The following is a 55527-nucleotide window of genomic DNA, read 5'->3' on the forward strand; positions in this document are numbered from 1 at the left end:
GGACGAGGCGATCGACACCGGGCTCCCCGACGTCGTGATGCTCCTGCGCATCCAGCTCGGCGACCAGGTGCGCCCGGAGGGCGGGCTCGGCCACGCGGAGGTAGCTGTCGACGGTCTCGTCGCCGCGGGGCGACCAGGAGATCACGAGCAGGCCGCCCTCCTCGACGACGCGGTCGATCACGTAGCTGCCCTGGCCCGCTCCGCGCAGGAGGGAGGCCGGGATCACCGTCTCGCGCTCGCCGACGGGGGCGATCACGACGCCGCGCTCGTGGAGGCGCAGCACCGCGTTGCCGCGGAAGCCGAGCCCCGGCAGCACGACGCGCTCGAGCGGCTGCTCGAAGCGGGTCGTGGCCACGTACGGGAGGTCGACGCGCTCGACCTCGGCGCCCAGCGAGGACGCGGGCACGGGCTCCGGCGCGAGGGCGGCCGAGCGGCGGCGCCGCGCGCGCCAGGAGAGCAGCATGCCGACGAAGACGAGGACGACGACCGCGGCGATGACGATCGTGATCGCGGCCCTATCCACGGGAGGCCTTCGCGGAGGCGGCGACGACCGCCGCGTCGACGAGCTCGCCGTCCAGCACGGTCGGGAAGCCCCGGTGGAGGGTGGCGACGACGCGGCCCGGCAGCTCGCGACCGAGGTACGGGGAGTTGCCGCTGCGGCCGCGCAGGTCCTCGACGGAGAAGCGGCGTCGCGCCTCCGGGTCGTAGAGCACGACGTTCGCGGCGGCCCCGACGGCGAGGCCGCGGTCGTAGCCGTCGAGCCGGCCGATGCGGGCGGGGGCGGAGGAGAGCACGCGCGCGACGTCGGACCAGCTCATCCGCCCGTCCTCGACGACGGCGGCGTGCACCACGCTCAGCGCGCTCTCGAGGCCGACCATGCCGAACGCCGCGGCGTCCCACTCGCAGTCCTTCGCCTCGACCGGGTGCGGCGCGTGGTCGGTGGCGACGATGTCGATGGTGCCGTCGGCGAGGGCCTCGCGGAGGGCGAGCACGTCCTCGTCGCGGCGCAGCGGCGGGTTCACCTTGAAGCGGGCGTCGTAGCTCGGCCCGTCCTGGCCGGCGACGGCATGCTCGGTGAGGAGCAGGTGGTGGGGGGTGACCTCGGCGGTCACGTCGATCCCCCGGGCCTTCGCCCAGCGGATGACGTCGACCGAGCCCGCGGTCGAGACGTGGCAGACGTGCAGGCGGGAGCCCACGTGCTCGGCGAGGAGCACGTCGCGGGCGATGATCGCCTCCTCGGCCACGGCGGGCCAGCCCTGCAGGCCGAGGGCGCTGGAGACGGCGCCCTCGTTCATCTGCGCGCCCACGGTGAGCCGCGGCTCCTGCGCGTGCTGGGCGACGACTCCGTCGAACGCCTTGACGTACTCGAGAGCGCGGCGCATCAGCAGCGCGTCCGAGACGCACTTCCCGTCGTCCGAGAAGACCCGCACGGCCGCGCGGCTGCGGGCCATCGCGCCGAGCTCGGCGAGCGACTCCCCCGCCAGACCCACCGTCACCGCGCCGATCGGGCGGACCGTCGCGTAGCCGGCGTCCTCGCCCAGGCTCTGCACCTGCTCGACCACGCCCGCGGTGTCCTGCACCGGCGAGGTGTTCGCCATCGCGAAGACGGCGGTGAAGCCTCCGGCAGCCGCAGCTCGCGTCCCGGTGAGGATCGTCTCGCTCTGCTCGAACCCCGGCTCGCGCAGGTGGGTGTGCAGGTCGACCAGGCCGGGCAGCGCCAGCAGGCCGTCGGCGTCGATCACGCGGGCCCCGCGCGAGTCGAGGTCGGCGCCGATCTCGACGATCACGCCCCCGTCGATCAGCAGGTCGGCGGTCGACTCGTCGGCGAGCGTCGCCCCCGAGATCAGGATCCGCTCCGGCGCCGTGCTCTGATGCGGCTGGGCAGTGCTCATCAGTGGACCTCCCGTTCGCCGGACAGCAGCAGGTAGAGCGCGGCCATCCGGACGGACACTCCGTTCGTGACCTGTTCGAGCACCGTGGAGCGGCTCGAATCGGCGGCCGCCGAGGAGATCTCGACGCCCCTGTTCATGGGTCCGGGGTGCATGACGATGGTATCGGGACCCAGCCGGGCGAGCCGCTCGTCGTCGAGGCCCCAGATCCGCGCGTACTCCCGGCCGTTGGGGAAGAACCCGCTCGACATCCGCTCGAGCTGGATGCGCAGGAGCATCACGACGTCGGGGAGCCCGGTGTCGATCGCCTCGTCCAGATCGAAGCGGATGGTCGCGGGCCAGTCGCGCGTGTCGACCGGCACGAGGGTCGGCGGTGCGACCAGGGTCACCTCGGCGCCCAGCGCCGTCAGCAGCCAGACGTTCGAGCGCGCCACCCGCGAGTGCAGGACGTCGCCCACGATCGTGACCGCGACGCCGTCGAGGCTCTTGCCGCGGGACGCGGAGGCGCCGTGCAGGCGCCGGCGGATGGTGAACGCGTCCAGGAGCGCCTGGGTCGGGTGCTCGTGGGTCCCGTCACCGGCGTTGAGGATCGACGCGTCGATCCAGCCGCTCGCCGCAAGAACCGCGGGGGCTCCGGAGGCGCTGTGGCGGATGACCACGCCGTCGGCGCCCATCGCGGCGAGCGTCTGCGCGGTGTCCTTCAGGCTCTCGCCCTTGGAGACGCTGGAGCCCTTCGCGCTGAAGTTGATGACGTCGGCCGAGAGCCGCTTCGCCGCCGCCTCGAACGAGATCCGCGTGCGGGTGGAGTCCTCGAAGAAGAGGTTGACCACGGTCTTCCCGCGCAGGGTCGGCAGCTTCTTGACCTCGCGGTTCTGCACGTCCGCCATGTCCTCGGCGATGTCGAGGAGTGCGATCGCGCTCGCGCGGTCGAGGTCGCGGGTCGAGAGCAGGTGCTTCACGGAGCCGTCTCCTCGCCGGTGGCCTGCGACTCGATCGCGACCAGGTCCTCGCCGTCCGTCTCGACGAGCCGGACGTTGATCCGCTCGCTCAGGCTGCTCGGCAGGTTCTTGCCGACGAAGTCCGCCCGGATCGGGAGCTCGCGGTGCCCGCGGTCGACCAGCGCGGCCAGCCGCACGGCTCGCGGACGGCCGATGTCGCTGAGGGCGTCCAGGGCGGCGCGGATGGTGCGGCCCGAGAAGAGGACGTCGTCGACGAGGACCACTGTCCGGCCGTCGATGCTCGCGGGGACGGCGGTGCGCGCGGGGGTGCGGACCGGGTGCCGGGAGAGGTCGTCGCGGTACATGGTCACGTCGAGGGAGCCGGCGAAGACGGGGGGACCGTCCGGCTCGATCCGCGCGATCGTCTCGGCGATGCGCCTCGCGAGGGCGACGCCGCGCGTCGGGATGCCGAGGACGACCAGCGACTCGGGGCCGCGGTTCGACTCGAGGATCTCGTGGGCGATGCGCGTGAGCGCTCGCGTGATGTCAGCGCCGTTGAGCACGATTCGTGCCGTCACACCGACCTCCTTCCCCGCCTCACAGGACGGCTGTTAAAGGAAAAGCCGTGTCGAGTATAGGGGCCGTCGCGCGGCCCGCCGGACGGGCAGCCCGGGAACGACCTCGGCCCGCCCGATCACGGGGATCCGGCGGGCCGAGCAGGTCTCCGGGGCGGGTCAGGCCGTCGTGCGGGACTCCGCGACGGAGGCGAGGAGCCCGTTGATGAAGCCCGCCGAGTCGTCGGTCGACAGCGACGTGGCGGCCTCGACGGCCTCCGAGATGGCGACGCCGTCGGGCACCGCGTCGTTGTGCAGGATCTCCCACACCCCGATCCGGAGGATCGCGCGGTCGACCAGCGGCATGCGCGAGAGTGTCCAGCCCTGGGCGAGCCGGGCGATCAGCTCGTCGATCTCGTCGGCGTGGTCGATGACCCCGTCGACGATCTCGCGGGCGTAGAGCCACGAGGCCTCACGGGCCGGCTCGTTCGCCGCCCGCTCGGCCTCGGCGCGCAGCGACTGGGCGAAGCTGATCTGCCGGACGTCGGCGTTGTAGAGGATGTCGAGGGCGCGCTTGCGCGCCTTCGTGCGAGCACTCACGGGAGGCCCGGCTCAGCTGACGCGGCCGAGGTAGTCGCCCGTGCGGGTGTCGACCTTGACCTTCGTGCCCTGCTCGAGGAAGAGCGGGACCTGGATCTGGTAGCCGGTCTCGACCGTCGCGGGCTTGGTGCCGCCGGTCGAGCGGTCGCCCTGGAGGCCCGGCTCCGTGTAGGTGATCTCGAGGACGACCGAGGCGGGGAGGTCGATGTAGAGCGGGTCGCCGTCGTGCAGGGCGAGGGTCACGTTCTGGTTCTCGAGCATGAAGTTCGCCGCGTCGCCGACGACCGCCTCGGGGACGGTGATCTGGTCGTAGTCGCTGGTGTCCATGAACACGAAGTCCGCGCCGTCGCGGTAGAGGTACTGGAAGTCGCGGCGGTCGACGTTGGCCGTGTCGATCTTGGCGCCCGCGTTGAAGGTCTTGTCGACGACCTTGCCCGTGAGGACGTTCTTCATCTTGGTGCGGACGAAGGCGCCGCCCTTGCCCGGTTTGACGTGCTGGAAGTCGATGACGTTCCAGAGCTGGCCGTCGATGCTGAGGACGGTGCCGTTCTTGATGTCGGTGGTAGAGGCCATGCGAAGGGGGATCCGTTTCGGTGGAAGTCTGCGCCGGCGAGCCCGGTACGCGGGCGCGGCGATATCGGCCGGTCCGGCTGACCCGTCGAGTGTAGTCGACGCGGCCCCGTCGGCAGAGGAGTCTGGACGCCGCATGCGAATCGCCCCACCGGTCCGCCGGAGCGCGAGACGGTGGAGGACCGACCCCGAGGCGGAGCACAGGGACGCCGTTCCCGCCGACACCGCCGTGCCGCCCTGGTACTCGATCGTGTTCACCGCGGTGCCGATCGTCATCGCCGTCGTGATCGTGCTCGTCGTGGTGCTGATCGTCGTGAACGTGCGCCGGGCGCGCTCGCTCGGAGTGGATCCGCTGACCCTGCGGACCGACGTCGCGGCCCGCTTCGCGCGCGAGGGTCCCGGCTCCGCCCGCTCGCTGGCGGACCGGCTCGCCGAGCTGGAGGCGCTGCGAGCGGCGGGCACGATCACCGACGCCGAGTACGCCCAGGCGCGGAGGGCCGCCCTGGGCGGAGGCTGACGGCGCCAACCGGGCTCAGCCGAGCCGGACCTACGATCCGATCTCCTGGTACGCCGCGAACAGCAGCGACGTCTCCGGCCCCTGCAGGATGCTCGGGCGGGCGATGTCGTCGAGGACCACGAAGCGGAGCATCCCCGCGCGGGTCTTCTTGTCGCGCTGCATCGCGGCGAGGAGCGTCTCCCATCGTCCGAGCGGGTAGCTCGTCGGCAGGGTCAGCGACTCGAGGACCCGGCGCTGGCGGTCCACCACCGCGTCGCTGAGCGATCCGGTCAGGCGCGAGAGCTCCGCCGCGAACATCATCCCGACGGAGACGGCCGCGCCGTGGCGCCACTGGTAGCGCTCGGCGTGCTCGACCGCGTGCCCGAGGGTGTGCCCGTAGTTCAGGATCTCGCGCAGGCCCTTCTCGGTGAAGTCCTCGCCGACGACCCGCGCCTTGATCCCGATCGACAGCTCGACCAGGCTGCGGAACTCCTCCGACGTCGGGTCGGTGGCCAGGTCGATGTCGGACTCGATGATGTCGAGGATGCGCGGCTCGGCGATCATCCCGTACTTCACGATCTCGCCGAAGCCGGCGAGGATCTCGTTGCGCGGGAGGCTGGTCAGCACGTCGAGGTCGGCGACGACCGCCCGCGGCGCGTGGAAGGCGCCGACGAGGTTCTTGCCCTCGGCCGTGTTGATGCCGGTCTTCCCGCCGACGGCCGCGTCGACCATCCCGAGCACGGTGGTCGGCACCTGCACCAGGTCGACCCCGCGGAGCCAGGTGGCGGCGACGAAGCCGGCCAGGTCGGTGATCGCGCCGCCGCCGAAGCCGACGACCGCGTCCGTGCGGGTGAAGTCCGACTGCCCCATCACCTGCCAGCAGAAGGCAGCCACCTCCACGCGCTTCGCGGCCTCGGCGTCCGGGACCTCGGCGAGCAGCACCTCGTAGCGCTCGAGCAGGCTCTCGCGGATCTCGGCGGCGAGGACCGCGAGGGTCGGCGGGTGCACGATGAGCACCTTCGCGGCCCGGGGGCCGATCGCGTCGGCGAGGCCGTCGAGGAGTCCGCGCCCGACGTGGATGTCGTAGCCGTTCTCTCCGGCGACGGGGATGGCGGTGGTGCCGTCGTTCATGACTGTCTTCCGCTCGGGCGGCTCGTGGCCGCCGGGTCCGATGGTGCAGGGGTGGCGGAGGGGCGCTGCGCGCGCACCCACTCCGCGATCTCGGCGGCGATCAGGGTGATCGGCCGCCGGGAGGTGTCGACCACGGTGTCCGCGAGGGACTCGTAGACCGGGCGCCGCTCGTCGAAGATTCGGACCCAGTCGCCGACCCCGCCGCGCACCAGCGGGCGGGAGCCGGAGCCGAGCCGGTCGCGGACGGCCTCGGCCGTGGTGGTGAGGAGCACGACGGGCACGTCCGCGAGGTCGGCGCGCGTCGCGGGATCGAGCACCGCTCCCCCGCCGAGGCTCAGCACCACGTCGCGACGGACGGCGCGCTCGACGACACGGCGCTCCTCCCGGCGGAAGGCCGGCTCGCCGTGGGCGTCGAAGTAGGGGGCGATCGGGCCGTGGGTGCGCACGAACTCCGCGTCGGAGTCGACGAACCCGGCGCTCAGCGCCTTCGCGACCCGCTTGCCGATCGTCGTCTTGCCGGCGCCCATCGGGCCGATCAGGACGAGGCGGGCGCGGGCCGCGCCGGTATCGTGACCCGCCATCAGCGGGCCGCCGAGGACGCGGCCATCAGGCGAGCCCGAGACCCGGGTCGCTCGCGGCGGCCGTGCGGAGCTCGTCGGGGATGGCGGCGAGGTAGCCCTGCAGGTTGCGGCGGGTCTCGGTGACGCTGTCGCCGCCGAACTTCTCGAGCACGGCGTTCGCGAGCACCAGGGCGACCATCGCCTCCGCGACGACACCGGACGCCGGCACCGCGCAGACGTCGGAGCGCTGGTGGTGGGCGCCGGCCGCCTCGCCGGTGGCGACGTCGACGGTGCGCAGCGCGTGCGGCACGGTCGCGATCGGCTTCATGCCGGCGCGGACCCGCAGCACGGTCCCCGTGCTCATCCCGCCCTCGGTGCCGCCGGCCCGGTCGCTGGACCGGGAGATGCCGGCGGCGGACTGGAAGAGCTCGTCGTGCGCCTCCGAACCGCGGCGGGTGGTGGTGAGGAAGCCGTCGCCGACCTCGACGCCCTTGATCGCCTGGATCCCCATCAGGGCCGCCGCGAGCTGGGAGTCGAGACGACGGTCCCAGTGCACGTAGGAGCCGAGTCCGGGCGGGAGATCGTACGCGAGGACCTCGACCACGCCGCCGAGGGTGTCGCCGTCGTCGTGGGCGCGGTCCACCTCGGCGACCATGAGGGCGCTGGTCGCGGCGTCGTGGCAGCGCAGCGGATCCGCGTCCAGGGCGGCGACGTCGGCCGGGCCGGGCAGCGGCGAGCCCTCGGGCACGCGGACCGGCCCGATGGCGAGGGTGTGGCTGACGAGCGAGACGCCGAGCTCGCCGAGGAAGCGGCGGGCGACGGCGCCGAGGGCGACGCGGGCCGCGGTCTCGCGGGCGGAGGCGCGCTCGAGCACGTTGCGGGACTCGGGGAAGCCGTACTTCTGCATCCCGACGAGGTCGGCGTGGCCCGGGCGGGGCCGGGTGAGCGCGGCGCCGCGGCCCTTGGGCAGGCTCTCGGGGTCGCGGGGCTCCGCCGACATGACGTCGACCCAGCGCGGCCACTCCGTGTTGCCGATGCGCAGGGCGATGGGGCTGCCCATCGTCGCTCCGTGCCGGACGCCGGAGGAGATAGTCAGCTCGTCCTGCTCGAAGTTCATCCGGGCTCCGCGGCCGTAGCCGAGCTTCCGGCGCGCCAGATCGGCGCGGATGTCGTCGAGGGAGACGGGGACGCCCGCCGGCAGTCCTTCGAGGACGGCGACGAGTTCGGGACCGTGGGATTCCCCGGCCGTGAGCCAACGGAGCATCCTCCGATTCTGGCACACGAGGTCAGTGCGCCGGACCCGCCGAGACGGCTCGGCGCATCGCCGCGAGCACCTCGTCCTCACGATCGAGAGGCAGGTCCGGGTCGCCGCCGACGAAGATCCGCACCTGCACGAGTGCCTGGTGGAGCAGCATCCCGAGCCCGGAGACGACCGGGGAGCCGCCCTGCTCCCAGCGCCGGGCGAGAGCGCTCGGCCACGGGGAGTACGCCACGTCGAACAGGGTCGAGCCCGCGACCGCCGCGTCGGGCACGTCGAGGCCGTCAGCCGCCCCGCCGGGGAGCGTCGAGATCACCAGCGGCGCTCCGGTGGACCAGTCGGCGAAGGAGCGGACCGAGATCAGGACGCCGAGCGACTCCGCGAGCGGAGCGAGCTCGACGGCCCTCGACGCCGTCCGCAGGACGAGGTCGACCCGCGCCGCGCCCAGCTCGGCGGCGGCGGCCAGGGCGGAGGCGGCGGTCGCTCCCCCGCCGAGCACCTGGACGCGCTCCGCCGAGACGACGCCCGCCTCGGCGAGGGCGCGCACGATGCCCGCGACGTCGGTGTTGAACCCGCGGAGGCGGGGTGCCGGGCCGGAGCGGTCGACCAGCACGGTGTTGACCGCGCCGGTGGCCCGGGCGACCGCGTCCTCCTCCGCCAGCAGCGGGCGCACCGCGTGCTTGAGCGGCATGGTCAGCGACAGGCCGTGCCAGGGCTCACCGGACACGACCTCGGAGAGGGTCGCCTCCGTCGTCTCGACGGCGCGGTAGCTCCAGTCGAGTCCGAGCACCCGGTACGCGGCCGCGTGCAGCGCGGGCGACTTCGAGTGCGCGATCGGCGCGCCGAGGACCGCGAGGCGGTACCCGGCGGCCGTCACTGGTACTCCGGGTGGTCCCGCATCCAGGCCTGCCACTGGTCGACGGCCGCGTTGTGCTCGGCGTCGGTGGTGGAGTAGACCGTCTCGCCCGTCTCGAGGTTCACCGTGACGAAGTACATCCAGGTGCCGTCCGCGGGGTGCATGACCGCGTCGATCGCCACGTCGCCCGGGTTCGAGATCGGCGCGGGCGGCAGGCCGTCGCGCTGGTAGGTGTTGTAGACGTTGCCGGCGTCGTTCCGCTCGGCGTCCGTGGTCGAGACGCGGTCGGTCGCGCCGGTGCCGTACGCCACGGTCGCGTCCGACTGCAGGCGCCACCCCTGGTCGAGGCGGTTCTGGAACACGCGCGCGACCTTCGGGAAGTCCTCGGCGACGCGGGCCTCGCGCTGCACGAGGGACGCGAACACCACGACGCGGTAGCGGTCGTCCACCGGCACGCCGGCCTGGTCGAGCGACTGGTACATCCGGTCGACCAGGGTCTTCAGGATGTCGTGCGCCGGTGTCGACGGGTCGATGTCGTACGTCGCGGGGAACAGGAACCCCTCGAGGCTCGTCGCCCCGGCCGGGAGCCCGAACGAGCCCCAGTCGGCGGCGGCCGCCTCGAGATCCGTCAGCGCGACCCCGGTACCGTCCGCGATGAGCGGCAGCGCCTCCTTGAGCGCCGTCCCCTCGGGGATGACGAAGGTGTTCGCGAGGCGCGTCGACTCGGAGTCGAGCAGCGCCGACAGTGCGGCCTTGGCGCTCATCTCGGCCTTGAGCGAGTACGCGCCGGGCTGGAAGACGGGCTCCGGGCTCTGAGCGAGGAGCAGGTCGTAGAAGGGGTCGTACGACTTGATGACCCCGTCCGAGACGAGGTTGTTGGCGATGTCGCTGCCGCCGTCGCCCTGGTGGATCGTGAACAGCACCTCGCTCGAGCCGGTGCCGGTGAAGTCGGTCGGCTCGGGCTCGGCGAACAGGCCGCGCACGGGCTCGAGGAAGATCGTCACGGCGATGGCGACGAGCGCGGCGAAGACGCCGAAGGCCAGAAGCCCGCCGATGAGCCCGCGGCGGCTGCGGCGCTTCTTCGCGCCGCCCGTCGCGCGAGCCGCGCGGCGACGCTTCGGGCGCGCGTCCGGGTCGAACGCGGCCGCGTCGTCGCGGCCACGGGGCTCGGGCACGTCGGGCCCGGTGAAGAGGCGGCCCAGCGGATCGTGCGCCTCAGTCGGCGCGGGCTGCTGCTCCGGAGTCGGGTCGGGCGGAGTCGGCTGCGCCTGCTCGGCGGCGCGGGCGTCGCGGCGGCTCGGGGGGACGTCGGTCACGAGGAGGTCCTTCGTTCGGTTCGAGCAGGACTCCGGCCGGGGTGCCGGCCGAGCGCTCGGAATCGATGGCGTGCTGCAGGATCACCACGGCGGCGACCTGGTCGATCACGGCTCGGGAGCCGCGGGTGGTGCGTCCGGAGCGGTGCAGGGCGCTCTGAGCGGTGACCGTCGACAGCCGCTCGTCGACGAGCCGCACCGCGGCGGTGGGCACCGCCTCGGCGAGCAGTCGAGCGAATCCGCGCGCGTCCTCCGTCGAGGCCGTCGCGGCCCCCGACAGCGACAACGGCAGTCCGACGATGATCGCCTGGGCATCGTACTCGGCGGCGAGGTGCGCGATCCGGGAGACGTCCGAGGATCCGCCGTCAGTGCCCGCCCGCGCCACCGTCTCGACGGGCACCGCGAGCAGGCCGTCGGCGTCGCAGCGGGCGACCCCGATGCGGGCACGGCCCACATCGATGCCGAGCCGGACGCCGAACCGGCTCATTCAGCTGGTCGCTTCCTGCACCACGGCCTCGAGCGCCGCGCCGATGGCGGAGACGTCGGAGCCGCCGCCCTGGGCGAGGTCGTCCTTGCCGCCTCCGCCGCCACCGAGGATCCCGGCGGCGCGCCTGGCGAGCGCACCCGCGCGGCGGCCCTGGTCGCGGGCGGCCTGGTTGGTGGCGACGATCACCGCGGGCTTGCCCGAGACGTCGGCGGCGAGCGCGACGACGGCCGGCTCCTGGCCGAGCCGCTCGCGGACGGAGGTCACGAGGGAGCGCAGCTCGTCGGTCGATCCCGCGGTGCCGATGCTCTCGGCGACGACGGTCGTGCCGCCCACCGTGCGACGGGTCGCGGCGAGGGCGGGCACCCGGTCGGCGAGGGCCTTGGCCTCGAACGCGGCGATCCGCTTCTCGGCGGCCTTGAGGCTCGCGACGAGCTCGCCGATCCGCTCGGGGAGCTGCTCGCGCGGGGTCTTCAGCGAGGACGAGATCGTGCTGACGAGGGCGCGCTCGGCGGCGAGCTCCTGGAAGGCCTCGCGGCCCACGAGCGACTCGACGCGGCGGTTGGTCGATCCGACCGAGGACTCGCTGACCAGGCTGATCACGCCGACCTCGGACGAGCGCCCGACGTGGGTGCCCGCGCAGAGCTCGCGCGACCAGGGCCCGCCGATGTCGACCACGCGGACGACGTCGCCGTACTTCTCGCCGAAGAGGGCCATCGCGCCGAGCGCCTTCGCCTCGTCGATCGGGAGCTCGCGCGTGACGACCTCGAGGTTGTCACGGATCGCCGTGTTGGCGATCTCCTCGATCTCGCTGCGGGTCTCGAGCGAGAGGGCCTGGTTCCACGAGAAGTCCAGGCGCAGGTAGCCCGCCTTGTTGTAGGAACCGGACTGGTGCGCCTGCGGGCCGAGCACCTGGCGCAGCGCGGCGTGGATGAGGTGCGTGCCCGAGTGCGCCTGCGTGGCGCCCCGGCGCCAGTCGCGGTCGACGACGGAGGTGGCGGCGTCGCCCACTCCGACCTCGCCGCTGGCGACCTGGACCTTGTGGCTGATGAGCCCCTTGACGGGCTTCTGCACGTCGAGGACCTCGAGATCGAAGCCGGAGCCGACGATGCGGCCGGCGTCGGCCTCCTGGCCGCCCGACTCCGCGTAGAGGCTGGTCGCCTCGAGGATCACCTCGGCGATGTCGCCCGCGACCGCCTTCGTGACGGAGTGCCCGCCGACGATGAGGCCGAGGATGCGCGTCTCAGTGTCGAGCACGTCGTAGCCGGTGAACAGCGTCTCGCCGTGGGCGCGGAAGTCGGCGTAGACCGAGAGATCAGCCAGCGCCGACTTCTTCGACTTCGCGTCGGCCTTCGCACGCGTGCGCTGCGCGGTCATGAGGGAGTCGAACGCATCGCGGTCGACCGTCAGACCCGACTCCTCGGCGATCTCGAGGGTGAGGTCGATCGGGAACCCGAAGGTGTCGTGCAGGAGGAACGCGGTGTCGCCCGGCAGCGTCGGCGACTCGGCCTTCTTCGTCTTCAGGACCGCGAGGTCGAGGATCTCGGTGCCGGCTGCGAGGGTGCGCAGGAACGCCTCCTCCTCGCCGTAGGCGCTGGTCGAGAGGCGCTCGAACTCCGTGGACACCTCGGGGTAGGCCGACGCCATCGCGTCGCGCGAGGCGGCGAAGAGCTCGGGGAACGTCGCGGTGTCCACTCCGAGCAGGCGCATGGCGCGCACCGTGCGGCGCATCAGGCGGCGGAGGATGTAGCCGCGCCCCTCGTTCGACGGCGTCACGCCGTCCGACAGCAGCATCAGCGAGGAGCGCACGTGGTCGGCGATGACGCGCATGCGGACGTCGTCCTCGTGGACGGCTCCGTAGCGGCGGCCCGAGAGCTCGGCGGCGCGATCGAGGACCGGACGGACCTGGTCGATCTCGTACATGTTCTCGACGCCCTGCTTGAGGAAGGCGACGCGCTCGAGGCCCATGCCGGTGTCGATGTTCTTGCGCGGCAGCTCGCCGAGGACGTCGAAGTCGACCTTGCTCGTGCCCTCGCCGCGGAGGTACTGCATGAAGACGAGGTTCCAGATCTCGACGTAGCGGTCGTCGTCCGTCGCCGGGCCGCCGTCGATCCCGTAGGCGGGGCCGCGGTCGAAGAAGATCTCGGAGCAGGGGCCTGCGGGGCCGGGCTGGCCGGTCGACCAGTAGTTGGTGTCCTTGTCCAGGCGCTGGATGCGCTCGTCCGGCAGTCCCGCGATCGTCTTCCAGAGCGCGATCGCCTCGTCGTCGTCCTTGTAGACGGTGACCCAGAGGTCCTTCTCGTCGAAGCCCAGTCCCCCGTCGCTCTCGGCGCCGGTGAGCAGCTCCCAGGCGTAGCCGATCGCCCCCTCCTTGAAGTAGTCGCCGAAGGAGAAGTTGCCGTTCATCTGGAAGAAGGTGCCGTGACGAGGCGTCTTGCCGACCTCCTCGATGTCGTTGGTGCGGATGCACTTCTGCACGCTGGTGGCACGCGGGTAGGGCGCGGGGACCACTCCGGTGAGGTAGGGCACGAACGGCACCATGCCGGCGACGGTGAAGAGGAGGCTCGGGTCCTCGCTCACGAGGGAGGCGGAGGGGACCACGGTGTGGCCGCGGCTCCCGAAGAAGTCGAGCCAGCGGTTGCGGATGTCTGCGGTCTGCATGGGTTCCGTTACGGTTCGGTCGGTGACGACGCGGATGTCGGGCGGCGGGGCGTCAGCCCTCGCCGATGGCGGCCTTCAGTTCGGCCTCGCGCTGGTGGTAGCCCTCGGAGACGGCCTCGCCGAGCTCCTTCGCGGTGCGGTTGATGTCGGCGAAGAGCCGGGCGCCCGCCTCGGTGCGCGAGACCTGGTGGGCGACCGCGAATCCGAGGCCGATCCCGATGACGATCAGGAGGATGTTCTTCACGGGGTGTCCTTCCACAGCGGCGGGGCGGGCGCGACGGCGCGACGACCCGTTCGATTCTAGGGCGCGGGCGCGGCGCTACTTCGAGCGCGGGCGCTTCGTGCGCTTCGCGGCGGAGCGGCCGACCGCGGCTCCGGCCTTGTCGGCCGTCCGTCCGGCGACCAGCACGGCGCGGACTCCGGCGGTGAAGCCGGCGAGCTTGATGAGCGGACCGCCGACGGTCGCGGCCGTGAGAGCGACGAGCGCATTGACGTTGCCGGTGACCTCGGCGACGTCCTTGGTGATCGTGTCCACCCGCGCGAGCTGGTGGTTGGCCTCGCGGAGGGTGGAGGCCGACTCGTCGAGGATCGGCGTCAGGCCGTCGCTGGCCTGCTTGATGGCCTCGCTCGTGCTGTCGAAGACGCGCCCGAGCTTCCAGAGCGGGACGGCGGTGATCGCCACCAGGATCGCGAACACCCCCGCGGCGATGAGCCCTGCGATGTCTCCACCGGTCACGGTGACCTCCGTTCGATGCCGCCCAGCGCGGCACTCCAGCCTACCGACGGGCCGCGAGAGGGTCGGACGCGGGGACGGGCGCTCGGCTCGGGCGCGACGGCCGGATCGAGCGCAGCGCGGGACTCTCGGAGCGCGGCGGGCACTCCGGATCGCGACCCCGGGAACGGAAAAGGCCCCGGTGCGGACACCGGGGCCTTTCTCTGCGGGGCTGGACTCAGCGGGCCGCGTAGTACTCGACGACGAGCTGCACTTCGCAGGTCACGGGGACCTCGGCGCGCTTCGGGCGGCGCAGGAGCGTCGCCTGCAGCTTGTCGATCTCGACCTCGAGGTAGCCCGGGGTCTTGGGGAGGACGTCGACGTGTCCACCGGCGGCGGCGACCTGGAAGGGCTCGGTGCCCTCGGAGCGGGTCTTGACGTGGATGACCTGGCCCGGCTTCACGCGGAAGGAGGGGCGGTCGACCGTCTTGCCGTCCACCATGATGTGGCGGTGGGTGACGAACTGGCGGGCCTGCGCGGTGGTACGGGCGAAGCCCGAGCGCAGGACGAGGGCGTCGAGGCGCATCTCGAGGAGCTCGACCAGGTTCTCACCGGTCAGGCCCTGGGTGCGGCGCGCCTCCTGGAAGGCGATGCGGAGCTGCTTCTCGCGGATGCCGTACTGGGCGCGCAGACGCTGCTTCTCACGCAGGCGGACCGCGTAGTCGGAGTCGGCCTTGCGCTTCGAGCGGCCGTGCTCGCCGGGAGCGTAGGGACGCTTCTCGAGGTAGCGGGCGGCCTTCGGGGTCAGGGGGATGCCGAGGGCGCGCGAGAGGCGCGTCTTCGAGCGGGTACGGGACGTGGTCGACACAGTGGTCCTTCCAAGGTCTGAGAGGTTCGGTCGCAGCTCTCGACCGCCGGCTCCGGGAGGAGGGCGGACGCCGCGGTCGTGTCCTCCGCGGGTGCGGGGGAAGGGTGACCGCAGTGGCGGGCTGCGCGATTCAGAGGGATGCGCTGCTCCGCTCGGCTACAGAGCGGTGGGCAACCTCGCAAGACTATCAGGCCACGGCCTCCCGTGCGGGTCGCGCGAGTTCGCGGTCGGCGCGGTCAGCCCCGGTCGCCGCGGATGATGCGCAGGAGCTTCGCCAGTCGTGCGGAGACGTCGCGCTCGTTGCCGTGCTCGGTGGGCCGGTAGTACCGCGCGCCCTGGAGCGGGTCCGGGAGGTACTGCTGCTCGAGGACGCCGAGGTCGGCGTCGTGCGGGTACCGGTAGCCCTTCCCGTGGCCGAGCTTCTTGGCGCCGGGGTAGTGCGCGTCGCGCAGGTGCGCCGGCACCCGACCCGCGCGGCCCGCGCGCACGTCCGCGATGGCCGCGTCGATGGCGGAGTAGGACGCGTTCGACTTCGGGGCGGTCGCCAGGTGCACGACCGCCTGGGCGAGCGGGATGCGCCCCTCCGGCATGCCGATGAACTGCACGGCGTCGGCCGCGGCGATCGCGACGACGAGCGCCTGCGGGTCGGCCATGCCGATGTCCTCGGACGCGGAGACGATGATGCGGCGGGCGATGAACCGCGGATCCTCCCCCGCCTCGATCATCCGGGCCAGGTAGTGCAGCGCCGCGTCGACGTCCGAGCCCCGGATGGACTTGATGAAGGCGCTGATGACGTCGTAGTGCTCGTCGCCGTTGCGGTCGTAGCGCAGCAGGGCGCGGTCGACGGCGCGCGCGACGACCTCGGTCGTGATCACGGGGAGCGCGGGCTCCTCGGCGGCGGCCTCGACGGGAGCGCCCTCGTCGTCCTCGTCCTCCTCGTCCGGGTCCTCCGCGGCGGCGGCGCGGGCGACCCGGTCGGCCTCGCGGGCCTCCGAGCGGGCGGAGGTGGCGGCGGCCTCGAGCGCGGTCAGCGCCCGCCGGGCGTCTCCGGAGGCGAGCCGCACGATGCTCGCCCGGGCCTCCTCCTCCAGCGTCACCGAGTCGCGCAGACCCCGCTCGTCGTGCAGGGCGCGGTCGACCAAGACGCCCAGGTCGTCGTCGCTGAGCGGCTCGAGGGTCAGCAGGAGCGAGCGCGAGAGCAGCGGCGCGATCACCGAGAACGAGGGGTTCTCGGTCGTGGCCGCGATGAGGATGACCCACCCGTTCTCGACCCCGGGCAGCAGTGCGTCCTGCTGCGCCTTGGTGAAGCGGTGGATCTCGTCGAGGAAGAGCACGGTGGACGTGCCGTAGAGGTCGCGGGTGGAGAGTGCCTCCTCCATCACCTGCCGCACGTCCTTCACGCCCGCCGTGACGGCGGAGAGCTCGACGAAGCGGCGGCCGCTGGAGTGGGCCACCGCCTGCGCGAGCGTGGTCTTGCCCGTGCCGGGAGGGCCCCAGAGGATCACGGACACCGCTCCCCGCTCCCCCGTCGTGTCGGCGGCGAGGGCGACCAGGGGCGAGCCGGGCGTCAGGAGGTGGCGCTGGCCGGCGACCTCCTCGAGGCTGCGCGGCCGCATCCGCACGGCGAGCGGAGTCGCCCCGGAGCGGAGTCCGGCCTGCTGCATGGTCATGCCCCCAGCGTAACGACGGCCTCCGACAGAGCCCCGGCCCGACTGCCCGGCGCGACGGAGCGGCGTTTGTCGCGCCTCCGGCGGTTCTCGTAGGCTCGACGCGGCCTGCGTGCGCGGGCCGCCGCGCCGAAGCCGCGCGGACGAGGACGTCGGAGGAACACGTGGCCCAGGGCAAGTCGAACGACCGCGAGGCGCGCACCCGGCTCCGGGCCTACCAGGCCCGTCAGAGCCTCCACCGCTCGAGGCAGAAGCGGCGCGTGCGCGACAACGTGATCGCGGCGATCGCCGCCGTCGTCGTGATCGGGCTCGCGGTCGTCGCCCAGATCCTCTACTTCTCCGGCGGCCCCGGCACCCCGGTCGCCGAGCCGACGTCCTCCTCCTCCGCGACCCCGACGCCCGAGGCGACGGGGGCGAACACCGGCGACGTCCCCTCCTCCGACATCGCCGAGGGCCGCGACTGGACGGGCACGCTCACGATCGGCGAGGACCCGCTGGGCATCACGCTCGCCGGCGCCGCTGCCCCGCAGGCGGTGTCCTCCTTCATCTCGCTGACGCAGTCCGGCTTCTACGACGGCGTCTCCTGCCACCGCCTCACCACGGAGGGCCTCTACGTCCTCCAATGCGGCGACCCGAACGGCGACGGCACCGGCGGCCCCGGCTACAGCTACGGCCCCGTCGAGAACGCGCCCGAGGACGGCGTCTACCCGGCCGGGACCATCGCGATGGCCCGCCAGGGCGGCAACGGCTACAGCCAGGGAAGCCAGTTCTTCGTCGTCTACCAGGACACGACCCTGCCCGCCGACGCGGCCGGCGGGTACACCGTGCTCGGGCAGGTCACCTCGGGACTCGACGCCCTCGTCAGCGACGTCGTGTCGAAGGGCACGGCCGACGGATCGGGTGACGGCGCCCCCGCCGAGCCCGTGACCATCACCTCCGTCTCCGTCCAGTAGCCGCACCCGCGGCGTCGTCACGGTCCGCCCGCGCGGGGAGTGCAATAGGCTTGTCGTCACTGCCCGTTCGCGGCCGAGCGCGGTCTTCGGCCCTCCGGCCGTCGAGCCCCACCGGCCGACGACGCGACGGGCACCGAGAAGCACGACATCGAACAGCAAGGTGAGGCTCCGAGCGATGAGTGACCAGCAGCCGTGGGGACGGGTCGGCGACGACGGGACGGTCTACGTCCGCGTCGGCGACGGGGAGCGAGAGGTCGGCCAGTACCCCGATGCGACTCCCGAGGAGGCGCTCGCCTACTACGAGCGCAAGTACACGGAGCTCGCCGGGCAGGTCTCCCTGCTCGAGCAGCGCGCCAAGCGGGGCGCACCCGCCGGAGACGTCGCCCGCACGGTGCAGTCGCTGTCCGCGGCCATCGCGCAGGCGAACGCCGTCGGCGACCTCGAGTCGCTGCAGACCCGGGTCGACGCGCTGAGCGGCTCCGTCGAGGATCTGACCGAGCAGCAGGCGGCCGAGTCGAAGGCCGCGCTGTCCGAGGCCCTCGCCCACCGCGAGGCCATCGTCGCCGAGGCCGAGGCCCTGGCGGCGGTCGACCCGGCGAAGACGCAGTGGAAGCAGGCCAGCGCCGCGATCGACGACCTCTTCGCCCGCTGGCAGAACCACCAGCAGCAGGGCCCGCGCCTTCCCAAGAACGACGCGAACGAGCTGTGGCGCCGGTTCCGCGGAGCGCGCACCACGATCGAGCAGAACCGCAAGGCGTTCTTCGCCGACCTCGACTCCGCGCACCGCGAGGCCAAGCAGGCCAAGCAGGCGCTCATCGACCAGGCCGAGTCGCTGGTGCCGCAGGGCGCCGATGCCATCCCGGACTACCGCGCGCTCCTGGAGCGCTGGCGGGTCGCAGGCCGCGCAGGCAAGCGGTTCGACGACGCGCTCTGGGCGCGCTTCAAGGCCGCCGGCGACGCGATCTACGGCGCCAAGGCCGAGATCGTCGCGCAGGAGAGCGTCGAGTACACCGAGAACCTCGACCTCAAGCTCGCCCTCCTCGAGGAGGCGGAGCCGCTCCTGCAGGAGCAGGACCGCGAGAAGGCCAAGCGGGTGCTGCTCTCGATCCAGGAGCGCTGGGACGCCGTCGGCCGCGTGCCGCGCGAGCAGGTGCGCACCGTCGAGGACCGCCTCCGCAAGGTCGAGGCGCACGTCCGCAAGCTCGACGAGGAGCACTGGAACCGCAGCAACCCGGAGCGCAAGGCCCGCTCCGAGGGTCTCGCCTCGCAGCTGACCGCCGCGATCCAGAAGCTCCAGGACGAGCTCGACGAGGCGAAGGCGCGCGGCGACCGCGACGCGATCGCCCAGGCTCAGGAGGCGCTCGACGCCCGCAAGGTCTGGCTCGACGCGATCGGCTAGACCCGCGCCGGCGGATCCCTCCACAGATCCGCTCGCGACGCTCCGGAGGGGAGGCGCATCGGCCAGCATGGCCGGATGCGCCTCCCCTCCGTGCTCCTCCCCGGGCACCTCCCTCTCGCGGAGCTGTGCGCCGCCCGCCTCGACGGCGAGCTGGTCGCGCTCGACGAGGGCTTCCTCGTCGCGGACCTGCCCCTGGGGGCGTCCGAGCGGGCCGCCTCCCTGCGCTCGTTGCTCCCCCGCGGCGCCGTCGCCGATCGTCTCTCCGCCGCATGGGTGCACGGGGCGACGCACGGCCCGCCGCCGGTGCACAGCGCCTCGATCGACCGGCGGAAGCGCCGACAGGCGCCGTCGAACCCCCGCCTGCGCTGCCACGAGGTCCTGCTCGACGAGGACGACGTCGTCCTCCTCGGCGGCGCGCCGGTCACGTCGCCTGCTCGCACGCTGATCGACCTCGCCCGGACGGAGGACGCGGGCGCGATCCTCCGGGCGCTCTCTCGGAGCACCCGGACCGGCCTCGACGCCGTCCTCGCGAGGCTGGAGGAGGGCAGCGCCGTCGCCGGACGGAGGATCGTCGGACGACGGCTGCGGGCGGCGCTCGGCGAGGCGCCGCCCGGGGATCAGCCCGCGTTCACCCGGTAGACGTCGTAGACGGCGTCGATCCGGCGCACGGCGTTCAGCACGCGGTCCAGGTGGGTGGTGTCGCCCATCTCGAAGACGAACCGGCTGATCGCCAGCCGGTCGCTCGAGGTGGAGACCGTCGCCGAGAGGATGTTGACGTGGTGCTCCGAGAGCACGCGCGTCACGTCGCTCAGCAGGCCCGAGCGGTCCAGCGCCTCGACCTGGATCTGCACGAGGAAGATGCTCTTGGAGGACGGCGCCCACTCGACGTCGACGATCCGCTCCGGCTCCTTCAGCAGCTCCTGCACGTTGTGGCAGTTCGCCTGGTGCACGGAGACGCCGGCTCCCCGCGTCACGAATCCGACGATCTGATCGCCCGGAACCGGGGTGCAGCACTTCGCGAGCTTCACCAGGATGTCCGGCGCGCCCTTCACGAGGACACCCGACTCGCTGCTCCGGCTCCGCGGCCGGGGCGAGCGCGGGAGGGTGACCTCGTTCTCGTCCGACTCCGGATCGCCCTGGATGGAGGAGACGACCTTCTCGAGCACCGACTGGGTCGAGACGTGGCCCTCGCCGACGGCCGCGTAGAGCGCCTCGACGTCGTTGTAGCGCAGCTGGCTGGCCACCTCGGTGAAGGTGTCCTGGCTCATCAGCTTCTGCAGCGGCAGGTTCTGCTTCCGCATCGCCCGGGCGATGGAGTCCTTGCCCTGCTCGATCGCCTCGTCGCGCCGCTCCTTGGTGAACCACTGCCGGATCTTGTTGCGGGCCCGGGGGCTCTGCACGAAGTGGAGCCAGTCCTGACTCGGTCCCGAGTCGGGGTTCTTCGAGGTGAAGACCTCGACCACGTCGCCCGTCGTCAGAGCCGACTCCAGCGGCACGAGGCGCCCGTTGACCTTGGCGCCCATCGTCCGGTGCCCGACCTCGGTGTGCACCGCGTAGGCGAAGTCGACCGGGGTCGCACCGGTCGGCAGGCCGATCACGCGTCCCTTCGGGGTGAAGACGTAGACCTCCTTGGCGCCGATCTCGAAGCGGAGGGAGTCGAGGAACTCGTTCGGGTCTGTGGTCTCCGACTGCCAGTCCGAGAGGTGCGCGAGCCAGGCGAGGTCGGTGTCGTTCGATCCGGAGGTGGGCACCTTGCCGGTGGCCATCTGCTCCTTGTACTTCCAGTGCGCCGCGATGCCGAACTCCGCGTGCTGGTGCATCTCGTTGGTGCGGATCTGGATCTCGACCGCACGCCCCTTCGGCCCGACGACCGTCGTGTGCAGCGACTGGTAGAGGTTGAACTTCGGAGTGGCGATGTAGTCCTTGAACCGGCCCGGCATCGGCGTCCAGCGGGCGTGGATCGAGCCGAGCACGGCGTAGCAGTCGCGCACCGAGTTCACGAGGACGCGGATGCCGACCAGGTCGTAGATCTCGTCGAACTCGCGACCGCGGACGACCATCTTCTGGTAGATCGAGTAGTACTGCTTCGGCCGGCCGACGACACGACCGCGGATCCGCCCGGCTCGCAGGTCCTCGCTGATCAGGTCGATGACGTTCTGCACGAACTCCTCGCGCTGCGGCGTCCGCCGCTTCACCAGGCTCTCGATCTCGTTGTAGATCTTGGGGTAGAGCACCGCGAAGGACAGGTCCTCGAGCTCCCACTTGATCGCCTGGATGCCGAGGCGGTGCGCCAGCGGCGCGTAGATCTCGAGAGTCTCGGTGGCCTTGCGGGCGGCGGATTCGGCGGGGACGAAACCCCAGGTCCGCGCGTTGTGGAGGCGGTCGGCGAGCTTGATGATCAGGACGCGGATGTCCTTCGACATCGCCACGATCATCTTGCGGACGGTCTCGGCCTGCGCGCTGTCGCCGTACTTGACCTTGTCGAGCTTGGTGACGCCGTCGACGAGCATCGCGACCTCGTCGCCGAAGTCCGCGCGGAGCTCGTCGAGCTGGTAGTCGGTGTCCTCGACGGTGTCGTGCAGCAGCGCGGCGGCGATCGTCTTCGAGCCGATGCCGAGGTCGGCGAGGATCTGCGCGACGGCCAGCGGATGAGTGATGTAGGGCTCGCCGCTGCGGCGCTTCTGGTTCGCGTGCGCCCGCTCCGCGACCGAGTACGCGCGCTCGATCAGCGCGATGTCGCTCTTCGGATGGTGCATCCGGACGGTGCGGACGAGGGTGTCGACAGCACCGGAGGGCTGCGCGCGCGAGAAGATCCGCGGGACCAGTCTGCGCAGGGCAGCGGTCGAGGACGTCGTCGTCGTTTCCGTCACGCGAGGATCTCCATCGCCCCATTATCGCCCGTGCGGACGGCGCCGATGACCGTTCCGCCCGGGGCGGACGGCGCCGGCGTCAGCCGATGCGTCCCGGGCGCCCCTCGCCGTCGACCACGTCGCCGCCCGCCGCGGCCCAGGCGGTCATGCCGGCGTCGACGTTGGCGACCTCGTAGCCGGCGCCGTCGAGGGCCTGCGTCACCATCGCGGAGCGGACTCCGGAGTGGCAGACCACCAGGATCGCCGTGTCGGCCGGGAGCTCGTCCTGCCGGGCGCCGATCTCCCCCATCGGGATGTGGTGGGCGGCCGGAGCATGCCCCGCCGCCCACTCGTGCGGCTCCCGGACGTCGAGCAGCCAGACCTCGTCGCGCTCGACGAGTCCGACGGCGTCGGCCGCCGTGACCTGTGCGTAGTCGGCCACGGCTCAGCCCTGCACGGCCGGCGCGGCCGGCGCGGTCGCCTTCGCCCGGGCCGACTCCACACGCTTGTCGTGCTTGGAGATCTCGGGCTCCCGGCTGCGCAGCTGGGCGTACAGCGGCGCCGCGACGAAGATCGTCGAGTACGTGCCGACGATGATGCCGATCAGCAGGGCGAGCGAGATGTCGCGGAGCGTGCCCGCGCCGAGGACGAACGCACCGATCACGAGGATCGCGGCCACCGGGAGGGCGGCGACGATCGAGGTGTTGATGGAGCGCACGAGAGTCTGGTTCTCGGCCAGGTTCACCGTCTCGGAGAAGGTGCGGGTCGTGCTGCCGAGCGCCTCCACGGTGTTCTCGCGGATCTTGTCGAAGACCACGACCGTGTCGTAGAGCGAGTAGCCGAGGATCGTCAGCAGTCCGATCACCGCCGCCGGCGACACCTCGGTGCCGGTGATGCCGTAGACGCCCGCCACGATCACGAGGTCGTGCAGGAGCGCGACGATCGCCGCGAGCGACATCTTCCAGGTGCGGAAGTACGCCCACATGGCCAGGGCCGCGAGGACCACGAAGATCACCAGGCCGCGCAGGGCCTGCTGGGTCACGTCGTTGCCCCACGCCGCTCCGATGAAGGAGGAGGCGACCTGGTCGGTGGGCACGTCGTAGGCCTCCGACAGGGCGTTCCGCACCGCGGTCGACTCGTCGGTCGAGAGCTGGCCGGTCTGCACGCGGATGGAGTCGTCGCCGACGATGGACACGCGCGGCACGGTCTCCGGAGCGACCGAGGTGACCGCGTCCGTCGCCGTCGCCTGCTCGAGGCTCGACGGCGAGGACACCGTGAACTGCGAGCCGCCGGTGAACTCGATGCCGAAGTTGAAGCCGCCGCGGGCGACCGTACCGAGCAGCGTGATCAGGATCAGGGCGAGCGAGACGAGGTACCACGTGCGGCGCCGGCCGACGAAGTCGATCGATCGCGCACCGGTGTAGAGGTCGTTTCCGAACTGCGAGAAGCTGGCCATCACGCGTCCTTCCCGTTCGAGTCGTTGGAGTCGCGCAGGCCGGCCGCCTCTGCGGCCTTCCGCTCGGCGATTGTCTGGCGCTTGGCCGCCTCGCGGGACGCGGAGGCGCGCTTGCCGGCGACCACCTGGTCCTGCGGACGGAAGGCGGCACGGCCGCGGTAGACGGCCCCGAGCGCCCGGGGATCCAGGCCCGACGCCTTGTGCCCCTCGGCGAAGAACGGTCTCGTGGCCATCAGCTGCAGGATCGGGTGGGTGAACAGCGCCACCACGATCAGGTCGATGATCGTCGTGATCCCGAGGGTGAGCGCGAAGCCGCGGACACTGCCGACGGCGAGGAGGAAGAGGACCACCGCGGCGAGCAGGTTCACCATGTCGGACGCGAAGATCGTGCGCAGCGCGCGCCGCCAGCCGGACTCGACGGCGGACTCGAGGCCGCGTCCGTCGCGCAGTTCGTCGCGGATGCGCTCGAAGTACACGATGAACGAGTCGGCCGTGATGCCGATCGCGACGATGAGACCCGCGACTCCTGCGAGCGAGAGGCGCAGTCCCTCCCGCCAGGACAGCAGCGTGACGACGAGGTATGTGACGATCGCCGCGACGAGCAGCGAGGCGATCGTGACGGCCCCGAGCACGCGGTACTGCGCGATGGAGTAGACGATGACGAGGATCAGGCCGATGAGGCCGGCGAGCAGGCCGCTGGCGAGCTGGGCGGAGCCGAGCGTCGCCGAGATGCTGTCCGAGCTCTGGACCTGGAAGCCGATCGGCAGCGCGCCGTACTTGAGCTGGTCGGCGAGCGTCTTCGACGACTCCTGGGTGAAGGAGCCCGAGATCTGCGCGTTGCCGTCGGTGATGGCGGCGTTCGTCGACGGGGCCGAGATGACCCGGCCGTCGAGGACGATCGCGAACTGGTTCTGCGCACCCTGCAGCGCCACGAGGCGCGAGGTCACGTCGCCGAAGGCCTGCGTGCCCTGGTCGTCGAACGAGAGGTTGACGGCCCAGGTGCCGGTGCTGGCGCCGGAGGAGGTCGTCATCAGGCCGTTCGAGGCGTCCGAGATGTCCTCGCCGGTGATCTCCACCGGGCCGAGGACGTACTTCACCGTCCCGCTGTCGTCGCAGGTGATGAGCGGCTGGTCGGCCGGGGCGAGGTTCGGGTCCTGGCCGTTGAGGAACGCGCAGTCGAACGAGGTGTACTGGGCCTCGAGCGCCGGCGTGAGGTAGGCGAGGTCGCTCGCGTTCGTCGGCGAGGCGGTCGGCTCCGTCGCGAGCGACGGGTCGACGGGCGTCGGCGTGGGCGAGGACGTAGCGTCGCCGCCGACCGAGCTGTTGGTGGCCTGGCTCGCGACGAGGACCGGGCGGAAGTCGAGCTTCGCCGAGGCCTCGATGCGCTGGAGCGTCTCGTCGTCGGGCGTGCCCGGGATCGAGACGACGATGTTGCTCGAGCCCTGGGTCGTGATCTCGGCCTCGGAGACGCCGGACGCGTCGATGCGCTGGCGGATGATCGAGACGGCCTGCGTCAGCTGCTCCGACGAGACGGTGTCGCCGTCGTTCAGCTGCGGCTGCAGGACGATCTGCGTGCCGCCCTCGAGGTCGAGGGCGAGCTTCGGCGTCCAGGAGCCGCCGCCCCAGAGGACGGCCGCCGTGTTGAGTCCGACGAGAGCGAGGATCAGGACACCGAGCCAGCTCAGGGAGCGGCGGGCCTTCCGGACGGGGGTTGATGCGGCCACCCAGGGCTCAGCTTTCTCTTCGGTCGACGGTGATCGGCCCGGGGTCGCCCGGGCGTGGAGAAGGGCGGGCGGGCGCCGATGCGCCCGGCCCGACCAGGAGACTACTGCGCGTCGGGGCGGCGGTCGCGCTCGACCGGGTCCACCAGCGGGTCGCGGTGCGCGGAGTCGCGCTCGCCGAACTCGGGCGAGCCGGTCGCGGTCAGCGGGTCGGCCTCGTCCTCGGTGTCGACGGCGACGGCGTTCTCGCTCGGGTCGATGAGGCGGGCGATCGCCTGACGGTGGATGGTCAGCAGCGTGCCGGGGGTCGACTCGATGACGATCTTGTTCGCCTCGTCGTCGATCGACACGACGGTGCCGAAGAGGCCGGAGCCGGTCATGAGCTCCACCCCCGGCTGGAGGTTGTTCTTCATGCTCTCCGCGTCGCGCTGGCGCTTCTTGTTGTTGCGGAACATGAAGATGATCATCACGGCGAGCAGCAGGACGAGCAGGATGATCGTCGGATCCATGGGTGGGCCTTCCGGAGTGGATGGGCGATCCGCCGCACGGCCTCAGGTCGAGGCGGAGCGGATCGAGCGGCCCGTCGGGCCTAGAGAATCATAGATCATCGGGGAACAGGGGCGGCTGAGCCGCCGTCCCCCGGGGGTCGATGCCGAAGTGGCGGTAGGCGGCGGGGGTCGCCACGCGGCCGCGCGGCGTCCGGGTCAGCAATCCGATCCGCACGAGGAACGGCTCGACGACGGCCTCGACCGTCTCCGCCTCCTCCCCCACCGACACGGCGAGGGTGTTCAGGCCGACCGGCCCGCCGTCGAAGCGGGTCAGCACGATCTCCATCACCGCGCGGTCGAGCCGGTCGAGTCCGAGCGCGTCGACGTCGTAGAGCTCCAGCGCCGCGCGGACGGCGGTCACGTCGGCCCGTCCGCCGTGGACCAGGGCGAAGTCCCGCACCCGCCGGAGCAGGCGGTTGGCGATGCGCGGGGTGCCTCGGCAGCGGCCGGCGATCTCGGCGATCGCGTCCGCGTCGATGTCGAGCTCGAGCAGCCGTGCCGCCCGGGCGAGCACCTGCCGCAGCTCGTCCTCCGCGTAGAACTCGAGGTGCGCGGTGAAGCCGAAGCGGTCGCGGAGCGGATTGGGCAGCAGGCCGGAGCGGGTCGTGGCGCCGACGAGCGTGAACGGGGCGAGATCCAGCGGGACGGACGTCGCTCCCGCCCCCTTGCCGACCATGATGTCGATCCGGAAGTCCTCCATCGCGAGGTAGAGCATCTCCTCCGCGGAGCGCGCCATGCGGTGGATCTCGTCGATGAAGAGGATCTCGCCGGGCAGCAGCGAGGAGAGGACGGCGGCGAGGTCGCCCGCGTGCTGGATCGCGGGGCCGCTGGAGAGCCGCAGGGGCGAGGAGCTCTCCTCCGCCACGATCATCGCGAGGGTCGTCTTGCCGAGACCGGGCGGGCCCGCCAGCAGGATGTGGTCCGGGGTCCGGCCCTGCATGGCCGCGGCCTTGAGCAGCAGCTCGAGCTGGCCGCGCACCTTGCGCTGGCCGACGAACTCGCTGAGGTTCCTGGGCCGCAGGGCGCCCTCGAAGGCGACCTCGGCCTCCGATGCGACCTCGGCGCCCAGCACCTCGTCGCTCACGAGCGGGCCGCCGGACCGAGGCGGGCGAGGGCGAGCCGGAGCAGCGCCTGCACGTTCGCGGCGTCGGACGCCTGCGCGTCGAGCAGGATCTCGTCGACCACATCGGCCGCGGTGCGCTCGGGCCAGCCCAGGCCGACGAGCGCCGCGAGCACGTTCTGCGCGGCGGTGGCGGCGGGACCGGAGCCGCGGGCGGCGCGCGGACGGACGGTCACCTTGCCGGCGAGCGACAGGATGATCAGCTTGGCCGTCTTCGGGCCGATGCCGCTGACCTTCCGGAACACCCCGTCGTCCTCGTCGGCGACCGCCTGCGCGATCCGGTCCGGCTCGACCGCGCCGAGCACGCCGAGGGCGGACTTCGGGCCGACGCCGGTCACGCCGATCAGCAGCTCGAAGATCTCAAGCTGCTCCTCGTCGGGGAAGCCGTAGAGGGTGAGCGAGTCCTCGCGGACGACGAGCACGGTGCTGACCGTGGTCTCGTCGCCGACGCGCATCTCGAGCGCGTGCTGCGGGGTCACGTTCACCGCGTAGCCAACGCCGTGGACGTCGAGGACGGCGAGACTCCCGCGGGCGGAGAGGACGGTGCCGCGGAGGGAGGAGATCACCGCGTCAGTCTAGATGCTCGAACAGGCGTTCGACTCGCGGCCTCGGCGGCGCGCCACGCCCGCTGCGCTGCTGTGCCGCCCGCCGCTCCGTCGGCACCGGCTCCCGCCGACCCGGAGGACGGCGTGAGAGGCGCCCGCCAGGCGTGGCAGACGGCCAGGGCGAGGGCGTCGGCCGCGTCGGCCGGCCGCGGCGGGGCGTCGAGCCGGAGGACGCGCTGGATCATCGCGGTGACCTGGCGCTTGTCCGCGGCTCCGTAGCCGGTGACGGCGGCCTTCACCTCGCTCGGCGTGTGCATCCCGACCGGGAGCCCGCGCCGGGCCGCCGCGACGAGGGCGACGCCGCTGATCTGCGCGATGCCCATCACGGTGCTGACGTTGTTCTGCGCGAAGACCCGCTCGATCGCGACGGCGTCGGGGCGGTGCTCGTCGAGCAGCGCCTCGAGCCCGTCGCCCAGGGCCAGCAGGCGGCGCTCCAGCGCGTCGTCGGGCGGTGTCCGGAGGACCGTCACGTGCACGAGGGTCGCGTGGCGGTCGCGCGAGACGTCGACGATGCCGACGCCGCAGCGGGTGAGCCCGGGGTCGATCCCGAGGACGCGCATCAGGCCGCCCTCCGGGATCGGGCCGGGCTCACCGCGTCACTCCTCGTTCTCGAGCTCGGCGCGCACCTCTGCCGTGATGTCGAGGTTGGTGTAGACGTTCTGCACGTCGTCCGAGTCCTCGAGCGCGTCGATCAGGCGGAAGACCTTGCGGGCCGTCTCGGCGTCGGCCTCGACCTGGAGGGAGGCGACGAACTCGATGTCGGCGGAGTCGTAGTCGATGCCCGCCTCCTGCAGGGCCGAGCGGGCCGGGACGAGCTCGCTCGGCTCGACGCGGACCTCGAAGCTCTCGCCGTGGTCGAGCACGTCGTCGACACCGAAGTCGAGGACCGCGCCGAGCACGTCGTCCTCGGTGACGCTCTCTCCGTGGGGCACGGAGATGACGCCCTTGCGCGCGAAGTTGTACGCGACGCTGCCCGGGTCGGCCATGGTGCCGCCGTTGCGGGTCATCGCGGTGCGGACGTCCGCCGCGGCGCGGTTCTTGTTGTCGGTGAGGCACTCGACGAGCAGGGCGATGCCGTTGGGGCCGTAGGCCTCGTACATGATCGTCGTGTAGTCGATGACCTCGCCGGTGAGGCCGGCACCGCGCTTGATCGCGCGGTCGATGTTGTCGTTCGGCACCGAGGTCTTCTTCGCCTTCTGCACGGCGTCGACGAGCGTCGGGTTGCCGGAGAGGTCGGCGCCGCCGATCTTGGCGGCCACCTCGATGTTCTTGATCAGCTTGGCGAAGGACTTCGCGCGGCGCGAGTCCTTGATCGCCTTCTGGTGCTTGGTCGTGGCCCACTTGGAATGCCCGGACACGGTGCTCCCTCGGAAATCTCGTTGCGTGCGGCCCCCGAGGGCGCCGCTGATGGCAGGGGCCAGTCTATTCGAGAGCCGGTCCGCGCCCGTCTCGGCCCGAGCACCGAGCCTTCCGCGCCCGTCTCGCCGGCGACGAGCCGCCGTCTCGGCAGCCCCCACACCGCCGAACCAGTGATCCGCGTGCCAGCGGATCGCTGTAGGCGGACGCGACCCGCTCCACCCGCCCCGCCAACTCCGAGAGCCGACCGCGGCGAGCCGGGCAGGGACCGGCTCGCCACAAGCACAGCCGAACCAGTGATCCGCGTGCCAGCGGATCGCTGTAGGCGAACGCGACCCGCTCCACCCACCCAGCCACCCCCGAGAGCCGACCGCGGCGAGCCGGGCAGGGACCGGCTCGCTACTTGATCAGCCGCGACAGCAGCCGGTCGGCGAGGATCCTGCCGTCGGTCTGGCAGGTGGGGCAGTACTGGAGCGTGGAGTCGTGGAAGACCACCTGGCGGATCGTGTCGCCGCAGACGGGGCACGCCTCTCCTGTGCGGCCGTGGACGCGCATGCCGAGCTTCTTCTCGCGCTTGAGGTCGGCCGCGTGCAGGCCCTCGGCGCGGGCGAGCGCCTCCTCGAGTGTGTAGCGGAGGGCCGCGTAGAGGCGGTCCAGCTCGTCGGCGGTGAGCGCGGCGGGCTTGAAGGGCGACATGCGCGCCACGTGGAGGATCTCGTCGGAGTAGGCGTTGCCGATGCCGGCGATGCGGGACTGGTCGCGGAGGACGCCCTTCACCTGCGCCCTGCCCGCCGTGGCGAGGATCGCGCCGAGGATCTCCTCGGTGAACTCCGGGTCCAGCGGATCGGGACCCAGCCGGGCGACGCCCGGGACGTCGAGCGGATCGGCGACGATCGAGAGCGCGAGGCTCTTCTTGGTGCCGGCCTCCGTCACGTCGAACCCCGACCCGTCGTCGAGGACGAGCCGCGCGGCGAGCGGTCCCCGGCCGGGCTTCGCCGGCGCCGTCGGCCGCTCGGGCCGCCAGCGGACCCAGCCGGCGCGGGCGAGGTGCAGGAGGACGTGGGCCTCGCCGACTGCGATGTCGAGGAACTTGCCGTGCCGCGATACTCCGTGGACGGTCTCGCCGGACAGAGCCGACGGCGGGATGGCGACGGTCTTGAGCGCGGAGATCGCGAACACGTCGAGCCGCTCGAGGACGCGTCCGCCCAGGCGCGCGTCGAGATCGAGGGCGAGGGCCTGGACCTCGGGGAGTTCGGGCATGCGACCACCCTGGCCCGCGGGTCCCGCACCGTCCACCCCTGGCGGAGGGGACGGCAGCGGGTCAGTCGCCGAAGCGCGTCGCCGCGACCTTCCGCAGGAACAGCTCGTGGAACCGGTAGTCGCCGGTGATCTCGGGATGGAACGCCGTCCCGAGGAGGTTGCCCTGCTCGACCGCGACCACCCGCCCGTCGGCGACACTGGCGAGCGCGGTCGCCCGCTCGCCCAGCTCCTCCACGACCGGTGCGCGGATGAAGACCGCGTGCACCGGCGGATCGCCGATGGCCGGCACGTCGAGATCGGTCTCGAAGGAGTCGAGCTGGTTGCCGAACGCGTTCCTCCGGACCGACACGTCCAGGCCGCCGAAGCTGCTCTGGCCGTCGGTGCGGTCGAGGACCCGGTCGGCGAGCATGATCAGCCCGGCGCAGGTCCCGTAGACGGGCATCCCCGCACCGATCGCCTCGACGACCGGCTCCGCGAGGCCGAAGAGGCGCGACAGCTTGTCCATCACCGTGGACTCGCCGCCCGGGATGACCAGCCCCGCGACGGTGGCGAGCTCCTCCGGGCGTCGCACCAGCACCACCTCGGCGCCCAGCTCGCGCAGGACGTGCGCGTGCTCGCGGAAGTCGCCCTGCAGCGCGAGGACCCCGACGCGGAGCCCCTCGAGGGACTCCCGCGTCGATCCTGCGCCGGCGAGCGGCGCGTCGGCGCTACCAGCCACGCTCGGCGAGGCGGTGCGGCGCGGGCACGTCGGCCACGTTGATGCCGACCATCGCCTCGCCCAGGCCGCGCGAGGCCTCCGCGACGACCTTCGCGTCGTCGAAGAAGGTGGTCGCCTTCACGATCGCGGCCGCGCGCTTGGCGGGCTCGCCCGACTTGAAGACGCCGGAGCCGACGAACACGCCGTCGGCGCCCAGCTGCATCATCAGCGCCGCGTCGGCCGGGGTCGCGACCCCGCCGGCGGTGAAGAGGACGACGGGGAGCTTGCCGGTCCGGGCGATCTCTACGACCAGGTCGTAGGGGGCCTGCAGCTCCTTCGCGGCGACGTAGAGCTCGTCCTTGGTCATCGCCTTCAGGCGGTTGACCTCGCCGGAGATCGTGCGGATGTGCTTGGTCGCCTCGGAGACGTCGCCGGTGCCGGCCTCGCCCTTCGAGCGGATCATCGCTGCGCCCTCGGTGATGCGGCGCAGCGCCTCGCCCAGGTTGGTCGCTCCGCAGACGAAGGGGACGGTGAAGTTCCACTTGTCGATGTGGTTCACGTAGTCGGCGGGCGAGAGGACCTCGGACTCGTCGATGTAGTCGACGCCGAGCTCCTGCAGGATCTGCGCCTCGACGAAGTGGCCGATGCGCGCCTTCGCCATGACGGGGATCGACACGGCGGAGACGATGCCGTCGATCAGGTCGGGGTCGCTCATGCGTGCGACGCCGCCCTGCGAGCGGATGTCGGCGGGGACGCGCTCGAGCGCCATGACGGCGACCGCGCCGGCGTCCTCCGCGATGCGGGCCTGATCGGCGTCGACGACGTCCATGATGACGCCGCCCTTGAGCATCTCGGCGAGACCGCGCTTGACGCGGCTCGAGCCGAACTGCTCGGGAGCGGACGAGGACGGAGTGGTGGTGTCGGTCATGTTCGCGAGTCCTGTTCTGTGCGGCGACTTCCGCCGACGGCAGCTCCGAGTCTACGAGACGGCGCCCGCCGTCCGCGGCGCTGGACAGGGGGCCGGGCGGCGGTCTAGAGGCTCGGCCAGGCCGCCGCGAGGCTCGCCCGCACGTCGCCGAGCAGCTGCGGGAGCGCCTTCGTGCGGGCGATGATCGGGAAGAAGTTCGCGTCGGTCGCCCAGCGCGGAACCACGTGCTGGTGCAGGTGCGCGGCGATCCCCGCTCCCGCGACCGCGCCCTGGTTCATCCCGAGGTTGAAGCCGTCGTTGTTCGAGACCGAGCGGACGACGCGCATCGCCGTCTGCGTGAGCGCTCCGATCTCGGCCACTTCCTCGGGAGTGGCCTCGTCGTAGAGCGGGATGTGCCGGTACGGGCAGACCAGGAGGTGGCCGGAGTTGTACGGGAACAGGTTCAGCAGGACGTAGGCGTGCTCCCCGCGGGCGACGATGAGGGCCTCCTCGTCGCTCAGCGTCGGCGCCACGCAGAAGGGGCAGTCGTCGGCTCCGGGCTGCCCCTTCTGGATGTAGACCATCCGGTGCGGCGTCCACAGGCGCTGGAACTCGTCGGGAACCCCGGCGAGGTGCGCCGAGCCCTCCGCCCCCTCGGGCACGCAGCCGTCGCTCACGCTCAGACCTGCGCCTTCGAGGCGACGGCCTCGCGGATGCGCGCGACGGCGTCGGCGACCGGGATCCCGTTCTCCTGCGTGCCGTCGCGGAAGCGGAAGCTGACGGCTCCGGCGTCGCGGTCCTTCTCCCCCACGATCATCTGGAAGGGCACCTTCTGCAGCGTGGCGTTGCGGATCTTCTTCTGCATCCGGTCGCTGGAGTAGTCGATCTCGGCGCGGATGCCCGACCGCTTGAGCTCGCCGACGACCTCCTCGAGGTAGGGCAGGTACTCGTCGGCGATCGGGATGCCCACCACCTGGACCGGCGACAGCCAGACCGGGAACGCCCCGGCGTAGTGCTCGGTGAGGATCGCGAAGAAGCGCTCGATGGAGCCGAAGAGCGCGCGGTGGATCATCACGGGCCGCTTCTTCGAGCCGTCCGAGGCCGTGTACTCGAGCTCGAAGCGCTCGGGCTGGTTGAAGTCGAGCTGGATGGTCGACATCTGCCAGGTGCGGCCGATGGCGTCGCGCGCCTGCACCGAGATCTTCGGACCGTAGAACGCCGCTCCTCCCGGATCCGGCACCAGCTCGAGACCGGAGGCGACGGCGACCGCGCGCAGCGACTCGATCGCCTCCTCCCACTGCTCGGGCGCACCGACGAACTTCGGGTTGCCCTCCTCGTTCGTGGACAGCTCGAGGTAGAAGTCGTCGAGGCCGTAGTCGCGCAGCACCTGCAGCACGAACTCGAGGTTGCGGGTCAGCTCGGCCGACACGTCCTCCTGCGCGACGTAGATGTGGGCGTCGTCCTGGGTCAGGCCGCGCACGCGGGTGAGGCCCTGCAGGGTGCCGCTCTTCTCGTAGCGGTACACGGTGCCGAACTCGGCCAGGCGCAACGGGAGCTCGCGGTAGCTGCGGCCGCGCGAGCGGAAGATCAGGTTGTGGAACGGGCAGTTCATGGGCTTGAGGTAGTAGTCCTGGCCCTGGCGGGTGACGTTGCCGTCCTCGTCCTGCAGCTCGTCGAGGTGCATCGGGGGGAACATCCCCTCGGAGTACCACTGCAGGTGCCCGCTCGTGAGGAACAGGTCGCCCTTGGTGATGTGCGGCGTGTAGACGAGCTCGTAGTCGTGGGCGAGCAGCTGCTCGCGCATGTACTGCTCGATCTCGTAGCGGATGATCCCGCCCTTGGGGTGGAAGACCGCGAGGCCGGAGCCGATCTCGTCCGGGAAGGAGAACAGGTCGAGCTCGTGGCCGAGCTTGCGGTGGTCGCGGCGCGCCGCCTCCTCGAGGCGGGCCTGGTGCTCGCGCAGCTCGTCCTTCGTGGGCCACGCGGTGCCGTAGACGCGCTGCAGCTGCGGGTTCTTCTCCGAGCCGCGCCAGTAGGCGGCAGCGTTGCGGGTCAGGGCGTAGCCGTTGCCGATCATGCGGGTGTTGGGCAGATGCGGGCCGCGGCAGAGGTCCTTCCAGACCGTCTCGCCGGAACGCGGGTCGACGTTGTCGTAGATGGTGAGCTCGGCGCCGCCGACCTCGACGCTCTCGTCCTCGGCTCCCCCGCCCTTGATCCCGATCAGCTCGAGCTTGTAGGGCTCGCCGGCGAGCTCGGCGCGCGCCTCCTCCTCGGAGACGACGCGGCGCACGAACCGCTGGCCCTGGCGGACGATGCGGTCCATCGCCTTCTCGAGCGCCTTCATCGCCTCGGGCGTGAAGGGCTCCTCGACGTCGAAGTCGTAGTAGAAGCCGTCGGTGACGGGCGGGCCGATGCCCAGCTTCGCCTCCGGGTTGATCTGCTGCACCGCCTGCGCGAGCACGTGGGCCGCGGAGTGGCGGAGGATGTTCAGCCCGTCCGGCGAGGAGTTGAGCACCGGCTCGATGCGGTCGCCCGGCACGACGTCGGCGGCGAGGTCCTTGAGCTCCCCGTTGACGCGGATCGCGACCACGGCCCGGTCGGTGAAGTGCGTGAATCCCGTGCCCGCCTCGGTGACGACCGAGTGGGACTCGTTCTCTGCGGGATTCGACGGTTCGTTCGACACGTGCGGGCACTCCTCGGGCTCGGTTGACCCCTCGACTGTAGTCGGCGGCGGCCTCTACCCGAGCGCGTCGAGCACGCGGACGCCGAGCGCGCGCAGAGCGGAGGCGAGCTCGTCCCGGTCGGCGCCGAGGAGCACGAGCGAGCTGCGCTCGAGCTGGTGCAGGAGGACCTCCTCCAGGCCGGGCGGCAGGGAGTCCACGGCGAGCGCCCCCTCGAGTGCGGCGAGCACGGCGACGACGGCCACCGCGTCGCGTGCCGCGAGTCTGCGTGCGCTGATCTCCATGCGTCTCCGTCCGTGTCGTCCGACCCCGTCACCCTGCCGACAGGACGTGCCCCGGAGAGGGGCGCGGGGGCGACCGGTGCGCAATCCGTCCAGGTGGCATCCTGGTCCGATGGGTGCCGGTCCTGCGCTGCAGCGCTTCACGCGCTCCGGGGCCGACCTGGAGGAGGCGCGGCGCTTCTACTCGGACGGCTACGGCGGGTCGGGATTCCGGACGGAACCGGTCGAGCGGCCCTTCTCCTTCCGCTACGACGTCTCCGGGAGCGAGGGCGTGAGCCTGCGGACGTCTGTGTTCCGGGGCTCCGTGTCCGGGGGGCTGCGTCCGGCGGGCGAGTACGTCGTCTCGTGGTTCCTCTCCGGCACGAGCGTGGTGGACCCGGAGGGCGATCGGATCGTCCACCTGCCGGGGCGGCCGGTCGTGTTCCCCAGCGCGCGTCCGTTCGAGTTCGTCAGCCGCGACTTCCAGCAGCGGCTCGTGCACGTGGCCGCCGGCCTCCTCGAGCAGGTCGCGTCCGAGGCCGGCGACGGCGTGCCGCTGCCGCTCGTCTTCGACCACCGCTCGATCGCCTCCGCGTCGGCACTCCCGGGCTGGTGGCGGGCGGTCGACGACTTCGCGGGCGTCCTCCGGTCGGGCCGCGAGGCGACAGCGCTGCAGCTCGTGGCGGCCGAGCGCGGCGTCGCTCTGCACCTGCCCGCGACCTTCGCGCACCGGCCGGTCGTCGTTCCGGCGCAGGTGCTGCGGCCGGGGCTCGAGCACCTGCTGCGTGCCGCCGAGTTCCTGCACGCGTTCGCCGCGTCGCCCGTCACCGTGTCCGACATCGCGACAGCGGCGGGGCTCACTCCGCGGGCGCTGCAGGCCGCGTTCCGGAGGCACTTCGGCGACACTCCGCTCGGCTACCTGCGCGGCGTGCGTCTCGACCGGGCGCGCGTCGAGCTGCGCGAGGGCGCTCCGGGCGAGGAGACCGTGCGCGCCGTCTCCGCGCGCTGGGGCTTCCTCAACCAGGGCCGCTTCTCGGGGGCGTACCACCGCCGCTTCGGCGAGTACCCGGTGGAGACCCTGCGCCGCTGACGCTCAGGCGCCGGGAGCGAGATCGCGGGCGTAGCAGACCGAGTGCTCGGACCCGATGTAGGCGCCGAACGGCGGGATGGCGTGGTAGCCCTCCCGGAGGTAGAACCGCATCGCGTCGGGCTGGAGCGTCCCGGTCTCCAGCACCAGGCGCGTCGTGCCCAGAGCGGCCGCCCGCGCCTCGAGCGCGCGCAGGACGGCCGTGGCCGCTCCGGTGCCGCGGGCGGCGCGGTCGGCGAACATCCGCTTCACCTCGATCGCCCCCGGTCCAAGGACGTCGTCGTCGAGAGGCCGCAGTCCGCCGCAGGCCACCGCCGTGCCGCTCGCGTCGCGGGCGACGAGGAAGACGGGCACGTCGTCGGCCGAGGGCGGCGTGCCGGGCTCGTGGTCGTCGTTGCCGTAGCGCTCGTCGAGCTCGCACCGCTGCGCGTCGCGCAGACGCTCGGCGTCCGGGTGGGTCCACGCCACCTCGTCGATGGTCCAGCTCATGAGGGCTCCTCCCGGCCGCGCGGCGGGCACGGCCGAGGCCATTCTGCCGCGCCAGCCCCCTCCGGCCGGCCCGGTGGCAACCCCTTCCGCGCCGGACCGCAGCGGGCGTCGACTGGAGGCCCACCGACGAAAGGACTCACCGTGCTCTCCGACTCCCCCATCGGCCCCGTTCTGCTCTCCCGCGACCTCGCCGCCTCCCCCGCCTTCTACGCCGGCTCCCTGGGACTGGAGGTCCTCGAGGAGAGCGAGTCGGCGATCGCCTACTCCTGCGGCGGCACGCGGCTCACCGTCACCGCCAGCACCACGGGCTCGAAGGACGAGCAGACCAAGGCCGCCTGGCGGGTGGCCGACCTGCGCGCCGAGCTGGACGCGCTGGCGGCTCGGGGCGTGGCTCCGGAGGACTACGACAGCGACGAGCTGCGCACCGAGAACGGCGTGGCCGACCGCGGCAGCGTCTGGGCGTCCTGGATCCTCGATCCCGACGGGAACGCGCTCGGCATCGAGCAGCCCAAGAGCTGATCGGCGCCGCTCTAGACTCGCCCCATGCCCGACGACTCCGCTCCGCTGCCCGCGCCCGGGTGGTACCCGCATCCGGCCGACCTCGGCTCGGAGCTCTACTGGGACGGCGCGGCGTGGACGGACCGGTCCCGCCCGTCCTCCTCGGCGCCCGCTCCCGCCTACGGCACGCCCCCGGGCGCTCCGGAGCAGGAGCTGTACGCCTATCCGTCCGCCCCGTCCTCCGCGGCGGGCCGCAACCCCATGGCGATCGCGAGCCTCGTGCTCGGCGTCCTGAGCCTGCTGATCAATCCGCTGCTGATCCCCTCGATCCTCGCCGTCGTCTTCTCGGCGAAGGGCCGGGCGGCCGCACCGCTCGTCGGAGGCGGTCGCGGGCTCGCGACGGCCGGACTCGTCACCGGGATCCTCGGTCTGGTGTCGGGCGTCTTCACCATCGTCGGCAACCTCTCGGCCGGGGTCCCCGGCCTGACCGGCTGACCGGGGTGCCGCGGCCCTCGACGCCCCGATGACCGCGCGCCGGAGCGCTCCCTGGCTCCTCGTCGTGGCGGTCGCCCTGGTCGCGCTGGTCCTGCGCGGTCCGATCGTCGCCGTCGCGCCCATCATCGACGCGGTGCGCGAGGACCTCGCGCTGTCCGCGGGCCAGGCGGGGATCCTCACCAGCATCCCCGTGCTCTGCTTCGCCCTGGCGACTCCGCTCGCCCTCCTGGTGATCCGCCGCGCGGGACCCGACGCCGCCGTGACCGTCACGGTGATCGGAGTCGCGCTCGGCACGATCGTCCGATCGATCGGCGACGTGGGACCGGCCGTGGCGGGCACCATCCTGATCGGCGTCTCCATCACGATCGGCAACGTCGTCCTCCCCGTCGTGATCCGGCGGGACGTCGCTCCCGAGCGCGTCGACCTCACGACGGGCGTCTACACCGCGGCCCTCAACATCGGCTCGACGATCACCTCGCTCGGCACCGCTCCGCTCGCTCTAACCCTCGGCTGGCGAGGCGCCCTGCTCGTCTGGCTCGCCCTCAACGCCCTCGCTCTGGCCGGCTGGCTCGTGGCCGTGGGGCCTCGGGCGGCCCTGCGTCCGACTCCCCGCCCGTCCCGCGCCGACCGCGCACCGGCCGCACCGGCTCCGCGGATCTTCCGCAGCGCGACCGTGCTGGCGCTCGCGCTCTGCTTCTCGAGCCAGGCGTTCTCGTACTACGGAGTGACGGCGTGGCTCCCCTCGCTGCTCGTCGACCGCAACGGCTTCTCGATCGCGACCGCGGGCGCGAGCGCCTCGGTGTTCCAGCTCGCCGCGGTCGCCGGCGCCCTCGGCGTCCCGCTCCTGGTCCGGAGGCTCGGACCCCTGGGGAGCATCGTGCTCGTCGGCCTCCTCTGGTGCACAGTGCCGGCGGGGCTGCTGCTCGCCCCGCAGCTCTGGGCGCTCTGGTGCGTGCTGGGCGGCGCGGCCCAGGGCGGAGGATTCACGGTGGTCTTCGTGCTCGTCGTGCGGCTCTCCCGCTCCGACGCCCACGCGTCGCGGCTCTCGGCCACGGTGCAGGGCATCGGCTACGCCGTGGCCGCCACCGCCCCGACCGTCATCGGCTTCGCGCACGACGCGAGCGGCGGCTGGGAGGCTCCCCTGCTGACCGTCCTCGCCACGACCTGCTCCTTTCTCCTCTTCGGCACCCTCGCCGCCGCGCGCCAGCGCCGGGCCTGACCCGCGACACGACCGGCCGCGCCGTCAAGGGGGCCGTCCGACGACTGTCGGCCCCGTAGCGTGTCCGCATGGCCGAGCAGAGCACGACCCGCGAGAAGACAGCGCCCGATCCCGACGATTCCCGGAAGTCCGACGACGTCACCGACATCACCAAGCGCTCCTGGTTCTACGTCCTCAAGAAGACGGCCCGCGAGTTCGGCGCGGACCAGTGCACCGACCTCGCCGCCGCGCTCACCTACTACGCCGTGCTCGCGCTCTTCCCCGCCCTGCTCGCGATCGTGTCGGTGCTGGGGCTCTTCGGCCAGGCGCAGGCCACCACCGATCTGGTGCTCGACCTGATCGGGAACCTCGCGTCGAGCGAGGTCGTCGACCTGCTGCGCGACCCGATCCAGGCGCTGACCAGCTCCTCCGCCGCGGGTCTCGCCTTCGTGACCGGTGTCGTCGGAGCGATCTGGTCCGCCTCCGGCTACGTCGGCGCCTTCGGCCGCGCGATGAACCGCGTCTACCAGATCGACGAGGGGCGCCCCTTCTGGAAGCTCCGCCCGACGATGCTCGGCGTGACCGTGGTGACGGTCGTCCTGATCGTGATCGCGGCGCTCATCCTGGTGCTCAGCGGACCGGTCGCGACCGCCGTCGGCGACGTCGTGGGCCTCGGCCCCGCCGCCCTCACCGTGTGGAACATCGCGAAATGGCCGGTGCTCGTGGTCATCGCGATCGTGATCGTCGCGACCCTGTACTACTGGGCGCCCAACATCCGCCAGCCGAAGTTCCGCTGGATCAGCATCGGATCGATCGTCGCCCTGGCGATCTGGCTGATCGCCTCGACCGGCTTCGCGTTCTACGTGGCCAACTTCTCCAACTACAACAAGACCTACGGCTCGCTCGGCGCGGTGATCGTCTTCCTCCTCTGGATCTGGATCACCAACATCGCCCTGCTCTTCGGCGCGGAGTTCGACGCCGAGCTCGAGCGCGGACGCGAGCTGCAGGCGGGCATCGAGGCGGAGGAGACCATCCAGCTCCCCCCGCGCGACACCGCCGCGAGCGACAAGAAGGCGGCCGTGCACGAGAAGGACGTCCGCGACGGACGCTGGCTGCGCCTGGCGAGCGAGAACCGCAGCGACGAGGGCGCGGCCCAGGACGACGAGGCCGCGAAGAAGAAATGACTCAGGACTCGGACGACCAGAGCGCGCGGTAGTAGGCCGCGCGCTCGTCGTCCGGATCCGCTCCGTACTCCGCGAGGAGCAGCGGGGTGTGGCCGGGGCCGTAGTTCCAGCCGAGGCTGACCGCGGCGACCGCCAGATCCGCCCAGCGGTCGCCCACGCCCAGGTCGCCGACGTCGACCGTGCCGCTCCAGCGTCCGTCGTCGTCGACCAGCGTGTTCGGAGCGCACGCGTCGCCGTGCACCACGACGGGGTCCACGAGCTCCGGAGCCGCGCCGAGCGCCGACGGCCGGCGCGCGAACCAGGAGTCGCCGCGCAGCTCCTCGGGCACCGCGTCGACGGGGAGCGCGTGGACCGCCCGCAGGCCGGCCGCGATCGCGCGGACGGCCTCCTCCGGCCGGGCTGTCCACTTCGGATCGACGGCGCTCTGCCCGGGCAGCGGTGCGGTGAGGAGCCACTGCCCCTCCTCGTCCTCGCCCGCCTCCAGGATCCGGGGCGCGTCGATCCGCCCCTCCAGCCAGCGCAGACGCGCGATCTCGCGACGGAGGTCGACGCCCGTGGACCGGGGATTCCACTTCAGGTACCCGGCGTCCACGCGGAAGGTCAGCCCGTCGAGCTCGTTGCGCCAGACGAGCGCCGGATCGGTGCCGCCGTTCAGGCGCCTCGCCGGCGACGGGATCCGGACGCCGTCGAGCGAGAACTGCCGTGCGAGGTCCGGACCGCTCATGCCCCCAGGGTAGGCGCCCCGATCCTGAGAGGATCCGCATGCCGCGGACCGCGCCACCCGCCTCCTCCGAGCAGCGCGCCCTTACCCTGACGGGCGTGCCGGAGCAGCCGCCCGGCGCGATCCGGTGACGAGGGAGCCCCCGTGACGCAGAGCGACGACGACCGCGGGCCCGTGCAGCCCGACTTCTCGAAGGAGCAGGAGGGCTACCGTCCCGGGCTCAAGCCCCGGCAGCTGCAGATGATCGCCATCGGCGGCGCGATCGGCACCGGCCTCTTCCTCGGCGCGGGCGGCCGACTCGCCACCGCCGGTCCCTCGCTCGTCGTCGTGTACGCGGTCTGCGGCGTCTTCGCCTACCTGATCCTCCGCGCGCTCGGCGAGCTGGTCCTGCACCGGCCGAGCTCGGGCTCCTTCATCTCCTACGCCCGCGAGTTCCTGGGCGAGAAGGCCGCCTTCGTCGCCGGATGGATGTACTTCCTGAACTGGGCGATGACCGCGATCGCCGACGTCACCGCGGTGGCCCTGTACGTGAAGTACTGGTCGCTCTTCTCCTCCGTGCCCCAGTGGCTCCTCGCACTCATCGCCCTGGTCGTCGTGCTCTCGCTGAACCTCGTCTCGGTCAAGGTCTTCGGGGAGCTGGAGTTCTGGTTCGCGCTGATCAAGGTCACGGCGCTGGTGGTCTTCCTGGTGATCGGCGTCGTCGTGCTCGCCGCGGGCTGGCCGCTGCAGTCCGGCGGCGTCTCCGTGGACCCCGGGATCAGCCTCTGGAACGACAACGGCGGCATCCTGCCCGGCGGCCTGATCGCCAGCGTCCTGGTCGTCCAGGGCGTGGTGTTCGCCTACTCCGGAGTCGAGCTGGTCGGCACGGCGGCGGGCGAGACCGCGGAGCCGGCGAAGGTCATCCCGCGCGCCATCAACTCGGTCATCCTGCGCATCGCCGTCTTCTACGTCGGCTCGGTGCTGCTGCTGACACTGCTGCTGCCCTACACGGCCTACTCGAAGGGCGAGAGCCCGTTCGTCACGTTCTTCGGCTCGCTGGGCGACGGCTCCTCGGGCGAGATCGCCGGATCGATCATGAACTTCGTCGTGCTGACGGCCGCGCTCTCCAGCATCAACGCCGGGCTCTACTCGACCGGCCGCATCCTCCGCTCCATGGCGCTCAACGGCTCCGCCCCCGCCTTCACCGGCCGGATGAACAAGCAGGGCGTCCCCTACGGCGGCATCCTGCTCACGGCGAGCATCACCCTGATCGGGATCGTGCTGAACCTCTTCGTGCCGTCCGAGGCCTTCGAGATCGTCCTCAACGTCTCGGCGCTGGGCATCGTCACGGGCTGGGGCATGATCGTCCTCTGCCAGATGCAGCTGCAGCGCTGGGCGGCCCAGGGGCGCCTGGAGCGCCCGTCCTTCCGGATGCCCGGCTCCCCGGTGACCTCGTGGCTCACCCTGGCGTTCCTGGTGATCGTGGTGGTCCTCATCGCCGTCGACTTCCCGACCGGCACCTGGACCGTGGGGATCGTCGCGGTGGTCGGCGTGCCCGCCCTGATCGTGGGCTGGCACGTCGCGAAGCCGCGCATCCTGGCGATCGCGTCCGCCCGGGACGGCTTCACCGGCGCCCACCCCGTGATCGCCGCCCGTCCGGCCTCCGAGGCCAAGCGCGACGGGAACGAGCGGCGCCGCGAGTAGGGCGGGTCAGCGCCGGCGGAGGTAGCGCAGGAGCAGCGTGTCGCCGGCGCTGAGCACGTGCGCCAGGTGCTGCGGGCGCGGTCCGGGGACGTCGCCGCGGGCGAGCCTCCCGGAGTCCCCCGCCTCGAGCGTCGGAGCGACGGTCAGGCAGAGCTCGTCGACGGCGTCCGCGGCGAGGAGGGTCCCGAGCAGCGACGGACCGCCCTCGCAGTGGATCCTGCCGAGCCCCCGCTCCGCGAGCTGCGCCCGCATCCGCGTCGCGTCGAGCTCTGCGTCGCCGCAGACGAGCACGTCGGCGACCTCGGCGAGCTCCGCGCGGCGGCGGGCCGGCGAGGAGCCGGTGGTCACGACGATCGGGCGCACCGGCGCCTCGGTGAAGATCCGCGAGGCGGGATCGAGGTCGAGCGACCCCGAGACGATCGCGAAGACGGGCTGCGGGGCGAGCCCGGTGCCGAGCCGGGCCCGCACGGACTCGTCGCTCAGCACCATCGGACCGTAGCCCTCGGTCCGCACCGTGCCGGCCGCGACGAGCACGACGTCGGCGAGCCGGCGGAGCAGGTCGAACACGCGCAGGTCCGCCGCGCCCCCGAGATCGCCCGAGACGCCGTCGCGGGTGACCGCTCCGTCGACGCTCGCGACGAAGTTGACCCGGAGCCACTCCTCGCCCGCCCCGTCCGCGTAGAGGGCCAGCAGAGCCTCGTCGGACAGGTCCTGCCCGGCCGGCGACAGGCCGTCGATGCGGGCGCTCACGCCGCCGGCTCCACGTTGTGGCGGAGGAAGACGGGCGCCCGCCAGCCCAGCACCGCCTCCGTCATCCGCACGGCGTCCACCGCCTGGCGCACGTCGTGCATGCGCACGATCCGCGCACCGTTCAGGATGCAGATCACCGCGGCGGCGAGGGAGCCCTCGAGGCGCTCCCCCTGCGGCCGGTCCAGCGCCTCGCCGATGAAGTCCTTGTTGGAGACCGCGGCGAGCACCGGGAAGCCGAGCGCGGCCACCTCGCCCAGCCGGCGGGTGAGCTCGAGCGTGTGCAGGGTGTTCTTGTTCAGGTCGTGACCCGGATCGACGATGATCCTCCCGGCAGGCACTCCACCCGAGAGCGCGCGATCGACGCGGCTCCGCAGGTGGTCGACCACCGTCGCCACGACGTCGTCGTACTCGGGTCTCTCCGGCTCGCTGCGGGGGGCGCCCACGCTGTGGGTGATGACGAGCTGGGCGGAGGAGGAGGCGACGACCTCGAGCATCCGGGGGTCGTGCAGCCCGCTCGTGTCGTTGACGACGGAGGCGCCCGCGGCGATGCTCGCGCGCGCGACCTCGGCGCTCGTCGTGTCCACCGAGACGACCACGTCGCTCCGCTCCGCGATGCCCGCCACGACGGGGACCACCCGGTCGAGCTCCTCCTGGAGCGTGACGGCGGGGCCGCGGCCGAACGGCACTCCGCCGATGTCGACCCAGTCGGCGCCGAGCTCCGCGGCGCGCACGGCGGCCGCGATGGCGCTGTCCAGGGCGAAGGTGGAGCCCTTGTCGTAGAAGGAGTCGGGCGTGCGGTTCACGACCGCCATCACGGCCACCTGCCGCTCGAAGTCGAACTCTCGTCCGCCGATGTGCCGCGTGGTCATGGGCGCGTCCCTCCCGCTCGGAGCGCCGGGAGAAGGCCGGCGCCGCTCACCCTAGACGAGCGGAGTCGGCGGAGGCTGGAGCGGGCCGCCCTCGAGCAGCGCCTGGAAGAGGACGTGGTCCTGCCACTCCCCGGCGATCCGCAGGTAGCGCCGCGCGACGCCGATCCGCTCGAAGCCGTTGCGCTGCAGCACGGTCTGCGATCCGACGTTGTGGAGGAGCGTCCCGGCCTGCACGCGGTGCAGCCCCAGATCCTCACGCGCGGTGCGCAGGACGGCTCCGACCGCGCGGGTCATCACGCCGCGGCCCTTCAGACCGCTGTCGAGCCAGTAGCCGAGATCGCCGCTGTCGAAGGCGCCGCGGACGATGTTCGCGAGAGTCAGCCGACCGACGATCACGCCGCCCGCGTCGAGGACGAGCGGGAGGACGCTGCCGGCCCGGTGCGCGGCGAGCGCGTCCGCGACGGCGTCGGTCTGGCCCCCCGCCTCGAAGAAGCGGGTCGAGCGCGTCGGCTCCCAGGGCGCGAGGTGCCGGCGGTTGCGCCGGTACGCGGCGGCGAGGGCCGGTCCGTCGTCCCGCGAGACGAGCCGCAGGAGGGTGCCCTGGTCGTCGACGGGGATCGGGGCGGGCATCCTGCGAGGGTAGCGCCGGAGCCGGGAACGACAGAACCCCCGGCCAGGGGCCGGGGGTTCTCGTGGTGGGCGATACTGGGATCGAACCAGTGACCTCTTCCGTGTCAGGGAAGCGCGCTACCGCTGCGCCAATCGCCCGTTGCTCCGTGCGGAGCGCCTCGTTCGGTGAACGATCGAGGTGGATACGGGATTCGAACCCGTGTATACGGCTTTGCAGGCCGCTGCCTCGCCTCTCGGCCAATCCACCGTGTACGGGATTCGGTGTCGGCGGCCCGAGGGCCGACCAGGTGGGAGGCACCCGAGGGTGCCGTCCCGATGACGCCGGTCCGAGGACCGGTGTTCGAGCGGATGACGAGATTCGAACTCGCGACCCTCACCTTGGCAAGGTGATGCGCTACCGCTGCGCCACATCCGCATGTAGGTCGTACTGGTGTTGCCGTTTTGCGTGCCGTGCTGTCTTGCTGTCTGTCCGGCGCTTTCGCTGCCCGGCTCGACCTAGAAGAATGTATACGACAGCGGCGCCGGAATCCAAATCGAGCGGACGCCGATCCCGCCGCTCGGAGTCCGATCCGCGTCTTTCCGCGCGAAACCGGCTCGTCGCCGTCCGTTCACCCGGGCGTGGCGGGCGTCGGCGGTGCATCCGGGCCCCGCGGATCCGCTACGATCGTCTCTCGGGTCGTCCAGCACGTCCCCCTGGGCGATTGGCGCAGTTGGTAGCGCGCTTCCTTCACACGGAAGAGGTCATCGGTTCGAGTCCGGTATCGCCCACCCTCACCCCCGGTCCGTGCTCACGCACTCGGCCGGGGGTTCTCTCGTGCCGCCGCGGTCGTCCTCCGGCCTCGCAGCGCCCAGTCGAAGGAGCCGACCCGCGATGATGGGCCGCTCGCACGCCGTCTCCGGTGCGCTCGCCTGGGCCGTCGCCGCCTCCCTGCCCGCCGTCGCCGGGCCCCTCGGCCTCGCGGGTCTCCCACTGGACCTCCGGCTGGTCGGCCTCGGAGTCGCCGCCGGCTGGGCCCTGGTGCCCGACGCGGACCACGCGAGCGCGACCGTCTCCCGCTCGGCGCCGGGCGCCTCCCTGCTCACCGCGACCGCGGGCCGGATCAGCGGAGGGCACCGGCACGGGATGCACTCGCTGCTCGCGGTCGCCGTCGTCTGGTACCTGGTGCCGGTGCTCACGGCGCTGCGCTTCCCGGTGCCGGTCGTCGGCCCCGTCGCCGTGGCCGCCGTGCTCACGCTGCCCGCCCTCGCGTTCGCCGCGAAGGCCGTCCGGGCCGCCCCCTCCTGGCGCATCGCCTGGGCCGGGGCGACGGTCGTCACGGTCCTGCTCGTCGCGCTCGCTGACGGCACCTGGGCGTGGCTCCGGGTCGCCGCGACGCTGGGCTACCTCGTGCACGTGGCCGGCGACGCCCTCACGACCGGCGGGATCAACTGGCTGTGGCCGCTGCGCGTGCGCCTGCCGCGGCGCCTGCGCCGGACACCGCTGCGCCACGTCTGGACCACCGGCGGCTACGCCGCGCTGCCCGTCCTGGGCTCCGCCGGGTCCTGGCGCGAGACGGTCCTCTACTGGCTCATGTCCGCGGCGACGATCGTGCTCACCGCCTCGATGATCACGGCCGAGCTGCTGTAGCCCGGGGCGCCCTCCTCAGAAGACCTTCCCCGGGTTCATGATCCCCAGCGGGTCGAACACGGCCTTGATCCCGCGCTGGAGCGCCAGCGAGTCCTCGCCCAGCTCCTCCGCCAGCCAGCGCCGCTTGAGCAGTCCCACGCCGTGCTCGCCCGTGAGCGTGCCGCCGAGGGCCAGGGCCGTGCGGAAGAGCTCCGCGGCGGCGTCCCAGACGTCCTCCCCCACGGGTCCGTCCCCCGCGGGCAGCACGAAGTTCGGGTGGAGGTTCCCGTCCCCCGCGTGGGCGACGGTGGGGATGCTGAGCCCCGTCCGCTCCTCGATGCCGCGGATCGCCGCGAACATCGCCGGCAGCGCGGAGCGGGGCACGCAGACGTCCTCGATCAGCACGCGGCCCTCCGCCTCGAGCGCCGGGTGGAAGGCCCGGCGGACGGCCAGCAGAGCCTCGCCCTCGGCCGGGTCCTCGGTCGCCTCGGCGGCGCCCCCGGAGGCGGTCACGATCTCGAGGACGCGCTGCGACTCCTCCGCCGCTCCTCCGCCGTCCGTCTGGACGAGGAGGTAGGCGGCACCGCGGTCCAGGGCCGCTCCGGTGTAGCGCGAGATCGCGGCGAGCGCCGCCTCGTCCATCAGCTCCATCACCGCGGGACGGAGCCGCGCGGCGGTGATCGCGGCGGAGGCGGCGGCCGCGGCGACGACGCTCGGGAAGTACGCGCCGACCGTGACCACGCGGCCGGTCGGGATCGGGCGGAGCTTCACGGTGGCCTCCACGATGACGCCCAGCGTCCCCTCGGAGCCGGTCAGGAGCGCGGTGAGGTCGTACCCGGTGACTCCCTTCACGCTGCGGCGGCCGGTGCGGAGCAGGCGTCCGTCGGGGAGGACGACCGTCAACCCGAGCACCGCCTCGCGGGTCACGCCGTACTTGGCGCACAGCAGCCCCCCGGCGTTCGTCGCGATGTTGCCGCCGATGCTCGAGATCGCGCGGCTCGCGGGGTCGGGCGAGAAGACGAGGCCGTGCGGAGCGACGGCGTCCGACAGCGCCTGATTGATGACCCCGGGCTCGACCACCGCCAGCTCGTCCTCGAGCGACACCTCGAGGATGCGGTCCATGGCGGCGGTCGAGAGGACGAGCGCTCCCTCGCTCGCCACTCCCCCGGCAGCGAGGCCCGTTCCCGCTCCGCGCGGCACGACCGGGAGCCGGTGCTCCGTCGCTATGCGCAGCGCCGCCTGCACGTCCTCGACCGAGCGGGCAGCGACGAGCGCGAGCGCGCGACCCGGTGCGGAGAAGCCCGACTTGTCGGTGTGCACGGCCTCGAACCGGGGGCCCTCGGTCAGGACCGCGTCGCCGAGCGCGTCGCGCAGCTGTCGGAGGATCTCGTGGTCGTGCATGTTCACTCCGTGCGGTCGCGGGCGGGTCCTGCCGATCCTTCCACGGGCGCGGGGCAGGATGGCGGGATGACCGGAGAGACGCGATGGCCGCGGTGACGAGCGCGGGGATCCTGCTGCACCGCGAGGGCCCCTCCGGCACCGAGGTGTTCCTCGGGCGGATGGGCGGCCCCTTCTGGACCCGGCGCCCCCGCGCGTGGACGATCCCGAAGGGCGTGCACACGGGCGACGAGACGCCGTTGGACGCCGCGCGCCGCGAGTTCGAGGAGGAGACCGGCGCTCCTCCGCCCGTCGGGGAGCTGACCCTCCTCGGCGCGTTCCGGCAGAGCGCGGCCAAGACCGTCACGGTCTTCGCCGGGCGCGGACACGCGGACACGGCCTTCGTCGCGAGCAACACCTTCGAGCTGGAGTGGCCGCGGGGCTCCGGCGTGCTGCGCAGCTTCCCCGAGCTGGAGGACGCCCGGTGGCACCCGCTCGACGAGGCCCGCTCGCTGGTGGTGGCCGGGCAGGTCGCCGCCCTCGACGCGCTGGCCGAACTGCTGGCGGATCCGGACGGCGGGGACCGGGCCGGCACCGCCCCCTAGTCCGCGGTCGCGTAGACCCGCAGGCCCAGCGGCACGATCCGCACCACGGCCTCGTCGAATCCGTCGCGGGAGCCGTCGAAGCGCTCGGTCTCGCCGTCGTGCGCCCACTCGGGGTCGTCCCCCGCGGGTCGGCGCGCGCCGACGGTGATCTCCGGCGTCGAGAACGACTCCACCACCGGTGCCCGCCAGCCGGGCACACGGCCGACCACCGGGGTCGCCGTACGGCCGAGCAGGAGCGAGAACGCTCCCCGGGTGCGAGGAGTCCGTCCTGAGTGCAGGATGCGCACGTCGAGGTGGCCGTCGTCGAGCCGACGCCGGGCGAGCGGGGCGGCCGTGCGCGGGTGCTCCTGGTTCACCCCGACGAAGTACGACCAGACGAGCTGCGTGCGCCCGTCGCGCCGGAGCTCGAACGGATCGGTGCGCCGCACGACCGAGAGGGCCGCGATCACGGCGGCGAGCGGCTTCCCGATCCGCTTCTCGCGCTTCTCGCGGGCCGCGACGAACTCCGGGTAGACGCCGATCGAGACCGTGTTGAGCACCGTGACCGGGTCTCCCCCGTCCGCGACGACCTCGGCCACGTCGACGTCGCGGCGCTCGCCGATCGTCGCCGCGTCGAGCGCGTCCTGGACGGTGAGCAGCCCCAGCGCCTTCGCGAAGTGGTTCATGGTCCCGCCCGGCAGCACGAGCAGCGTCATCCCCTCGGCGCGGGCGAGAGCGGCACCGACCGACATGGTCCCGTCCCCGCCGTAGATCCCGAGCACCCGGGGCGGAGAGTCCCCCGAGCGCGCCTCGCGCACCACGTCGGCGAGGTCCTCCCCCTCGGTCAGCCGGTGCACGCGCGCCTTCGGGAACCGGGCTCGGACCAGCGGCTCGGGATCGGGGCGGTGCGAGTCCCGGCCCGCGCCGGGGTTGAGGACCACGAGGAGGGCGGCGCCGTCCCCCAGCGGGCTGCGGTCGACGGGGGGCCGGGTCGCGCGCTCCGAGACGGGCACGTGGCGCGGCTCGGCCGGCAGGACGGCTCGGCCGACGACCGCGACCGCCGCGCCGAGCGCCGCGCCGCCGAGGACGTCCGAGAGCCAGTGGACGCCGACGTGCAGGCGGGAGAAGGCCACGGCGGCGGCGAGCGGGGCGACCGCCGCCCCCACTCGGGGCGACTCGAGCGCGACCCCGGCGGCGAAGGCAGCGGCGCTCGCCGCGTGCCCCGAGGGGAAGGACGCCGACGTCGGCACCGTCGCCAGGCGCCGGCCGACCGGGACGTCGACGAGGAGCGGCCGGTCGCCGCCGAACACGCGCTTGCCGACCAGGTTCGCGAGCGCGCTGGCCGCGGCGAGCGAGGCGGTCCCCCGCAGAGCCTCGCGGGGACGGCCCGCCAGGAGCAGCAGGACGCCGACGCCGGCCCAGAGGACTCCGTGGTCCGCGGCCCGGGAGAGCCCCACGAGCGCCCCGTCGACGACGGGCGACGGGCGACGGGCGTTCAGCCGCCGGGCCGCACGAGCGTCCGCCCGGCGCACGACGCGCGGGACGGTGACGAGTCGGCGGAGCAGGACAGACGGGGGTCGGGTTCCGCGGAGGGCCATGCGCTCAGCGTAGGAGGAGGCGCCTCCGCGGTCCCTGGACCGGTCGACGGCGCGCTACACCTCGCCGAAGCCCGACTCGACCAGATCGCCGAGCCGGCCGACCGCCTCGTGGGCCTGCGGCCCCGACGCCGAGAGGACGACCTCGTCCCCGCGGTCGAGCCCCAGCGACATCACGCCGAGCAGGCTCGTGGCGTCCTTGCCGTTCGCGTCGATCCGGGCGTCGAAGGTGGCGGCGAGCGTGACGAAGTCGGCCGCGGGACGGGCGTGCAGGCCGTTCGGGTTGATGAGGCGGACGCGGCGCTGCACGCGCTCGTCACCGGGCGAGGCCTCCTCGGCGGGAGCAGCGAGCGTCTCGACCCGGGCCGACTCCGCGGCGGCGAGCACCTCGTCCAGCGACGCCCCCGTGCCCGCGGCGACGGCGGCCGCGACCGCCCCCTCCACCAGCGGGGCGTCGGCGATCCGGACCCGGGCGCGCGCGTCGTCGTCGAGGAACTCGACCGCGGTCTCCGCCGTCATGATCGCCGAGCCGAGGTCGCAGAGGACGACGACCCCCTCGCCGGAGTCCGCTTCCGCCAGGGCCGCCGTGATGCGGTCGAAGCTGGTGCCGATGCCGCCGTCGTCCGTCCCGCCCGCGGCGACCAGCGCGACCGAGGCCGCCATCTGCTCCGCGAGCTCGCCCAGCCCCTCCGCCAGCTGCGCGCTGTGCGAGACCAGGACCAGCCCGACGCTCACGCCGCCGCCTCGGCTGCTGCGCGGAGCAGGAGAACGGTCGACACGCTGCCGGGATCACGGTGCCCGATGGCGCGCTCGCCGAGGTAGCTGGCGCGTCCCTTGCGGGCGACCAGCGGGTCCGTCGACTCCGCTCCCTTCTGCGCCGCCTCCGCCGCCGCGGCGAGGACGTCGGCCGGAGCCGCTCCCTCCTCGGCGGCGGCCGCGGCCGCGTCGACCGCCGGCGTCCACGCGTCCACCATCGTCTTGTCGCCCACCTCGGCCTTGCCGCGGAGCACGATGCCGTCCCTCGCCGCGGCCAGGAGAGCTGCGACGTCAGCGCCTTCGAGCGCGTCCTCGCCCGCGACCGCGGCGGAGGCCTTCAGGAACGCCGTGCCGAACAGCGGGCCCGAGGCGCCGCCGACGGTGGAGATGAGCGTCGTCGCGACCAGCTTGAGCACGTCCGCCGGGAGCCCCTGCTCCGGCGCCCCGTCCAGCTTCGCGACCACGGCCTGGAAGCCGCGGTCCATGTTCTCGCCGTGGTCCCCGTCGCCGATCGCCCGGTCGAGCGTGATCAGCTCGACCCGGTGCTCCGCGATCGACTCGGCGGCGCGGCGGATCCACGCCGTCGCCCACGCCGCGTCGAGCCCGGCTCCCTGTGCGTCCTGCATGGTCGTCTCCTCCTCGTGCGCCGCTCCTGCGGCTGTCGTTCCGGTCATGGTGTGCGCGCGGGCGCTCAGCGTCCCCACCGCAGCGCCGCGGTCTGCACGGGGGAGTCCCACAGCTCGGTCAGGGCGTCGTCGAGCTTGAGGACGGTGAGCGAGAAGCCCTGCATCTCGAGCGACGTCGTGTAGTTGCCGACGAGGCTGCGTGCGACGGTGATCCCCTTCTCGGCCAGCGCCTCGGCTGCGCGGCGGTAGGCGAGGTACAGCTCGATCTGCGGCGTGCCGCCCATGCCGTTCACCAGGAGCAGCACCTCGTCCCCGGAGGAGAACGGCAGGTCCTCCAGGATCGGACCGAGGATCCGGTCGACGATGCGGTCGGCCGGCTCCAGCGCGATCTTCTCCCGGCCGGGCTCGCCGTGGATGCCGATGCCGATCTCGATCTCGTCCTCACCCAGCTCGAAGCTCGGCTCGCCCGCGTGCGGGACGATGCACGGCGTGAGGGCGACGCCCATCGAGCGCACGTTCGCGATCACCGTCTCGGCGATCGTCGCGACCTCGTCGAGGGAGTCGCCCCGCTCGGCCGCGGCGCCCGCGATCCGCTCGACCAGCACGGTGCCTGCCACGCCGCGGCGGCCCGCGGTGTAGAGCGAGTCCTTCACCGCGACGTCGTCGTCGACGATCACGCTGCGCACCTCGATCCCCTCGGCGCCGGCGAGGTCGGCCGCGGTCTCGAAGTTCAGGACGTCGCCGGTGTAGTTCTTCACGATGTGCAGCACACCCGCGCCGCCGTCGACGGCCTGCGTGGCCGCGACGATCGGGTCGGGCGTGGGCGAGGTGAAGACGGGACCGGGGACGGCGGCGTCCAGCATCCCGAATCCGACGAAGCCCGCGTGCAGCGGCTCGTGCCCGCTGCCGCCTCCGCTGACGATGCCCACCTTGCCCGAGCGGGGCGCGTCGGCCCGCACCACGAACAGGGGATCCGACACCACCCGGACCAGGTCGGCGTGCGCCAGGCCGAAGCCGGCCACCGACTCCGTGACGACGTTCTTCGGGTCGTTGATGAGCTTCTTCATCGAGGTCTCCTCCAGGATCGGGCCACCACTCGGGCGACCCGTGACCTGCGGGCGATCCGGCGCGTGGTGGATCGCCGCCCGCACCGTCGCGGACAGCAGCCCCACGTTACGCCCTGCGCTCGCGCCTACGGCAGCGGGACGACGGCGCGCTGCGTCTCGCGGACCCACTCCTCGAGCTTGGCCGTGGCGGCCCCGGAGTCGACGGCCTCCGCCGCGCGGTCCATCGACGTCCGCAGGCGCTCCAGGACGGGCGTGCGCACCAGGTCCGGGTCGCGCGCCAGGTCGAACGCCGCGAGGCCCGCGGCCGCGTTCAGAAGGACGATGTCGCGGACGGGGCCGGCGTCTCCCGCGAGCACCGAGCGCACCACGCTCGCGTTGTAGGCGGCGTCGCGGCCGCGCAGCTCGTCGATCCGCGCGCGGGGCAGGCCCAGGTCGCGCGGGTCGAGGTCGTGCTCGACCACGGAGCCGCGCGACACCTCCCAGATGTGGCTGTGACCCGTGGTGGTGAGCTCGTCGAGGCCGTCGTCCCCGCGGAACACCAGAGCCGTCGCCCCGCGCGTCCGGAACACGCCGACGACCAGCGGCACCCGGTCGAGGTGCGCCACTCCGACCGCCGACGCCTCGGGACGCGCCGGATTGCAGAGCGGGCCGAGGAAGTTGAACACCGTCGGCACGCCCAGCTCGGCGCGCACCGGACCGGCGTGCCGGAAGCCGGGGTGGAAGAGGGACGCGAAGACGAAGGCGATCCCCGTCCGCCGGAACACCTCGGCCACCCGCTCGGGAGAGAGGGAGAGGTCGACCCCGAGTGCCGCGAGCACGTCGGAGGAGCCGGAGGAGGAGGACGCGGCCTTGTTCCCGTGCTTCACGACGGGCGTGCCGGCGGCGGCCGCGATGATCGACGCGGTGGAGGAGATGTTGACGGTCCCGAAGCGGTCCCCGCCCGTCCCGACGATGTCCAGGGCCATCGGGTCCACGTCCAGCGGCACCGCGTGGTCGAGGATCGCGTCGCGGAAGCCGACGATCTCGTCGACGGTCTCGCCCTTTGCCCGGAGGGCCACCAGCAGTCCGGCGAGCTGCGCCGGAGTCGCCGCGCCCTCCATCACCTGCTCCATGGCCCACGTCGCCTCGGAGACGCTCAGATCGGAGGGCTCGAGGAGTGCGCTGAGAACGTGCGGCCAGGACAGGGTTTCCGACATGGCTCCCAGATTATGCGACGAGGATCGCCTCCCGGCTAGTGCGACTTCCCTCCCGTGCCATCGGCCATAATGGTCTGTGTGACGAGCACCTCTCTCTCCCCCACGGCCACCGCGCCCGTAGTGAACCGACCCAACCCGGTCGCGGTCGGAACGATCGTCTGGCTGGGCAGCGAGGTCATGTTCTTCGCGGGCCTGTTCGCGATCTACTTCACCCTGCGGAGCACCTCCCCCGAGCTCTGGGGCGCCGAGACCCAGATCCTCAACGTCCCCTACGCGGGCGTGAACACGGTGATCCTCGTGGCCTCGTCGTTCAGCTGCCAGTTCGGCGTGTTCGCCGCCGAGCGCCTGCAGCCGCGCGCGACGGGCCTCAGCCCGTTCAAGTGGGGCATGGTCGAGTGGTTCTTCCTCACCTACGCCCTGGGCGCGGTCTTCGTTTCCGGCCAGGTGCTCGAGTACGCGACCCTCGTCTCCGAGGGCGTCACGCTCTCCAGCAACGCCTACGGCTCCGCCTTCTACCTGACGACCGGCTTCCACGCCCTGCACGTCACCGGCGGCCTCATCGCGTTCCTCCTCGTCATCGGCCGCGGCTTCGCGGTCAAGAACTTCGGCCACAAGGAGGCGACGAGCGCCATCGTCGTCTCGTACTACTGGCACTTCGTCGACGTCGTCTGGGTCGGCCTGTTCGCCGTCATCTACTTCCTCAAGTGACGCGCCCGCCGATGCCCCACTCCACTCCCGACCCCCGCAGGAAGGACGCCTCGATGGCCTCCCCGAAGACGAAGAGCCGAGCCAAGAAGGGTCGCCGCCACCCGCTCGCCACCCTGGCCCTGATCGCCATCGGCCTCGGGCTCACCGGCGGGACCTACGCCGCGGTCGGCGTCGCGACGTCCGCCTCGGCGGAGACGTCGTCCACCAGCCAGCAGACGATCGACGAGGGCTCGAAGCTCTTCGCCGCGAACTGCGCCACCTGCCACGGCCTCGACGCCGCGGGCACCGACAACGCTCCCTCCCTCATCGGAGTGGGCGCGGCGTCGGTCGACTTCCAGGTCGGCACCGGCCGCATGCCGATGCAGATGCACGGCCCCCAGGCGCTCGAGAAGCCGGTGCAGTTCACCGACGAGCAGGTCGGCGAGCTCGCCGCCTACGTCGCGTCGCTGGCCCCCGGCCCCGCGATCCCCGAGGGCGAGGTCCTCGACGGACAGGGCGACGCGGCGAACGGCGCCGAGCTGTTCCGCATCAACTGCGCCATGTGCCACAACGTCGCCGGAGCCGGCGGCGCGCTCACCGAGGGCAAGTTCGCTCCCCCGCTGGGCGGCGTGACCGAGGCGCACATCTACGAGGCGATGGTCACCGGCCCGCAGAACATGCCGGTCTTCAACGACCTGAACATCTCGCCCGAGGACAAGCGCGACATCATCTCGTACCTCAAGTACATCGAGGCCAACCCGTCCCCGGGCGGATTCGCGCTCGGCTCCCTCGGGCCGGTCGCAGAGGGCCTGTTCCTCTGGATCTTCGGCCTCGGCGCGATCGTGGCCCTGACGGTGTGGATCACCGCCCGATCCAACTAGACGACTGCAGCGCCCTGACGGGCGCGACTGACCCACGGCACCGACTGGTGCCGACACGGCGTGAAAAGGAGAACCATGGCAGAGCACGATGAGGGTGGCACGGACCTCGCCACCTCGTCGGCCACCGGGCACGGAACGGCTCCGGCCGGCACCGCGGTCGTGACGCGGGACCGCGTCCAGGACCCGGGCCTCCCGCCGCACCGCCCCCGGATGACCGACCTCGACCCCAAGGTCGAGAAGCGTGCCGAGCGCACGGTGTACACGCTCTTCTACCTCTCCTTCGCGGGCTCGATCTTTGCGGTAGCCGCCTACATGGCATTCCCGATCACCGAGGACGTCGCGTCGGTCCGGCTGAACACGCTGTTCATCGGCCTGGGCATGTCCCTCGCGCTCCTGGGCATCGGCATCGCCGCCGTCCACTGGGGCAAGCAGCTGATGTCGGACCACGAGGGCATCGACATCCGCCACCCCGTCCGCAGCGCGGAGCCCACCCGCGCCCGTGCGCTCGAGATCTTCGACCAGTCCGACAAGGAGTCCGGCTTCGGCCGCCGCTCCCTCGTCCGGAACAGCCTGATCGCCTCCCTCGTCGTGTTCCCCCTGCCCGCCGTGATCCTGTTCCGGGGCCTCGGCCCGCAGGACCAGAACCCCGTCACCCTCCTCAAGACCACCCTGTGGGAAGAGGGCACGAGGCTCACCCTGGACCCGTCGGGAGCGCCGATCCTCGCATCGGACGTCACACTCGGATCCGCCTTCCACGTCATCCCCGAGGGCCTCAACGACGCCGAGGGCAAGCTGGAGGAGAAGGCCAAGGCCGCCGTCCTCCTGATGCGCCTGAAGCCGGAGGACCTCATCGTCAGTGAGGGTCGCGAGACCTGGAACTACGACGGAATCGTCGCCTACTCCAAGATCTGCACGCACGTCGGCTGCCCCGTGGCGCTGTACGAGCAGCAGACCCACCACCTGCTGTGCCCGTGCCACCAGTCGCAATTCGACATCACGCGCGAGGCCGCCGTCATCTTCGGCCCGGCGAAGCGTCCGCTTCCGCAGCTCCCCATCACCGTCGACGCCGAGGGTTACCTGGTCGCCAGAAGCGACTTCACGGAGCCCGTCGGACCGTCCTTCTGGGAGCGATGACTCACATGTCCACCACCACCCCCTCACGCCCCTCCAGCTCCCCCG

The 55527-nt window shown here is 72.4% G+C and carries 58 protein-coding genes, 4 tRNA genes and 1 pseudogene (1 of these 63 only partly in view); 17 read left to right on the plus strand and 46 right to left on the minus strand.

Annotated features, from left to right (window positions below; all coding sequences use genetic code 11):
* The 6 genes from C5C53_RS08995 to efp form a co-directional block, all read right to left on the minus strand.
* The coding region (locus C5C53_RS08995; RefSeq protein WP_104267365.1) for a hypothetical protein at positions 1-523 on the minus strand (523 nt) is incomplete at its 3' end.
* Positions 516-1892: a dihydroorotase gene (locus C5C53_RS09000; RefSeq protein WP_104267366.1), complete on the minus strand. Its 1377-nt coding sequence runs from the start codon at positions 1890-1892 to the stop codon at positions 516-518. The genes C5C53_RS08995 and C5C53_RS09000, both read right to left, overlap by 8 nt.
* A complete protein-coding gene (locus C5C53_RS09005) occupies positions 1892-2848 on the minus strand; it encodes an aspartate carbamoyltransferase catalytic subunit (protein ID WP_104224749.1) in 957 nt (318 codons plus the stop codon). The genes C5C53_RS09000 and C5C53_RS09005 overlap by 1 nt, the downstream gene beginning before the upstream one ends.
* Positions 2845-3405: a bifunctional pyr operon transcriptional regulator/uracil phosphoribosyltransferase PyrR gene (gene pyrR / locus C5C53_RS09010; RefSeq protein WP_104224750.1), complete on the minus strand. Its 561-nt coding sequence runs from the start codon at positions 3403-3405 to the stop codon at positions 2845-2847. Before pyrR ends, C5C53_RS09005 begins: the two co-directional genes overlap by 4 nt.
* Before the next feature lie 156 nt (positions 3406-3561).
* Complete coding sequence (gene nusB / locus C5C53_RS09015; RefSeq protein ID WP_104224751.1) at positions 3562-3981, minus strand: transcription antitermination factor NusB; 420 nt, start codon at positions 3979-3981, stop codon at positions 3562-3564.
* Between the two features lie 12 nt (positions 3982-3993).
* Entirely contained in the window at positions 3994-4554 is a 561-nt protein-coding gene (gene efp / locus C5C53_RS09020) for an elongation factor P (protein WP_068210208.1), read from the minus strand.
* Positions 4555-4687: 133 nt separating this feature from the next.
* On the opposite strand from efp, the gene C5C53_RS09025 reads away from it, so the two are divergent.
* Positions 4688-5068 carry an SHOCT domain-containing protein gene (locus C5C53_RS09025; RefSeq protein ID WP_146076633.1) on the plus strand — a complete coding sequence of 127 codons (381 nt, stop codon included), beginning with the start codon at positions 4688-4690 and terminating at the stop codon, positions 5066-5068.
* A 30-nt stretch (positions 5069-5098) separates the two neighbouring features.
* Here C5C53_RS09025 and aroB read toward each other — a convergent pair whose 3' ends face one another.
* From aroB to C5C53_RS09080, 11 genes and pseudogenes are all read right to left on the minus strand, one after another.
* Positions 5099-6178, minus strand: a complete 1080-nt coding sequence (gene aroB / locus C5C53_RS09030) for a 3-dehydroquinate synthase (RefSeq protein WP_104225324.1) — start codon at positions 6176-6178, stop codon at positions 5099-5101.
* On the minus strand, positions 6175-6759 hold the full coding sequence (locus tag C5C53_RS09035; RefSeq protein ID WP_104225325.1) for a shikimate kinase: 585 nt from the start codon (positions 6757-6759) through the stop codon (positions 6175-6177). Before C5C53_RS09035 ends, aroB begins: the two co-directional genes overlap by 4 nt.
* A gap of 25 nt (positions 6760-6784) precedes the next feature.
* Positions 6785-8002, minus strand: coding sequence for a chorismate synthase (gene aroC, locus C5C53_RS09040; protein WP_104251091.1), 1218 nt, complete (start codon positions 8000-8002; stop codon positions 6785-6787).
* Between the two features lie 22 nt (positions 8003-8024).
* A complete protein-coding gene (locus tag C5C53_RS09045; protein ID WP_258075402.1) occupies positions 8025-8873 on the minus strand; it encodes a shikimate dehydrogenase in 849 nt (282 codons plus the stop codon).
* Positions 8870-10168, minus strand: a complete 1299-nt coding sequence (gene mltG, locus C5C53_RS09050) for an endolytic transglycosylase MltG (RefSeq protein ID WP_104313171.1) — start codon at positions 10166-10168, stop codon at positions 8870-8872. Before mltG ends, C5C53_RS09045 begins: the two co-directional genes overlap by 4 nt.
* A gap of 7 nt (positions 10169-10175) precedes the next feature.
* A pseudogene (ruvX, locus tag C5C53_RS09055) lies at positions 10176-10652 on the minus strand (Holliday junction resolvase RuvX); the annotation flags it as partial.
* The gene (gene alaS / locus C5C53_RS09060) at positions 10653-13310 is read right to left on the minus strand and encodes an alanine--tRNA ligase (protein ID WP_104267369.1); all 2658 of its coding nucleotides are present in this window, start codon (positions 13308-13310) and stop codon (positions 10653-10655) included.
* Positions 13311-13362: 52 nt separating this feature from the next.
* On the minus strand, positions 13363-13554 hold the full coding sequence (locus C5C53_RS09065) for a hypothetical protein (RefSeq protein WP_104225329.1): 192 nt from the start codon (positions 13552-13554) through the stop codon (positions 13363-13365).
* Between the two features lie 75 nt (positions 13555-13629).
* A complete protein-coding gene (locus C5C53_RS09070; protein WP_104224759.1) occupies positions 13630-14046 on the minus strand; it encodes a DUF948 domain-containing protein in 417 nt (138 codons plus the stop codon).
* Between the two features lie 214 nt (positions 14047-14260).
* The gene (gene rpsD / locus C5C53_RS09075; RefSeq protein ID WP_068210518.1) at positions 14261-14890 is read right to left on the minus strand and encodes a 30S ribosomal protein S4; all 630 of its coding nucleotides are present in this window, start codon (positions 14888-14890) and stop codon (positions 14261-14263) included.
* Positions 14891-15126: 236 nt separating this feature from the next.
* Positions 15127-16560 (minus strand): replication-associated recombination protein A, encoded by a 1434-nt coding sequence (locus C5C53_RS09080; RefSeq protein WP_104225330.1) that lies wholly within the window; start codon positions 16558-16560, stop codon positions 15127-15129.
* A gap of 161 nt (positions 16561-16721) precedes the next feature.
* Between C5C53_RS09080 and C5C53_RS09085 the strand changes: the two genes are divergently transcribed.
* From C5C53_RS09085 to C5C53_RS09095, 3 genes are all read left to right on the plus strand, one after another.
* The gene (locus C5C53_RS09085) at positions 16722-17510 is read left to right on the plus strand and encodes a peptidylprolyl isomerase (protein ID WP_104267370.1); all 789 of its coding nucleotides are present in this window, start codon (positions 16722-16724) and stop codon (positions 17508-17510) included.
* A gap of 175 nt (positions 17511-17685) precedes the next feature.
* The gene (locus C5C53_RS09090; RefSeq protein ID WP_104267371.1) at positions 17686-18909 is read left to right on the plus strand and encodes a DUF349 domain-containing protein; all 1224 of its coding nucleotides are present in this window, start codon (positions 17686-17688) and stop codon (positions 18907-18909) included.
* 75 nt (positions 18910-18984) lie between these two features.
* Complete coding sequence (locus C5C53_RS09095; protein WP_104225333.1) at positions 18985-19548, plus strand: type IV toxin-antitoxin system AbiEi family antitoxin; 564 nt, start codon at positions 18985-18987, stop codon at positions 19546-19548.
* Here C5C53_RS09095 and C5C53_RS09100 read toward each other — a convergent pair.
* The 15 genes from C5C53_RS09100 to C5C53_RS09170 form a co-directional block, all read right to left on the minus strand.
* Entirely contained in the window at positions 19527-21779 is a 2253-nt protein-coding gene (locus C5C53_RS09100) for a bifunctional (p)ppGpp synthetase/guanosine-3',5'-bis(diphosphate) 3'-pyrophosphohydrolase (RefSeq protein ID WP_104225334.1), read from the minus strand. The two genes, C5C53_RS09095 and C5C53_RS09100, sit on opposite strands and share 22 nt — an antisense overlap.
* 79 nt (positions 21780-21858) lie before the next feature.
* Positions 21859-22200: a rhodanese-like domain-containing protein gene (locus C5C53_RS09105; RefSeq protein WP_104224765.1), complete on the minus strand. Its 342-nt coding sequence runs from the start codon at positions 22198-22200 to the stop codon at positions 21859-21861.
* Positions 22201-22203: 3 nt separating this feature from the next.
* On the minus strand, positions 22204-23214 hold the full coding sequence (gene secF, locus C5C53_RS09110) for a protein translocase subunit SecF (RefSeq protein ID WP_104233316.1): 1011 nt from the start codon (positions 23212-23214) through the stop codon (positions 22204-22206).
* Positions 23214-24938 (minus strand): protein translocase subunit SecD, encoded by a 1725-nt coding sequence (secD, locus tag C5C53_RS09115; protein ID WP_104246772.1) that lies wholly within the window; start codon positions 24936-24938, stop codon positions 23214-23216. The genes secF and secD overlap by 1 nt, the downstream gene beginning before the upstream one ends.
* A 101-nt stretch (positions 24939-25039) precedes the next feature.
* Positions 25040-25444: a preprotein translocase subunit YajC gene (gene yajC / locus C5C53_RS09120; RefSeq protein WP_104224768.1), complete on the minus strand. Its 405-nt coding sequence runs from the start codon at positions 25442-25444 to the stop codon at positions 25040-25042.
* An 88-nt stretch (positions 25445-25532) separates the two neighbouring features.
* On the minus strand, positions 25533-26567 hold the full coding sequence (gene ruvB, locus C5C53_RS09125; protein WP_104224769.1) for a Holliday junction branch migration DNA helicase RuvB: 1035 nt from the start codon (positions 26565-26567) through the stop codon (positions 25533-25535).
* On the minus strand, positions 26564-27169 hold the full coding sequence (gene ruvA, locus C5C53_RS09130) for a Holliday junction branch migration protein RuvA (protein ID WP_104225337.1): 606 nt from the start codon (positions 27167-27169) through the stop codon (positions 26564-26566). The genes ruvB and ruvA overlap by 4 nt, the downstream gene beginning before the upstream one ends.
* Entirely contained in the window at positions 27166-27768 is a 603-nt protein-coding gene (gene ruvC, locus C5C53_RS09135) for a crossover junction endodeoxyribonuclease RuvC (protein WP_104224771.1), read from the minus strand. The genes ruvA and ruvC overlap by 4 nt, the downstream gene beginning before the upstream one ends.
* Before the next feature lie 36 nt (positions 27769-27804).
* Positions 27805-28566 (minus strand): YebC/PmpR family DNA-binding transcriptional regulator, encoded by a 762-nt coding sequence (locus C5C53_RS09140; protein WP_104224772.1) that lies wholly within the window; start codon positions 28564-28566, stop codon positions 27805-27807.
* 397 nt (positions 28567-28963) lie between these two features.
* Positions 28964-29824 (minus strand): Fpg/Nei family DNA glycosylase, encoded by an 861-nt coding sequence (locus tag C5C53_RS09145; RefSeq protein ID WP_104267372.1) that lies wholly within the window; start codon positions 29822-29824, stop codon positions 28964-28966.
* Between the two features lie 61 nt (positions 29825-29885).
* Complete coding sequence (gene pdxT / locus C5C53_RS09150) at positions 29886-30458, minus strand: pyridoxal 5'-phosphate synthase glutaminase subunit PdxT (RefSeq protein ID WP_374954339.1); 573 nt, start codon at positions 30456-30458, stop codon at positions 29886-29888.
* A 73-nt stretch (positions 30459-30531) separates the two neighbouring features.
* The gene (gene pdxS, locus C5C53_RS09155) at positions 30532-31449 is read right to left on the minus strand and encodes a pyridoxal 5'-phosphate synthase lyase subunit PdxS (RefSeq protein ID WP_104224629.1); all 918 of its coding nucleotides are present in this window, start codon (positions 31447-31449) and stop codon (positions 30532-30534) included.
* A gap of 104 nt (positions 31450-31553) precedes the next feature.
* Entirely contained in the window at positions 31554-32105 is a 552-nt protein-coding gene (locus C5C53_RS09160) for an HIT domain-containing protein (RefSeq protein ID WP_244230646.1), read from the minus strand.
* A 2-nt stretch (positions 32106-32107) separates the two neighbouring features.
* Positions 32108-34018 (minus strand): threonine--tRNA ligase, encoded by a 1911-nt coding sequence (thrS, locus tag C5C53_RS09165; RefSeq protein ID WP_258075404.1) that lies wholly within the window; start codon positions 34016-34018, stop codon positions 32108-32110.
* 147 nt (positions 34019-34165) lie between these two features.
* The gene (locus C5C53_RS09170) at positions 34166-34393 is read right to left on the minus strand and encodes a hypothetical protein (RefSeq protein WP_104267375.1); all 228 of its coding nucleotides are present in this window, start codon (positions 34391-34393) and stop codon (positions 34166-34168) included.
* Positions 34394-34502: 109 nt separating this feature from the next.
* Here C5C53_RS09170 and C5C53_RS17110 point away from each other — a divergent pair, with 109 nt between their 5' ends.
* Positions 34503-35459 carry an AraC family transcriptional regulator gene (locus tag C5C53_RS17110; protein WP_219813970.1) on the plus strand — a complete coding sequence of 319 codons (957 nt, stop codon included), beginning with the start codon at positions 34503-34505 and terminating at the stop codon, positions 35457-35459.
* Positions 35460-35462: 3 nt separating this feature from the next.
* Here C5C53_RS17110 and C5C53_RS09180 read toward each other — a convergent pair whose 3' ends face one another.
* Positions 35463-35945, minus strand: coding sequence for a GNAT family N-acetyltransferase (locus tag C5C53_RS09180; protein WP_104225442.1), 483 nt, complete (start codon positions 35943-35945; stop codon positions 35463-35465).
* Positions 35946-36086: 141 nt separating this feature from the next.
* Between C5C53_RS09180 and C5C53_RS09185 the strand changes: the two genes are divergently transcribed.
* The 4 genes from C5C53_RS09185 to C5C53_RS09200 all read left to right on the plus strand — a co-directional run bounded on the left by C5C53_RS09185 (position 36087) and on the right by C5C53_RS09200 (position 39320).
* Positions 36087-36464, plus strand: a complete 378-nt coding sequence (locus C5C53_RS09185; protein ID WP_104267376.1) for a VOC family protein — start codon at positions 36087-36089, stop codon at positions 36462-36464.
* A 24-nt stretch (positions 36465-36488) separates the two neighbouring features.
* Positions 36489-36938: a DUF2510 domain-containing protein gene (locus tag C5C53_RS09190; protein WP_104267377.1), complete on the plus strand. Its 450-nt coding sequence runs from the start codon at positions 36489-36491 to the stop codon at positions 36936-36938.
* 28 nt (positions 36939-36966) lie between these two features.
* Positions 36967-38157 carry a CynX/NimT family MFS transporter gene (locus C5C53_RS09195; RefSeq protein WP_104267378.1) on the plus strand — a complete coding sequence of 397 codons (1191 nt, stop codon included), beginning with the start codon at positions 36967-36969 and terminating at the stop codon, positions 38155-38157.
* A gap of 68 nt (positions 38158-38225) precedes the next feature.
* Positions 38226-39320, plus strand: a complete 1095-nt coding sequence (locus C5C53_RS09200) for a YihY/virulence factor BrkB family protein (protein ID WP_104267379.1) — start codon at positions 38226-38228, stop codon at positions 39318-39320.
* A 1-nt stretch (position 39321) separates the two neighbouring features.
* Here C5C53_RS09200 and C5C53_RS09205 read toward each other — a convergent pair whose 3' ends face one another.
* A complete protein-coding gene (locus C5C53_RS09205; RefSeq protein WP_104267380.1) occupies positions 39322-40044 on the minus strand; it encodes an aminoglycoside 3'-phosphotransferase in 723 nt (240 codons plus the stop codon).
* Between the two features lie 141 nt (positions 40045-40185).
* On the opposite strand from C5C53_RS09205, the gene C5C53_RS09210 reads away from it, so the two are divergent.
* Complete coding sequence (locus tag C5C53_RS09210; RefSeq protein ID WP_258060039.1) at positions 40186-41724, plus strand: amino acid permease; 1539 nt, start codon at positions 40186-40188, stop codon at positions 41722-41724.
* 6 nt (positions 41725-41730) lie between these two features.
* Here C5C53_RS09210 and C5C53_RS09215 read toward each other — a convergent pair whose 3' ends face one another.
* The 6 genes from C5C53_RS09215 to C5C53_RS09240 all read right to left on the minus strand — a co-directional run bounded on the left by C5C53_RS09215 (position 41731) and on the right by C5C53_RS09240 (position 44388).
* Positions 41731-42474: a pyrimidine reductase family protein gene (locus C5C53_RS09215; RefSeq protein WP_104267381.1), complete on the minus strand. Its 744-nt coding sequence runs from the start codon at positions 42472-42474 to the stop codon at positions 41731-41733.
* Positions 42471-43343 carry a dihydropteroate synthase gene (gene folP / locus C5C53_RS09220; protein WP_104267382.1) on the minus strand — a complete coding sequence of 291 codons (873 nt, stop codon included), beginning with the start codon at positions 43341-43343 and terminating at the stop codon, positions 42471-42473. Before folP ends, C5C53_RS09215 begins: the two co-directional genes overlap by 4 nt.
* A gap of 51 nt (positions 43344-43394) precedes the next feature.
* Positions 43395-43973: a GNAT family N-acetyltransferase gene (locus tag C5C53_RS09225; protein WP_104267383.1), complete on the minus strand. Its 579-nt coding sequence runs from the start codon at positions 43971-43973 to the stop codon at positions 43395-43397.
* Between the two features lie 63 nt (positions 43974-44036).
* A tRNA-Val gene (locus C5C53_RS09230) sits at positions 44037-44111 on the minus strand.
* 38 nt (positions 44112-44149) lie between these two features.
* Positions 44150-44220: transfer RNA gene (locus C5C53_RS09235), tRNA-Cys, on the minus strand.
* A 96-nt stretch (positions 44221-44316) separates the two neighbouring features.
* Positions 44317-44388: transfer RNA gene (locus C5C53_RS09240), tRNA-Gly, on the minus strand.
* A gap of 280 nt (positions 44389-44668) precedes the next feature.
* On the opposite strand from C5C53_RS09240, the gene C5C53_RS09245 reads away from it, so the two are divergent.
* Both C5C53_RS09245 and C5C53_RS09250 read left to right on the plus strand, forming a co-directional pair.
* Positions 44669-44741, plus strand: a tRNA-Val gene (locus C5C53_RS09245).
* A gap of 103 nt (positions 44742-44844) precedes the next feature.
* Positions 44845-45600, plus strand: a complete 756-nt coding sequence (locus C5C53_RS09250; protein ID WP_104267384.1) for a metal-dependent hydrolase — start codon at positions 44845-44847, stop codon at positions 45598-45600.
* A 15-nt stretch (positions 45601-45615) separates the two neighbouring features.
* On the opposite strand, the gene C5C53_RS09255 is transcribed toward C5C53_RS09250, so the two are convergent.
* Complete coding sequence (locus C5C53_RS09255; protein ID WP_104267385.1) at positions 45616-46980, minus strand: FAD-binding oxidoreductase; 1365 nt, start codon at positions 46978-46980, stop codon at positions 45616-45618.
* Positions 46981-47063: 83 nt separating this feature from the next.
* Between C5C53_RS09255 and C5C53_RS09260 the strand changes: the two genes are divergently transcribed.
* Complete coding sequence (locus C5C53_RS09260; protein WP_104246759.1) at positions 47064-47561, plus strand: NUDIX domain-containing protein; 498 nt, start codon at positions 47064-47066, stop codon at positions 47559-47561.
* Here C5C53_RS09260 and C5C53_RS09265 read toward each other — a convergent pair.
* The 5 genes from C5C53_RS09265 to trpD all read right to left on the minus strand — a co-directional run bounded on the left by C5C53_RS09265 (position 47558) and on the right by trpD (position 52780).
* The gene (locus C5C53_RS09265) at positions 47558-49138 is read right to left on the minus strand and encodes a bifunctional phosphatase PAP2/diacylglycerol kinase family protein (protein WP_104239316.1); all 1581 of its coding nucleotides are present in this window, start codon (positions 49136-49138) and stop codon (positions 47558-47560) included. The genes C5C53_RS09260 and C5C53_RS09265 overlap by 4 nt on opposite strands.
* Positions 49139-49192: 54 nt before the next feature.
* A complete protein-coding gene (dhaM, locus tag C5C53_RS09270) occupies positions 49193-49870 on the minus strand; it encodes a dihydroxyacetone kinase phosphoryl donor subunit DhaM (protein ID WP_104267386.1) in 678 nt (225 codons plus the stop codon).
* Positions 49867-50517, minus strand: coding sequence for a dihydroxyacetone kinase subunit DhaL (gene dhaL / locus C5C53_RS09275; protein WP_104261619.1), 651 nt, complete (start codon positions 50515-50517; stop codon positions 49867-49869). Before dhaL ends, dhaM begins: the two co-directional genes overlap by 4 nt.
* 65 nt (positions 50518-50582) lie before the next feature.
* Positions 50583-51584: a dihydroxyacetone kinase subunit DhaK gene (gene dhaK / locus C5C53_RS09280; protein WP_104224645.1), complete on the minus strand. Its 1002-nt coding sequence runs from the start codon at positions 51582-51584 to the stop codon at positions 50583-50585.
* Positions 51585-51709: 125 nt separating this feature from the next.
* Positions 51710-52780 (minus strand): anthranilate phosphoribosyltransferase, encoded by a 1071-nt coding sequence (gene trpD / locus C5C53_RS09285; RefSeq protein ID WP_104267387.1) that lies wholly within the window; start codon positions 52778-52780, stop codon positions 51710-51712.
* A 69-nt stretch (positions 52781-52849) separates the two neighbouring features.
* On the opposite strand from trpD, the gene C5C53_RS09290 reads away from it, so the two are divergent.
* The 4 genes from C5C53_RS09290 to C5C53_RS09305 form a co-directional block, all read left to right on the plus strand.
* Positions 52850-53488: a heme-copper oxidase subunit III gene (locus C5C53_RS09290; RefSeq protein ID WP_104224647.1), complete on the plus strand. Its 639-nt coding sequence runs from the start codon at positions 52850-52852 to the stop codon at positions 53486-53488.
* 53 nt (positions 53489-53541) lie between these two features.
* The gene (locus C5C53_RS09295; RefSeq protein ID WP_104224648.1) at positions 53542-54348 is read left to right on the plus strand and encodes a c-type cytochrome; all 807 of its coding nucleotides are present in this window, start codon (positions 53542-53544) and stop codon (positions 54346-54348) included.
* A 75-nt stretch (positions 54349-54423) separates the two neighbouring features.
* On the plus strand, positions 54424-55482 hold the full coding sequence (locus tag C5C53_RS09300) for a ubiquinol-cytochrome c reductase iron-sulfur subunit (protein ID WP_104267388.1): 1059 nt from the start codon (positions 54424-54426) through the stop codon (positions 55480-55482).
* 5 nt (positions 55483-55487) lie between these two features.
* Positions 55488-55527, plus strand: the beginning of a protein-coding gene (locus C5C53_RS09305; protein WP_104224650.1) for a ubiquinol-cytochrome c reductase cytochrome b subunit. Its footprint extends 1616 nt past the window's final position; only the first 40 of its 1656 coding nucleotides appear in the window; it begins with the start codon at positions 55488-55490; its stop codon lies beyond the right edge, outside the window.

Source organism: Rathayibacter sp. AY1E3, from assembly GCF_002932235.1.
Lineage (GTDB): Bacteria > Actinomycetota > Actinomycetes > Actinomycetales > Microbacteriaceae > Rathayibacter.

Coding starts and splice junctions, on each gene's coding strand:
- C5C53_RS09000 (WP_104267366.1), bottom strand. CDS start 1,892: ATGAGCACTGCCCAGCCGCATCAGAGCACGGCGCCGGAGCGGATCCTG.
- efp (WP_068210208.1), bottom strand. CDS start 4,554: ATGGCCTCTACCACCGACATCAAGAACGGCACCGTCCTCAGCATCGAC.
- C5C53_RS09025 (WP_146076633.1), top strand. CDS start 4,688: ATGCGAATCGCCCCACCGGTCCGCCGGAGCGCGAGACGGTGGAGGACC.
- aroB (WP_104225324.1), bottom strand. CDS start 6,178: ATGAACGACGGCACCACCGCCATCCCCGTCGCCGGAGAGAACGGCTAC.
- C5C53_RS09035 (WP_104225325.1), bottom strand. CDS start 6,759: ATGGCGGGTCACGATACCGGCGCGGCCCGCGCCCGCCTCGTCCTGATC.
- aroC (WP_104251091.1), bottom strand. CDS start 8,002: ATGCTCCGTTGGCTCACGGCCGGGGAATCCCACGGTCCCGAACTCGTC.
- alaS (WP_104267369.1), bottom strand. CDS start 13,310: ATGCAGACCGCAGACATCCGCAACCGCTGGCTCGACTTCTTCGGGAGC.
- C5C53_RS09080 (WP_104225330.1), bottom strand. CDS start 16,560: ATGACCATGCAGCAGGCCGGACTCCGCTCCGGGGCGACTCCGCTCGCC.
- C5C53_RS09090 (WP_104267371.1), top strand. CDS start 17,686: ATGAGTGACCAGCAGCCGTGGGGACGGGTCGGCGACGACGGGACGGTC.
- C5C53_RS09095 (WP_104225333.1), top strand. CDS start 18,985: ATGCGCCTCCCCTCCGTGCTCCTCCCCGGGCACCTCCCTCTCGCGGAG.
- secF (WP_104233316.1), bottom strand. CDS start 23,214: ATGGCCAGCTTCTCGCAGTTCGGAAACGACCTCTACACCGGTGCGCGA.
- yajC (WP_104224768.1), bottom strand. CDS start 25,444: ATGGATCCGACGATCATCCTGCTCGTCCTGCTGCTCGCCGTGATGATC.
- ruvC (WP_104224771.1), bottom strand. CDS start 27,768: ATGCGCGTCCTCGGGATCGACCCCGGGCTCACCCGCTGCGGCGTCGGC.
- C5C53_RS09145 (WP_104267372.1), bottom strand. CDS start 29,824: ATGCCCGAACTCCCCGAGGTCCAGGCCCTCGCCCTCGATCTCGACGCG.
- pdxS (WP_104224629.1), bottom strand. CDS start 31,449: ATGACCGACACCACCACTCCGTCCTCGTCCGCTCCCGAGCAGTTCGGC.
- C5C53_RS09170 (WP_104267375.1), bottom strand. CDS start 34,393: ATGGAGATCAGCGCACGCAGACTCGCGGCACGCGACGCGGTGGCCGTC.
- C5C53_RS17110 (WP_219813970.1), top strand. CDS start 34,503: ATGGGTGCCGGTCCTGCGCTGCAGCGCTTCACGCGCTCCGGGGCCGAC.
- C5C53_RS09180 (WP_104225442.1), bottom strand. CDS start 35,945: ATGAGCTGGACCATCGACGAGGTGGCGTGGACCCACCCGGACGCCGAG.
- C5C53_RS09190 (WP_104267377.1), top strand. CDS start 36,489: ATGCCCGACGACTCCGCTCCGCTGCCCGCGCCCGGGTGGTACCCGCAT.
- C5C53_RS09195 (WP_104267378.1), top strand. CDS start 36,967: ATGACCGCGCGCCGGAGCGCTCCCTGGCTCCTCGTCGTGGCGGTCGCC.
- C5C53_RS09200 (WP_104267379.1), top strand. CDS start 38,226: ATGGCCGAGCAGAGCACGACCCGCGAGAAGACAGCGCCCGATCCCGAC.
- C5C53_RS09205 (WP_104267380.1), bottom strand. CDS start 40,044: ATGAGCGGTCCGGACCTCGCACGGCAGTTCTCGCTCGACGGCGTCCGG.
- folP (WP_104267382.1), bottom strand. CDS start 43,343: ATGACCACGCGGCACATCGGCGGACGAGAGTTCGACTTCGAGCGGCAG.
- C5C53_RS09225 (WP_104267383.1), bottom strand. CDS start 43,973: ATGCCCGCCCCGATCCCCGTCGACGACCAGGGCACCCTCCTGCGGCTC.
- C5C53_RS09250 (WP_104267384.1), top strand. CDS start 44,845: ATGATGGGCCGCTCGCACGCCGTCTCCGGTGCGCTCGCCTGGGCCGTC.
- C5C53_RS09255 (WP_104267385.1), bottom strand. CDS start 46,980: ATGCACGACCACGAGATCCTCCGACAGCTGCGCGACGCGCTCGGCGAC.
- C5C53_RS09260 (WP_104246759.1), top strand. CDS start 47,064: ATGGCCGCGGTGACGAGCGCGGGGATCCTGCTGCACCGCGAGGGCCCC.
- C5C53_RS09265 (WP_104239316.1), bottom strand. CDS start 49,138: ATGGCCCTCCGCGGAACCCGACCCCCGTCTGTCCTGCTCCGCCGACTC.
- dhaL (WP_104261619.1), bottom strand. CDS start 50,517: ATGCAGGACGCACAGGGAGCCGGGCTCGACGCGGCGTGGGCGACGGCG.
- dhaK (WP_104224645.1), bottom strand. CDS start 51,584: ATGAAGAAGCTCATCAACGACCCGAAGAACGTCGTCACGGAGTCGGTG.
- trpD (WP_104267387.1), bottom strand. CDS start 52,780: ATGTCGGAAACCCTGTCCTGGCCGCACGTTCTCAGCGCACTCCTCGAG.
- C5C53_RS09290 (WP_104224647.1), top strand. CDS start 52,850: ATGGTCTGTGTGACGAGCACCTCTCTCTCCCCCACGGCCACCGCGCCC.
- C5C53_RS09295 (WP_104224648.1), top strand. CDS start 53,542: ATGGCCTCCCCGAAGACGAAGAGCCGAGCCAAGAAGGGTCGCCGCCAC.
- C5C53_RS09300 (WP_104267388.1), top strand. CDS start 54,424: ATGGCAGAGCACGATGAGGGTGGCACGGACCTCGCCACCTCGTCGGCC.